Source organism: Haloplanus sp. C73, from assembly GCF_051195115.1.
Classification (GTDB): domain Archaea; phylum Halobacteriota; class Halobacteria; order Halobacteriales; family Haloferacaceae; genus Haloplanus.
Map to the genome: position 1 here is coordinate 1 of NZ_JBNTJZ010000008.1, position 52,261 is coordinate 52,261.

The following is a 52,261-nucleotide window of genomic DNA, read 5'->3' on the forward strand; positions in this document are numbered from 1 at the left end:
CCAGCAGCGAGGGAGCGAAGCTCCCTCGGGCAATCGGGCGGCGAAGCCGCCCGATGACGAGTCGCCCCTTTCAGTCCTGCCCAGCGGTGGCCGGTCGGCCAGCCGATGCGGGCGGGACTGAAAGGGGCCGTCGTCTCGGCGTACCCGGACGAAACAAGCACCGCAACGCAGTGAGGAGCGCAGCGAGTCCCGGAAGCCGAGACGACGGGGGCTTTCGAGGTGTCTCCAGTCCAAACACGCTAAGCTGAACAGTATGCCTCCGACCGACGGAAGGACTTTTTGTCCGGTCCGTCGTGGGCTTGCGTGTGCGCATCGCGTTCGTGGCGACGACGACGGCCCACCACGACGGCGACTGGTACGCCGAGCGGATGCAAGCGGTCGCCGAGCGACTGGCGGCGCGCGGACACGACGTGACCGTCTGTTGTGTGCAGTGGTGGGGCGGCGACCATCCGACCTTCGACTCCGAGGGCGTCACCTACCGGCGCGTGACCGCCGAACCGGCGCCGCGAGCCTTCGTCACCAAACTCCCGCTGGTCCTCAACGGCGTCAACCCCGATATCGTGCACGTCGTCACCGACCCGCATCTTGCGGTGCCCGCGGCGAAGGCGGCGGCGTGGCTCCGGCGCACGCCCGTCGTCGCCGAGTGGTGGGCACGGCCCGACGACTCGACGGCGCCGTGGCGTCGCCGCCGGGCCGCCCGGTCGCCCGCTCGCGTCCTCGTCCCCTCACGAACTATCGAGACGGTCGCTCGCGAGGCCGGCGCCGACGCCGACGCCATCGAAATTCTGCCCGACAGCGTCGACGTCGCGGGGATTCGGAGCGCTCCCGTCGACCCGCGGGCCGACGTGGTGTACGCCCGTTCGCTCGACGACCACGCCAACGCCGAGGAGTTCCTGCTGGCGATGGCGGAACTCCGCGACCGGGAGTGGCGAGCGGCGGTCATCGGCGACGGCCCCGCCCGCCCCGACGTCGAACGGACTGCTCGTGACCTCCGCATCGACGACCGAATCGAGTTCCTCGGCGCCCTCGACCCCGCGGAACAGATTCCGATTCTGAAGGGGGCACACGTCTTCGTCCAGACGGCCACGTGGTCGCCCTTCGCGACCGACCTCCTCCGCGCGCTCGCCTGTGGCTGTGTGGGCATCGTCGAGTATCAGGCCGACTCCGCGGCACACGAACTCGTCGAGGAAGACCCCCGGGGCGCGCTGGTGACGAGTCCGCAGGAAATCGCGGACGAAATCGCCGCCGCCGCGGAGATGGAGCCGTGGACGGTCAACGAAGCCTATGCCTCCTACGACCACGACGCAGTCCTCGACCAATATGTCGAGTGCTACGAGCACGTCATCGGCGACTACGGCCTGTTCTGACCGTTTCGGAACGCTTTTCCACCTGATACGCCCACGAATCCCCATGAGCGACGACGTTGCGGCCGAACTCCGCGAGCAGTTCCGAACGGCCTTCGAGGGTGCCGACTTCCCCGTCACCGGGCAGATGGACCTCGTCCCCGCGCTCCCGAACGGGCCGGGCACGCGCTTCGAGGCCGGCGACGGCGCCGTCTCCATGTCGGCGATGGAACTCGCCTCGAAACTCGACGGGCATCAGGAGTTTCCCTACGAGTCCGTGGACGAACTCGTCGACGACGTGATGGCGGCGCTGGAAGCCGAGGGCATACTGTAACGTTTTGACCGTCGCCGACCAAGGGGCGGTATGTTCGATATCGAGCGCTATCTCAACGTGCGGAGCGCGCACGGCGCCTCGGTCGGTCCCGACGGGAATCGCCTCTCCTTTCTCCTCGATACCACCGGCGTTCCGCAGGTGTGGACGCTCGACGCCCCCGGCGCGTGGCCGGAGCAACGCACCTTCTTCGACGACCGGGTCACCTTCGCCACGTGGTCGCCGGAACGCCCCGAACTGCTAGTCGGGCGTGACCGTGGCGGCAACGAGCGAGAGACGCTCTACCGCCTCGACGTGACGGACGGCTCGATAACCGACCTGACTCGTCACCCCGACGCCAAACACTGGTTCGGCGGGTGGAGCCACGACGGCGAACACTTCGCCTTCGCCTCCAATCGCCGCGACAACGCTGTCTTCGACGTGTACGTGCAGGCGCGCGACGCCACCGAGGCCCGTCGCGTCCACGAGGGCGACGGCTGGTTCTCCGTCAACGGGTGGAGCCCCGACGGTGACCGACTCCTTCTCACCGAATCCCACTCCAGTTTCGACCAAGACGTGTACGTCCTCGATGTCGAGACGGGCGAGCGGCGTCACCTCACGCCACACGAGGGACCCGTCCGCCACCGCAGCGCGACGTGGGGTCCCGACGGCGACCACGTCTATCTCGTCACCGACTGCGACGCCGACACCCTCCGCCTCTCGTATATCGACCTCGAAACGGGCGAGTGCGACCCCGTCACGGGGGCGCGAGACGGCGACGCGGCCGCCACCCTCGCGGACGAGATGTGGAACGTCGACGGCGTCGCCCTCGACCAAGACTCCCGTCGACTCGTCTACTCGCGCAACGTCGACGGTTACACCGAACTCGGCGTCGGCGAACTGGTCGCGCCGGGGCGTCTCGACCACTTCCCGGCGCCCGACCTGCCCGACTGTGTCGCCGGCGGCGTGAGTTTCGGCCCGGACGGCGACCGGTTCGCGCTCACGGTCACCCGGAGCGACGACACCGCGAACGTCTACGTCGTCGACGCGACGAGCGGGGCCGTGGAGCGCTGGACGCGGGCGCCCACCGCGGGCATCCCTCGCGACTCCTTCGTCGCGCCCGAACTCGTCCGCTACCCCACTTTCGACGGGCGCGAAATTCCGGCGTTTTTCTCGCTCCCGAACACCGATACGGGCCACGGCGAGACGCCCGTCGTCGTCGACGTCCACGGCGGCCCCGAGTCACAGCGCCGCCCCTCCTTCGGCCGGGTGAAACAGTACCTCCTCGCACAGGGCTACGGCGTCTTCGAACCCAACGTCCGCGGGTCGTCGGGGTACGGGAAGGCTTACACCCACCTCGACGACGTGGACAAGCGGATGGACTCGGTGGCCGACCTGAAATCTGGCGTCGACTGGCTGCACGACCACCCCGCGGTCGACCCGGACCGCATCGCCATCATGGGCGCCTCCTACGGCGGGTTCATGACCCTCGCGGCGATGACGGCCTACCCCGACATCTGGGCGGCGGGCGTCGACATCGTCGGCATCGCCAACTTCGTGACGTTCCTCGAAAACACGAGCGACTGGCGGCGCGAACTCCGCGAGGCCGAGTACGGCTCCCTCGATTCCGACCGCGACCTACTGGAATCTATCAGCCCCATCAATCACGTCGACGACATCGCCGCGCCCCTCTTCGTCCTTCACGGCGAGAACGACCCGCGGGTGCCCGTGAGCGAGGCGCGACAGGTCGTCGAGGGCGCGCGTGAGGCGGGCGTGCCCGTTCGGGAACTCATCTTCGAGGACGAGGGCCACGGCTTCACGAAACTCGAAAACAGAATCGAGGCCTACGCCGCCATCGCGGAGTTCCTCGACACGCATCTGGCCGCCGAATAGTCAGGTCGCTCGCTGGTCGTCGGGGTTCTCGGCGCGGTTGGCGACGGTGTTTTCTTCGTCCTCCCGCCGACGCGGGTCGGCCATCTCGGCGACGGCTTTGGTCGACATGCCGCCGCCCTCTTCTTCGTCTTCGCCTTCGTCCTCAGCCTCGGCTTCTTCCTCGCCGGCCGACTCGTGGTCGTCGGGATTCTCGGCACGGTTGGCGACGGTGTTTTCCTCGCCCTCTCGCCGACGTGGGTCGGCGGCGGCGGCGAGGTCTTTCGTCGGCATGCCGTCGTCTTCTTCCTCGTCTTCGGCCTCCGCTTCTTCTTCCTCGTGGTCGTCGGGGTTTTCGGCGCGGTTGGCGACGGTGTTCGCCTCGCCGTCGCGGCGTCGGGGGTCGGCGGCGGCGGCGAGGTCCTTCGTCGGCATGCTGTCGTCTTCTTCCTCGTCCTCTGCCTCGGTTTCTTCGGGTTCCTCGGGTTCTGCCTCTGTCTCGGCTTCCTCGGGTTCCGGTTCGGGCGCCGGCTCTGCACTGCTCGACCCGCCGCCCAGCCCCAGCATCGAGAGGAAGTTGCTAATCAGACCCACGGCGACTCACCTCGCGTTTCGTCGGCGGCGTCGACGGCAGGCGCGGCGGGAGCGGCCTCCGGCCACCCCGCTTGGTCCGCGTGCGTCGTGAGACCGGTCCGAGCCAGCGCGAGAACGGTCGAAACGATACTCAGAACGACGGCGACGACTGTCGCCCCCATCTCGACGAGCCGTGTGTATCGGTACATGTCTTTCGTTAACAATCTGCTCTGATATAAAAGTGCGCCCCGATGTGGGCGTTAGAATCAAACCGAACGGTAGCGAACAGCCGCGCATGAGTACGGGGCAGGAACAGCGAACCATCCGATGTCTCGTCGCCAAGGTCGGCCTCGACGGCCACGACCGGGGCGCTCACGTCATTGCGCGGGCCTTTCGCGACGCCGGGTTCGAAGTGATATACTCCGGACTGCACCGCGCTCCCGAGGAAATCGTCCAAGCCGCGGTGCAGGAGGACGTCGACGTCCTCGGCATCTCCATCCTCTCGGGCGCGCACAACACGCTCGTCCCGAAGGTCATCGAGGGGCTGAAATCCTACGGGGCGTTCGAGAACACCCTCGTCCTCGTCGGCGGCATCGTCCCCGACGAGGACCGGGCCGACCTGAAGGAAGCGGGCGTCGCCGAGGTGTTCGGCCCGGGGACGCCCATGAGCGAGACCATCGACTTCGTCCGCGAGCACGTCGACCGATGAGCGAGTCGAGCGCCGACGTCGAGGGGCTTGTGGCGGGCATCCTCGACGGGGAGCACCGAGCGCTCGCGCGCGCCATCACGACCATCGAGAACCGAGAGGACGGCTACCGCGATTTGGTGTCTGCCCTCCACGCCCACACCGGCAACGCGGCGGTCATCGGCGTCACTGGCAGTCCCGGCGCCGGCAAGTCCACGCTGGTCGACAAACTCGCGAAGGCCTACCGCGAGGCGGGCCTGACCGTCGGCGTCATCGCCGTCGACCCGTCCTCGCCCTACTCCGGCGGGGCCGTCCTCGGCGACCGCATCCGGATGGCCTCGAACGTCGGCGATATGGACGTGTTCTTCCGGTCGATGAGCGCGCGCGGCCAACTCGGCGGGCTCTCGACGGCGACGGCCGACGCCATCACGGCGCTCGATGCCTTCGGCAAGGACCGAATCATCGTCGAGACGGTCGGCGCCGGGCAGAACGAGGTGGACGTGGTCCGCACCGCCGACTCCGTCGTCGTCCTCGTCCAACCCGGGAGCGGGGACGACGTCCAGATGCTCAAGGCGGGCATCCTCGAAATCGGCGACGTGTTCGTCGTCAACAAGGCCGACATGGACGGCGCCGCGACGACGGTCACCGACCTCCGCGAGATGCTGCATCTGGACGGGGCCGCCGGCCACCACGGGCACGATACGCTGGAGGCAGAGGAGAGCGACGACGGCGCCGACACCGACGACTGGGACCCGCCGGTGCTCGAAACCGTCGCCACCGAGGGGACGGGCGTCGACGCCCTCGTCGACACCCTCGACGACCACTACACCTACCTCCGCTCGACGGGCGAACTCGCCCAGCGAGAGCGGACCCGCTACGCCGAGGAGATTCGGCAGTTGCTTCGCGCCGACGCCGCCGACTTGGTGGAGACGGAACTCGACCGCCACGGAGGGATGGAGGCGGTGGTCGACGACGTTCTGTCTCGCGAGACCGACCCCTACACGGTCGCGGACCGGATTCTCGACCCGCTGGCGGAGTGTGTCGAACGCCGCCGAGAATAAGGCCACGGCTCCCCGAGGACGCGTATGAACGTCAAACGTCTCGGCGCCGCCGTCGCGGGAGCGGCCGGCGTCGTCGCCGGCGCTCGACTCCTCCGCGGCGCCGCGGGCGAACTCGAACCGGCGCTCGACGCATCCGAACGGACATACCAGTGGCGCGGCATGGATGTCGCGTGCGCGTCTGCGGGCGACGAGGACGACCCGACGCTCGTCTGTCTCCACGGCATCAACGCCGCGGGGTCGAGCGGCGAGTTCCGCGAAGTCGTCGACGCCCTCGCGGAGACGCACCACGTCGTCGTCCCCGACCTGCCGGGATTCGGGCGCTCGGACCGCCCCGACCTCCGCTACTCCGCGGCGCTCTACGAGGACTTCGTGGCCGACTTCCTCGCCGAATACGACTCGCCCGCGGTGCTCGCGTCGTCGCTCTCGGCGGCCTACACGGTCAACGCGGCGTCGGACCGGCGCGTAACCCTCGATTCGCTCACGCTCGTCTGCCCGACGACCGTCGCCGGCCCCGACCCACCGAAGGCGTGGCTCCGCGAACTGCTCAGAGCCCCCGTCGTCGGTACCGCCCTCTTCGGCGCCCTCGTCTCGAAACCCTCGATTCGCTACTTCAACGCCGACCACGCGTACGCGGACCCCGACGCCGTCGACCCTGCGTGGACCGACTACCAGTGGCGGACGACCCACCAACCGAACGCCCGCTTTGCCGTCGCCTCATTCGTCGCTGGCTACTGCAACTCGTCGCTCGACCTCGGGGCGGCGCTCGCCGACGTAGACGCGCCAGTAACGGTCGTCTGGGGTCGCGACGCGACGCTCCCGCCGCTCTCGACGGGGCGTGACTTGGCCGAGACGGCGGACGCCCGACTCGTCGTCTTCGACGACGCCAAACTCCTGCCTCACGTCGAACACCCCGAGGCGTTCGTCGACGCGGTGCGCGAGGCTATCGCGTCCGGAGCGTGAGGTGGTCGTCGCCCGTCTCCCGATTCGTCCCCACGCGGGCTTCGACGGGCGCCCCAACCTGTACGTCCTCGGGGTCGACGCCGCGAACGACGCCAGTCAGGCGCACGTCCCCGAACTCGGCGATGGCCGTCGCGTACGGCGTCTCGGCTTCGAACTCCGGACCGCCGACGTAACAGACGGTGTAGGTTGCTATCGTCCCCGTCGCCGGAAGCGGGGTCCGGTCGAGGTCCGGCGCCCCGCAGTGGGGACAGACGTGTCGCGGGGGGAGCGAGCCGTGACCCTCGGGACAGCGGAGGTAGTACCCCTCGCCGTCGTCGACGGCGTCAAGCCACTCGTCGAAGCCGGCGTCGGTCATTCGGCCACCTCCAGTACGTGAACGACGGCGGAGGCGACGGTGCCGCCCGCGTTGTGCGTGAGGCCGACCGTCGCGTCCGTAACGTGGTCGCTGTTCGGATGGTCGCCCCGGAGCAGTCGCGTCATCTCGACGATTTGACTGCCGCCGGTGGCGCCGACGGGATGCCCCTTCGCCTTCAGGCCGCCCGAGAGGTTCACCGGGCGCTCGCCGGTCGCCGTCGTCTCGCCGCGCCGCGCGGCGCCGATGCCCTCGCCGGCGTCGTAAAAGCCCAGCCCTTCGAGCGCCATCACTTCCGCGATGGTGAAGCAGTCGTGGACCTCGACTACGTCCACGTCGTCGGCGGTCACGTCGGCATCGTCATAGGCCTCGGTCGCCGCGCGCTCCGTCGCGGGCGTGACCGCGAGGTCCGCGCGGTCCTGCAACGCGAGGCTGTCGCCGCCCTGTCCCGTCCCGGTTATCGACACCGGCGCGTCGAGGCCGTGTTCGGCCGCGTACTCGTCGCTGACGAGGACGAGTGCGCTCGCGCCGTCGGTGACGGGGCAGGCGTCGAGCAGGCCGATGGGGTCTGCGACCATCGGCGCGTCGAGCACTTCGTCGACGGTGATGGCCCGGTGGAACTGGGCGTAGTCGTTCGAGAGGGCGTTGTCGTGATTCTTCACCGCGATGTGGGCGAGGTCCTCGCGCGACCCGCCGAACTGTTCGAAGTACGCCCGCTGCATCAGGGCGTACGCGCCGGGGAAGGTCATCCCCGCCCGAATCTCGTAGAGTTCGTCAGCGGCAGTCGCCAGCCCCTCCGTCACCGCCGCCGTCGAGAGGTTCGTCATCCGCTCACAGCCGCCGGCGAGGACGACATCGGCCTCGCCGGTTCGAACCGTCTTGACCGCCTCACGGACGGCGACGCCGGCGGAGGCACACGCCTCCTCGTAGCACGTCGCCGGGCACTGAACCCCCGCCATTTCGGCCATGAGCGGCGCCTGATGCCCCTGTCGCTCCGCCAGCGACCCCATGAAGTTGCCGTAGTTGACCGCCTCGATGTCGGCTGGCGGGACGGTCGTGTCCTCGCGCGCCGCCAGCGCGGCTTCGCCGAACAAATCGCGTCCGGTCCGCTCCGGATGCCGACCGAACTGTGTCAAGCCGACGCCGGCGACGCGAACGCCTGTCATACGGTCACGTAGCCGGCCGCGCGAATAAAGACCTGCCGGATTCGGCACCTCTCGCGGCCAAAATCGGACGTTTGGGTTCGACAGCTGTCCGTCGTTTCATCGACGTTCGACGTTCGCGCGACCGACAACCGTTAGTCGCGGGGGCGGACACGAGAACGCATGCACGACTGGATTGGCGAGACGTTCACCAGCGACGCGGGCTGGGACCATCTCGAACGACTGGTCAACATCGGGAATCGAATGGCGGGGAGCGCGGGCGAGCGTGACGCGTTAGAAGCGACGCGCGACGCGCTGTCAGAGCTCGGCGCTCGCGACGCCCACATCGATACCTTCGAGATTCAGGGCTGGACCCGCGGGTCGAGCCGTATCGACACGCCTGCCGGCGACGCCGAGTGTATCGCCCTCCCCCGGAGCCCCGCCGGGTCCGTCGAGGGGCGTCTCGTCGACTGCGGCGACGGCCTCCCCGAGGACTTCGAGGACGCCGACTTGGAGGGCGCCATCGCGCTCGTCTCCTCGTCGGTGCCCGACCACTACGACCGCTTCATCCACCGCCGGGAGAAGTACTACCGGGCGCTCGACGCCGGTGCCGACGGCTTCATTTTCCACAACCACGTCCCCGGCTGTCTCGCGCCGACGGGAAGCGTCGGGAGCGAGGAGGCTCCCGTCGGTCCCGTTCCGGCCGTCGGCGTCAGCAAAGAGGTCGGCGCTCGTCTCTCTCGACGGTTCGACGGCGACCGCGTCACCATCAGCATCGACTGCGAGACGCCGATGGCCGAGAGCGGCGTCGTCCGGGCCGATATCGGCCCCGAAACCGACGAGGCGGTCTACCTGACCAGCCACGTCGACGCCCACGACATCTCCGAGGGCGCCGTCGACAACGGCGCCGGCACCGCGACGGTCGTCGAAGTCGTCCGCGCCCTGCGCTCGCGCGACGCCGACCTCGACCGGCGGGTGCGCGTCGTCTGCTTCGGCGCCGAGGAGGTCGGCCTGCTGGGGTCGACACGCGAGGCCAATCGCGTCGATTCGGACGCCGTACAGGCCGTCGTCAACTGCGACGGCATCGGCCGCGGCCGAACCCTCGAATGTTACACTCACGGGTTCGAGGCCTTGGGCGAGGCCATCGACGCCGTCGCCGACCGGTTCGGCCACCCCATCGCCACCCGCCCGACCCTACACCCTCACAGCGACCACTGGCCGTTCGTCGCCCGTGGGATGCCCGCTATCATGGTGTCGAGCGACGATGGCGACCGAGGGCGTGGCTGGGGACACACCCGCGCCGACACGCTCGACAAACTCGAGCCGCGGACGCTCCGTGAGGGCGCCATCCTCGTGACTGGGCTCGTCGCCACCCTCGCCGACGCCGACCCCATCGACCGACGCGAGCGCGACGCCATCGCGGCCGACCTCGAAGCGGAGGATTTCGCCGAGGGGATGCGCGTCACCGGTGACTGGCCGTTCTGAGGTCGATATTTACGTCTCGGGCGAGAATGAACCGGTATGAGTAACGCTTCGCTGGGGGAACGGCGCGATTTCCGGGCGCTGTTCGACCAACTCGACGGGGTCGCGCTGTGGACGGCGACCGAACCCGGCACGTTCGACTACATCAGCGCCGGCTTCGAAGATATCTGGGGCATCCCGCCCGAGGAGGTCGAGGACGACATCTCGGTGATGCTCGACAGCATCCATCCCGACGACCGCGACCGAGTCCGGGCGAACATCGAGGCCTCGGCGCAAGGCCTCCGCGACGAGGCGTACGAGGGCCGCGTCGTGCAGCCGGATGGGTCGATTCGGTGGGTGCTTACGCGGCAGGTCCTCGTCCGAGACGACGACGGTGAGGTGTCGGAAGTCGTGGGCATCTGTACCGATATCACGGAGCAAAAGCGCCGCGAGCAGGAACTCGAACTGCTGAACCGAATCGTCCGCCACGACATTCGCAACGATATGGCGGTCGTGCTCGGATGGGCGGAGATACTCCAAGACCACGTCGACGCCGAGGGCGAGGAGTACGTCCGAAACATCCTCTCCAGCGGCGAACACGTCGTCGAACTGACCGAGGTTGCCCGCGACTACGTAGAGACTATCGTCTCGAACGAAACGCTCGACGTTGAGCCCGTGGCGCTGCGTCCGGTCCTCGAAACCGAACTGTCCCTTCGCGAGGAGTCCTTCCCAGAAGCGGAGTTCGTTGTCGACGGCTCGCTCCCCGATGTCGAGGTTGCTGCCGACAGTATGCTCAGCTCCGTCTTCCGGAACCTGCTGAACAACGCTGTCCAACACAACGACACGGAGACGCCGCGCGTCGAGGTATCGTGTGACGTCCGGGACGACACCGTCGAAGTCCGCATCGCCGACAACGGTCCCGGGATTTCGGACGACCACAAGGAGATAGTGTTCGGCAAGGGTGAGCGGGGGCTCGGCAGTCCCGGCACGGGAATCGGGCTGTATCTCGTCGACACGCTGGTCTCTCAGTACGGCGGCGAGGTCTGGGCCGAAGACAACGAACCGACCGGGACCGTCTTTGTCGTCGAACTCCTGCGCGCCGACTGACGCGGTCGGTGTCGATACCTGCCCGGTCGGAGTCGTCTCCGACCCGCGGATATTTTTAACGCCGCAGGCCGACGTGCGCTCCATGAGACGGACGCGACGTGACGGCGGGCGCACGACTCCGGGGGCGCGACGGTGAACGTCGCCGTTCGCGGCGGTGACGACGACGATTTGGCGGCCATCGCCGTCGGCGGCGGGTCAGTCGTCGACGAGGACGCCCCCCACGATGCGCTCGTCGCCATCGGCGACGACGCCATCCGGTCGCTGACGACCGACTCCGCCTCGGCGCCCGTTCTCCCGGTCACGCCCGACGACGGCCGCCATCGCGTCGCTCGCGACTCGCTGGACGGCGCCATCGCCGCCCTCGCCGCCGGTGACCGACGGCTCGACACCCATCCCGTCCTCGGCCTCAGCCGCGAGGGTTCTGCCGTCGCTCGCGCGCTTCGCGACGTGACGTTCGTGACCGACGCGCCCGCGAGCATCTCCGAGTACGCCGTCGCGACCGGCGGCGAGCGCCTCGATTCGGTCCGGGCCGACGGGTTCGTCGTTGCGACGCCGCTCGGAAGCGACGGTTACGCCGGGACGGCGGGTGGCTCCGTCCTCGAAGCCGGCACTGGCGTCACCGTCGTCCCAATCGCCCCCTTCTCGACGTCGGCGGAGACGTACGTCGTCGACCCGACGCCCGACGCTCCGCTCTCGGTGTCTGTCGAGCGCGATGGGGCAGTCGCACTGATAGCCGACGGCGTCCGATACGGCGCCGTCGACCGAGGGGCAACGCTTCAGGTCGAGCGGGTCGACGCTATCGACCTCGTGTTGCCGACCCGAACGGAAAACTTCTAATGAATCAGCGGTACAGAGTAACGTATGCAACCGCTACAGTTCGCCGTCCCGGTCAGCGCGCTCGACGCGCTCGAACCGTACATCGCCCACATCGTGCTGGCGCTGGTGCTGGTGAACGTGTTTACGCGGATTCGTGCCTACGCCGTCCACGAACAGCAGGTCGAGGACGGCGCCGACGACCTGAGCCGGTATCTGCCACACGCGCTCTCGACGATTGCGCTCGTGCTCGCCTCGTTCGTCTTCCTCATCGTCGAACCACACGGCGGCATGGTGATGTCCGTCCTCGCCATCGGGCTCCTCCTCACCGACTTCTTCGAGTTCGAGTCCCGGCAGGTCGAAGCGCGTAACGACTTGGCGTTCGAGCGCCCGAAAGGCGCCATCGCGGCGTCGGCGCTCATGCTGCTCTATGCCGGCTATCAGAGTCTCTTCGTCTTCATCCAGCCGCTCTGGGAACTCGTCGTCTGATTCTCACGCGCTGTTTCGAGCCTGCCGGACCGCTGGCAGGACGACCCAGAACGCCAGCGGACCCAGCAGTGCGAACCAAAAGAGTCCGTCCATCAGGCCGATAGCGAGGAGGTTGAACAGGTCGGCGCTCGCCGGGTCCGGCGACACCGGACTCACGAGTTGGCGCGTGCTCTCGAAGCCCGGCGTTCGGTACCATCCCGCGAGCACGAGCCATCCGAGGCCGGCACCGGTGAAGATGCCGAGCCCCTTGACGAATTCGTCAGCCATTGCCTGACGATTCGTCGGCGTCCTCTTGAGCGTTTCCCATTCCCTGAGCCCGGAAGCGTGTTCCGAGGACGTAGACGCCGGCGCCGACGGCAATCGACGCGAGTCCGAGGACGGCGAGGCTCGCGTTCAGCACCGTCGTCGGTGGCGCGACACCGAGCGCACGCAGGGCGCCGACGACGAGACGCCGCAGGAGACTGAGTCGAATCGTCGCTGCGTCGAGCAGGACGAAGCCGAAGACGACGCCGACGATGGCGATGAGCGTCGAGAAGACAGTAATCGTCTTGTACAGCCGCATCGGAACGACCACGTCGCGCCGGCCGTCGGACTCGTCGTCAGAAGGGGATGCCACGTGCCTACTTCGGCGGGCGGAGCCGGTAGTACCGACGGTTCAGGTCGTACATGTACCCCTCGCGCATCGTCTTCAACACCGCGTAGGTGACGGTGGTCGCCACGATGGGGAGGAGGAAGGTCAGGTCAAAGAGCAGGTCCACGTCCATCGGCATCAGGTTCTTGACGGCGAGCAGGCTGATGGTGAACGCGAAGACGACGCCGCCGACGCCGATGGCCGACCAGAACGGCTGTTCGACCGGGCGCCGGGCCGACCCCTTGTTCAGGAAGGGGACGATGGCGATGAAGCCGACGACGACGATGTTCGCCAGCACACCGTAGGTTCGGTCGGCGGTGAGCTTCGACCCGCCGAGGATGGCGAGTTCGGGGTTCAGCGGACCGAGTTTCAGCAGGCCGAACGACCAGTAGAGATACCAGTCGGGCAGGATAATCGCCGGCGTCGAACTCGGGTTGGCTGGCGAGCCGATGTGGGGCGGCATCGTCGCCGAGAGGAAGAAAATCATCCCGACGAAAAACGACGCGATAGAGAGGTTGCGGACCGTCTCGTGGGGCCACGTCGGGAACGCGAGCACGTCGCGCTCGACGTAGTCGGACTCCGTCCGCAGGTCTTGGTCTTCGCGGCGAGAGCGCTCGAAGTACTCGTACGTGAGCCGTGAGAGGCCCGTCGTCCGTTCCTTGCGTTCGCGCCACGTCGGCGTTTCGTCGTCCGGGGCGACGATGCCGCTGCCGCCGTCGGTTCGAGCGTCGTCGGCTGTGGATTCGTTCTCGCTCATGATTAGTGTGGTTCCGCGATGCCCTGCATCCAGACGATGCCGATGTGAATCGCGATGAGCGTCGTCACGACGAACGGGAGCAGGAACACGTGGATGATGTACATCCGCTGGAGCGTCGCCTGACTGAGGGTGAACCCGCCGAACAGGAGTTGGGCAATCCACTCACCGGCCAGTGGGATGGACAGCGACATCTCGACCCCAATCTGCCCCGCCCAGAAGGCGAGTTGGTCCCACGGGAGCAGGTAGCCCGTGTACCCGAACACCATCGTCAGACTGATGAGGACGATGCCGAGCAGCCAGTTGAGTTCGCGCGGCTCCTTGTATGCCCCGGTGAAGTAGACACGGAGCATGTGCAGGAACACGGCCGCGACCATCACCTGTGCCGACCACCGGTGGATGGAGCGGAGCATGAACCCGAACTGGAGGTCGGTCATGATGAACGTAATCGAGTTGTACGCCGTACTCGGGTCGCCCGTCTGTGCCGGCGCGTAGTAGAACCCGAGCAACGCCCCGCTGACCGCGGCGACGATGTACGCGAGCGTCGAGAACGACCCCAGCGCGTACAGCGGGTACCAGTACCAGAACTTGTTGTCGAGGTCGTACTGCTCGGTGTGACTCTTCGGCATCTGGAGGTTGACCTTGTAGTAGAGGTTCTCCAGCAACTCCAGATAGTCGACGACCCGGAGTCGCTTGTCCATCCAGATGAGCGCCGTCAGGAAGGTGGCCTCGACGGGCGTCAGGTCCTTCCGCTTCATCCACCCCTCGTGGTCCATCTCGTCTTTCTTTTCCAGACTCATTATCGCTTGTAGTACGGGTAAACCGCGCGTTTGACTGTGTCCCACGCCCCGTCGCCGAGGGCCTCACCGTCGACGTCGTCCTCGCGGATGTAGAGGTCCTCCCACTTGCGACGCCGCTTTTTGACGATGACGACGTCGGGCAGGAACTCCTTGCGATACAGCGCGAGGATGAACGCGAGGTCGACGAAGATGACCGCGAGGATGGCGCCGAGGAACATGTTCCCTTCCTCAGAGAGACCCCAGCCGCTCACGAGGCCGTAGGCGAACATGAACACGAACGCCACTTCGACGGCCGTCAGGAGGACGATAGTGATGGCTGCCGCCGTGCTCTCGCGGGCCGGTTCGTATCGGTGTATGTCGCCGTAGGTGCTTCCACTGGATGACATTTACTCTCCCCTCCCGGTTCCGGTGTGTGGTGATTCGCCGTATTTCAGGACGTAGAAACTGAATATCAGCGAGACGATGATGCCGAGAATCGTCGCCGCGCCGACCCAGTGTGCCTGAATCGGGACGCCGAGTGTGTGGAGGTCGACCTCGCCCCCACCGCCTTCGCCGCCACCACCGCCGCCGGAGTCGGGTATCTCACCGACGACGACGACGCCTTTCATACCGAGGCCGCGGTGGGGCTGGCAGAAGTACTTGACGACGCCTTCGGAGTCGAAGGTCTGTTCGAACGTGAAGCCGGCTTCGGCGCTGGTCTCGCTCTCGAAGTCGCCGCCTTCCTCCGCGACGACGTTGTGCTGCCCACCCTCGCCGGTCCACTCCCAGACGACCGTCGTGCCGGGATCGACCTGAACCGCCGCTGGGTCGAACGCGAAGGCACCGCCGTTGCCTTGGGCGCCGACGGTAATCGTCACTTCGTCCTCGCCCGTCGCGTCGGCAACCTCGCTGTAGTTGCCCACGTCGCTCATCCACCCGCCGAACGACGCTTGCGCCGCGGCGGTTCCGGTCGCGGCGGTGCCGACGGCGGCCGACCCACCGGCAACTCTCAGGAAGTCCCGCCTCTTCATACGGCCGGTTGTCAGGATGGAACGCGCTTAAACCCACCGACTCCTCACAGCTCGGTGTCGGGTTCGTCACTGCTCGAATCCGCCGTCTCCGGGGCTTCCGTGCCAGCGTCGAGCGGCGGGAGAAAGTCCGGTCGGTCGCCGTCCTCGACGCCAGCCGCCCGCAGACGGTTCCGAAACTCCTCGGCGCGGAATCGGTCCGAGAGACGAGCGTTGGCGACGACGGCGAAGAGAAAGACGCCGATGCCGATGAACACGAGGCCAATCATCGGCGCCACGAGGTCGACGTAGCCACCGGGCGTCGGGATGGCGTCGGTGAACAGCCAGACGCCGATGAGGCCGACCCCCGTTATGAGCTGTGCCGTCGCGACCAGCTGCAGGAGGTTGTTCCCCAACTGGCCGGTTCCCTCGGGCACGGCGGCGGGGTCCGGCAGGGAGACGTCGTCCGGTCCCTCGGGCACCTCGTAGGAGTCCATCGAACACAGCGCAACTGTCGGCTTCACGTCACGCACGACCGTCCCCTGCCCCTCGACGCTCCCGTCCGGGGCGACGATGGCGTACCCCTCGTCGGAGTAGGCGACGAGATGCTCCTCGCCGTCTCGCTCGAACCGCTCCAAAACGGCGAACACCTCGCGGGTGGCGATGCGTCGCTTCAGGTCCTCCTCCACCCGGTCGAGCAGTTCGTCGCCCACAATCCACGTCTCCGGGTCGAACGCCGCATCCCACTCCTCGGCGCTCATCTTCGCCATGTCGCTCGGGCCGAAGTCCTCGAAGTCGTATCGCTCCTCGACCTGTTCGCGGAGCGTCTCGACGTCGGGCTCGCCGTCTGCGCTCGTCTCGCGCACCTGCTCGTCCGACGAGTCGCTCATTGGTCCCGATTGGGTGGGCACCACCGTTAGGGTGACGGTCGACGGACGGCGACCCGGTTAGGTTGCTCGTTTATATGGCGGGGTTCTGACAGCATCTCGCAGAGAGTAATGGCGTGTTTCGCCTGTGATTCGGAGTCGACACGGTGGTGTAGTCTCTATCTCGACGACGGTCCCGTTATCGAGAACAGACCGCTCTGCGAGCGCTGTGCCGAGGAGTTCGAACGCGTCGAGTGGATAGATATCCAGTCGTCGGCCGACGGGTCCGCGTAGTCGACCCGCCACCAGCAAGCCGGGCCCGTTTTAACGGCGCCATCCCAACCCCCGACGATGGTGAGTGAGGCGACGGTGGCGACGATAGCCGCGATTGCCGTGACCGCGAGTTTTCCCTTCTACCTGTACGGGGCGTGGATAGTCATCGACGCCGAGACGGTCACGTGGCGTATCCTCCTCCGGCATCTGCGGTACATCGTCGTGGGACTCGTCCTGACGACTGTCCCCGTCGTTGGGTGGATGGTGCCGCGTCTCGCCGACCAGTTCGGCGGCCTCGCGGTGCTTCACGCCGTGTTGGGACTGCAGGCCTACGCGATGCTCGTCTTCGCGCTGACGGGCATCGTCCGCATCTTTCAGGCCAAACGCGCCGCGAACCTCTATCGGGACCCGGACCCCGACGCCGACCTGAACGACCTGCACGAGAACATGAGCGCGTGGCGCGGGCGCCTGCGAATCGGCGTCTTCGGCTACGTCATCTTCTGGATAGCGGCCTACCTCATCGGCGTCGTGCGCTACGTCCAGTTGCACCTCGCCTGACGCTTACGCCCACGACTCGCCGCTCGCGAGGTCGACCGACGAATCCTGCTTCGAGGAAGGACAGATGTCTTCGAGCACGCACGCCTCGCAGTCGGGGTTGCGGGCGTCACACACCGCCCGCCCGTGGCTGATGAGCAGGTGTGTGAGCTGTTGCCAGTCGTCTTCGGGCACGAGGTCCATCAGGTCGCGCTCGATTTTCTCGGGCGTCTCCTCGGTCGTCAGCCCGAGTCGGCGCGAGAGCCGGCGGACGTGGGTGTCGACGACGATGCCCTCGACGACGTCGTGGCCGTGCTGGAGGACGACGTTCGCCGTCTTGCGCCCGACGCCGCTGAGGTCGGTGAGTTCGTCCATCGTGTCGGGTACCTCGCCGTCGTGCTCCGCCACGAGCGTCTCGCCCATGGATTTCAGGTAGCCCGCCTTGCTGTTGTGGAAGGTGATACCATAGATGTCGTCGGCGAGTTCGCTCTCGTCGGCCTGTGCGAAGTCCGCCGCCGACGTGTACTTCTCGAAGAGGTCCTCGGTCACCTGATTGACTCGCTCGTCCGTACACTGCGCGGAGAGGACGACGGCGACGAGTAGCTCCAGCCGATTCGTGTAGTTCAGCGAGATGGTCGCGTCGGGGTACTCCTCGTACAGCCGGTCCAGCACTTCCGCGGCCTGTGCGTCCCGCGACTCGAGTGGCGTGCCCATGCCTCGCGGTGGGGCGCCATCCCCGTTGAGTCTTCGGTATCGCACGCGACGACCCGTTCCCAGCGGTGATTCTCGGGCCACACCTTATTTACCGGCCCCCGCCTTTGACGCGGCTATGGAGCTGACACGTCGGACACTGCTGGGCACGGGAGCGATGCTCGGGCTCACCGGCTGTCTGTCCGGCGATTCGAACGTTTCGTACCCCGAGACGGCGACGCAGACGCCGCCGCCGACCGACGCCGCGCTCGAAGACGCGGACCCGGAGCCGGCCGTCGACGACGACGAAGCGGTCCAGCAGACCGAGCCGGCGGTGCCGAACCAGCGGCTCGCGACCGAAGTCGAGCGCGTCTACGGCGAAATCGAGTGGTTCGCCACGTCCTACGACGCCGCAATCGAGGCGTACCGTCGGTCGCTCGGCAAGGCGATGGCCGCCGTCCAACGCGTTCGCACGTCATCGGAGTTCGACGACAGTAGTCTCGGGCTGGTCCGGGACGCGACCGACCACGCGATTTCCACCGCCGAGACGGAACTCGGCGGTCACTTCGGCATCCCCGGGCAGATGCGTGACCAGATTGACAACCACATTGCGACTATCGACCGCTTTGCCCGCCGCGGCGACCTCGACCGCGTCGACGAGGAACTCGAACGCCTCTACGACTACCTCTCGGGGATTCGGAGCCCGCTTTTCGTCAGGCGCGTCCTCTCCGACCGACAAATCGACTCTGCGCTCTACCGGTATCTCCACGACGACACCGCCGAGTCGGACGACGATGACGACGACGACGCCGCGCCCGGCCTCTTCGAACTCTATCACTCCGCGGAGTACGCGGGCTACGCCTACAACGGCGACCAGTATCTCGACCGCGAGCCCTTCGGCAGCGTTCCGGGCGCCGGCCGAAACCGGGGGCAGGAACTCCTCGCTCAGCAGCGTCTCGACTTCGACCCGGTGGGCGAAGCCACCGACCGGACTGGCTTCGCCTACGTGGTCAGCCACGCCATCCCCGACGAGGACGACCAGCCGGACGACCTCGACGGCCTCGACTACCAGCACGCGTCGCTGTTCGTCCAGCGATACGAGAGCGTCGCGGCGGCGGGCGACGCCGTCGAGACGCTGTTCGACACCGCGGTCGGTCGAGAGGGGACGTACTCCTTCGGCCGCGAGCGGTGGCATCGCGTGTACTACCACACAGACGGCGACGTCGTCTACGCCTACCTGATTCAGGCGGGGCGGTTCGTCCTCACCGCCGCGCCCTCGGAAGTCGCGTGGGAGGAACGCCTCGACTGGACCGACCCTCTCGACCGACTGTGGCTCTGGAGACGGTAGCGTGTCGGGGCAGCCGTCGCTCCCCTCGGCCCAGCGACAGGCCGGATTGATTGTCGGAACTTTCGCCCTCGTCGGCGCCGCCCTCGGCGGCGTCGGCTTCGTCGCGGGGGATTGGGCGCGCACGCAGTTCGTCACCGGCGCCACCGGGTCGGAGCCAGCCACATTCGGCCCCGTCTTCCTCGCGCTCTCCGTCTTCCAGATTACGGTGACGCTCTTTCTCACCGGCCCCATCCTCGCGACGGTCCTCGGCCTCCTCTCGGGGTCGCGCTTCGTCGACTGGAGCGCGGCGGCGGGTGTCACCGCCGGCGGCGCCCTCGTCGGCTTTTTCGCCATGGCCGGCTTCGGCCTCCTCGGCGTCTCGCTGCTGTCCGGTCCCGGCACCGAGCAGGTGTACGCGCTCCGTGACGCCGTCGGGCCGCTCTTGCTCTCGGGCGTCGCGACGACGGTGGCCGGCGGCGGCGCGGGTGCGCTCGGCTCCCAGTTCGTCCGGTAACCGGCACACATAACTGTCCGCTCCGCGCGGGATGCGATATGCACGGTGAGGCCGTCGCACTCGGTGCCGGGACGGTCCTGAACGCTCTCGCGACGGGCGTCGGGTCGGCCTTTGCCATCGACGCGGAGACGACCGCGCGGGTCGAACTCGACGACTCCGGTCACGTCGACGGCGAGATTGCGGGCGTCGACGACGGCGACACCCGACTGATTCGTCGCTGCGTCGAGCACGTCGTCGACCGCTTCGGCGACGGGCAGGGCGGGCACGTCCGCACGGAGAGTGACGTCCCGATGGCCGCTGGCCTGAAGAGTTCGAGCGCCGCCGCGAACGCGACGGTGCTCGCGACGCTCTCGGCGCTCGACGTCGACGTCGGGGACGACGCTCCGCTCGACCGAACGGCGGCCTGTCGCATGGGCGTCGACGCCGCCCGCGATGCGGGCGTCACGGTCACCGGGGCCTTCGACGACGCGAGCGCGAGCATGCTCGGCGGCGTCACCGTCACCGACAACACGTCGGACGACCTTCTCCAACGCGACGGCGTCGAGTGGGACGTGCTGGTCTGGACGCCGCCGGAGCGGGCGTTCAGCGCCGACGCCGACGTCGAGCGCTGCAAGCAGGTGGCGCCGATGGCGGACCTCGTCGCCGACTTGGCGCTCGACGGTCGCTACGGGGAGGCGATGACGGTCAACGGACTGGCCTTCTCTGCGGCGCTCGGCTTTCCGACCGACCCCGCGGTGGAGGCGATGGGACACGTCGACGGCGTGTCGCTCTCGGGCACCGGCCCGAGCGTCGTCGCCGTCGGCGACCGAGACGGACTGGAACGCGTCCGCGACACGTGGACGGAACGAGAGGGACACACATGGCTGACGACAACACGAACGGACGGCGCACGGGTGATAGAATGACCGACGCGACCGAGGATATGTCGCTCGAAGAGCTTCGCGAAGAAATCGAGGAAATCGACCGCGAACTCGTCGAACTCATCGCCCGCCGGACGTACGTCGCGGGCACCGTCGCGCGGGTGAAAGAGGAGCGGGACCTGCCGACGACCGACGAGTCACAGGAGGAGCGCGTGATGGAGCGGGCGGGCATCAACGCCGAGGCCTTCGACGTCGACGCCAACCTCGTGAAAGCGATTTTCCGCCTGCTCATCGAGTTGAACAAGGTGGAGCAGCGAGAGAGTCGATAACTCTAAATTCGGCGTTACAAGCCGTACGGGAGCCGCTTAGCTCCCAACTGTTCCCCCGATAGCTGCTCTTTCGACTCAGACTCGATGGAAAACGCCACGTTTGGTTTCGGTGGCTCCGAAGGATGTGGTAGTGACAAGGGAGCAAGCGTTTTGCCACTACACTCACAATGTACACATATGAGTTCCGAGTCCAAGAAGAAGCGCGTTCAGTTTCGTGCACCGAGGGGATTGGTAGACCGGGCCGATGCGCTCGCTGCGGTGTTCGAGACGGATCGGACAGACATCCTCATCTCCGCGCTTCGGGACTACCTGCGGGACGCCGCGCACTCCGACGAGGTGAAACAGGAGATTGCGGAGGCCTTCTACGACGACGACATCACGTTCGAGGAACTGAAAGACCTCGTCGGGCGCGAGGAGGCCGCCAACTTCCGACTGCTGAAAGAGCAACTGACCGACGAATTCGTGGACGAGGTTGCGGAGGAGCTGGCCGACTCGTAGATGGTTCTGATAGTCGCCGACACGTCTGCTCTCGTAAGCTTGGGGACGGTGGCGGGCACCTCACCGAATCCACTCGACCTTCTCCTCGAGTCGCACACCGTGGTCGTTCCGGAGCAAGTCGTCGACGAACTCTCCGAGACGGCGTCCTACGACGACGCATCCGGTGAGGCGGCACAGGCGGGTCTTGACCGTCGCTCTGAGTTCGAGACTCGTTCCACCGAACTGGACGAGACGTTCCCGCTGGACGATGGCGAGAACGCGGCGGTCACGCTGGCGAACGATATCGACGCCGTGCAACTGCTCTGTGACGAGTTCAATCGACTTGCACTCGTCCACGCCTCGCTGGCCGAGACCCGCCTCGTCACGACGCCAATCCTCCTCACCGCGCTGGTTCGCAACGACGCTATCTTGCCGGACGCTGCCGACGAGTTCTTGGCCGAGATGAGTGGCGCTCGCAGTTGGTCGTCGAACTCCTACGTCGAGCGGGCGCGGTCCACGCTCCGACAGCAACGCGATAACGAGCAACCCGAGCCGAAGTAATCGACCCGTTAGACACGCACTAGCCGATAGGAACGACCCTCTACGGAGCGAGGCCAGCTCATTTAATATGCCACCGATACATTTCCTTCGTATCCTGAAGTCTGCCGTATTGGACGCGTTGTTGGACACTGTTCCAGAGAGTCTGTCGTGAATTTCAGCTACCTGAACAAATGAAGCGGCGAGAGAGCCGGTAGTCGAAATCGAGGTGGGTCGCTATTGCCGTTCAGTCAGCGTATTCTTCCTCGGCTATCCGAGCAGTCCGAAAATCCCGAGAATCCACCGCCCGATTTCGGAGGTTGTAAAGAGGGCTCCTTCTATCCGGGACAGTTCTCGTTTCGTCCAGAGGGCAGCGACCATCAGCAGGGAGATTCCAGCCAGCCACGCTAACGTCTCCAGTGCCACTCCACTCACGGCGAGCGGCTGGATGACCGCTGCAATACCCAGTATTCCCGTGATATTGTAGATGTTGCTGCCGACGACGTTGCCGACTGAGACACCGAGGCTCCCGCGCTGGATTGCCACCAGCGAGACGGCGAACTCCGGCGTCGACGTGCCCGCTGCGACGATTGTCCCACCGATTACCCACTCGGAGATACCGGCGCCGCGGGCCAACGCCGACGCGGCGACCACCATGTAGTCGCCACTCACCAGCACTATCGCTAAGCCACTGATGAGGAGTACGACGTCGCGCCCGCGGAAGGCCACCTGTTCGGTCACTGGGCGTGTTATGCTCGTTTCATCGAGCGTCTGCCCGGCCGGTGCCGTCGAGTCCGACTGGTTGGCGCGGAGGAGGTAGGCCGTATAGGCGACGAACGCGCCCGCCAAGAGTACGCCCTCGAATCTCGTGACCTGAAGATTGAAGACGGCGAGTCCACCGACGAGCGTGCCCGCCAGTAGAGCGATGCCGTCACGATGAACGAGTGACTCTGCAATCGGAATCACCTTCAACAGGGAGATGACGCCCAAGATAAACGCCAGATTGTAGATGTTCGAGCCGAGGACGTTGGCGACTGCGATATCCCCCGCTCCTTTGAGCGCGGCATCGACCGAAACCGCGAGTTCCGGTGTCGACGTTCCCATCGCGACGATGGTCAGTCCGATAGTAAGGTCTGAGAGCCCGAACCGTCGAGCCAGTCGCACGACTGCGTCGACCAGAAGTCGTGCCCCAATCCACAGTCCCAGTATCGAGAGGAGAATCACGCCGATTTGGACGATTGGGCCGCCTTGAACCATCGGCCGAGTCTACTGCGGGTCGGTCAATCAAAGTTGGGTACCGAGTGTTCACCACCGGTATTGATACTCGATGTAGAGCCGTCCGTCTCTGTCTACGATGAATATCGGACTCGACGCCGCCGAACTGCGCCGTCAGTACTCCCACAGCCGGTGAACCCGCGCCGCAACCGCAGGATGCCGGCTCCGGAGGCGGTCGACCCGCCGCTCGCCGTCGACGTTGACGACGTGAATCTCGCCCCGACGGCCCGGATAGACGTCCTGAAAGTCGTACACGCAGCCGACGAGGTCCGCAGTCACGTCGTCGCTCTCGCGGAGGAGCGCGAGCTGCTGGTCGACGTTGTACTCGACGAGTCGGTTGATGGTTTCTCTCCGATTTAGCCCCTCTGGAAGTCGGTCGAGTGCCGATTCGAGGTGGTCTGTCAGCGAGTCGAGACAGTGTCGGATGCCGGGCGCGGCGTCGACGCCCTCGGTCAGGTCGTCGTACGCCGCGGTGACGGCGCCACAGCCCGTGTGGCCGACGACGACGGCGATGTCGGTGTCGAGATGGTGAAGCGGAAAGAGCACGTCGCCCGAGACGACGGTACCCTCCGGCGTCGACTGGCCGACCCGGTTGCCGACGTTGCTACACGTAAACAGTTCGCCCGGCTGGTCGTTGTTCCACATCCGGTCTTGGAGAACGCGAGAATCGGCACAGCACACGGTGACGACGTCGGGGTGCTGGACGGTCTGGACGTCGTCGAAGCGCGCGTCGAACGCCTCGGCGTGGGCCGCGTTGTTCCGCAGGAGGTCGACGACCGTCTGGTGCATCGACCGACCGATTTCTGCCCCGACCACATAGTGGTTGGCGCCGGGTCAGTTCCGGTACGTCTCTGCAAGCGCGTCCAGCGCCTCGTGGTGCTGGGTCGTGTGCGGCGCGGTGAGCGGCGAGACGCTGACGCGGCCCTCGACGATGGCCCGGCGGTCGGTACCCTGCGGGTCGGGGAGGTCGTCGTCGCGCATCCGCGCCCAGACGTTGTCGGTGAGGGTGATGTGCTCGCCGTCGCGTTCAGCGCGCATGTCGTACAGCGTCGAAGGCTCGGTGATTTCGATGGGGGCGAGGTCGTCGCCCGCCGACCAGATGGGGGCGTTGACGTTGAGATACTCGGCCTGCTCGAACACGCCGGCGCCGAGCGCGTGCTCGACGAGGTAGGTGGTCGCCTCGGTGGCGTTGCGGTAGTCGTCGGGCTGGTCAGCGGCGTGTTGCCACTCGCCGTCGCCCCCGGGGACGTACAGCGAGACGGCGAGCGCAGGTACGTCGAAGAAGGCGGCCTCGACGGCGGCGCTGACGGTGCCCGACCGACCGAGGACGTACGCCCCGAGGTTGGCGCCGCGGTTACAGCCCGCCACGACCATGTCCACGTCGGGACAGAGGGATTCGAGGCCGACGACGGTGCAGTCGGCCGGCGTCCCGTGGATGGCGTACCCGAGTTCGTGCGTCTCGACTTCCACCTCGCGGGACATCGCCCGCCCGACGGCGCTCTGGTCGCCGTTCGGCGCGACGGCGGTCACTTCCGCGACTTCGGAGAGCGCGTCGTAGAGCGCGCGGAAGCCGACGGAGTCGATGCCGTCGTCGTTCGTCAGGAGAACGTGTGGGTCGCCCATACCCTTCGTCTGGCTTCGGGCGAGAAAGGACCACCGCTTCCAAACTCAGCCGACGATGTCGACGACTGCCTCGGCGTCGACGACGAGGTTGTAGGCGCCTTCGTCGTCGTTCCAGAGCGCGAGGACGTTCTCGAACTGGAGGACGGCCCCGTAGTCGGCCTCGCCGAGTTCGCGGTTCAGCCCCGACTCCCGCGTCACTACCGCGTAGTGTTCGAGGCGCTCGCTCCCGTCGCCAATCTTGTAGAGCGGGTTCCCGCCCTCGGCGAGGTTGCGGCTGAGCTTCACCGCGAGCAGGTCGATGCGGTCGGTGACGTGGTTCTCCATGTCCGCCATCCGCGCGTGTCTCGACGGGTCGGCGCGGACGTCCACCCGCCGCGTGCCGTCGGTCCGGAGGTGGACGTGCGAGAACTTCACTCGCTCGTTGCGGAAGGTGCCGGGTTCGCCGCCGGCGTCGTCGAGGCGGCGCTGGACCGCGGGCGCCGCAATCTGTGGCCGCTCGTCGAACGACCAGCCGCGGTCGGACGGCTCCATACCCGGCCACAGTCGGAGCGTGGGGGCGTACACCGTCGCTCGGTCCGTCACCGCTCGCTCCACCGACCGAAGGCCCGTGCTGGTTTCGAGGTCCGCGGGCGCGAGTGCGAGGAGCGTCCCGTCGGACGCGAGGGCGTCGAGTCCGTCCTCGACCACCGCGACCGGGTCGTCGAGTTCGCTCAACACGTTCGCACAGAGTATCAGGTCGTAGGTGTCCTCGAATCCGAAGTCTTCGATGCGCTCGCGGTGAATCGTGGTTCGGAAGTTCCGCCGCGTCTCGTCGAGCAGGCTGTCGAGGACGTCGGCGGCGGCGCTCGGTTCGACGGCGTGGTAGTCGACGACGGCGTCGTCGGGCAGGTAGTCGTGGAGCCCCAGCGCCGGCCCGCCGACCCCGGCGCCAATGTCGAGAACGCGGAGGCGACGGGGAAGAAGCGACCGCTCGACTAAGTCGTCGAGCGTGTAGCCGACCGCCGCGTAGTAATCGGGGAGATGGTAGATGGCGTAGCCGAGCGCCACCTCGCGGTCGTATTCGACCGGGTTCTGGTGGTAGTAGTCGGCTTTCAGCCGGCGAATGACCTCGCGGAGTCGCTCGCCCGACTCGCCGCGGTGCCAGTTCACGCCGTCTCGCTCGACCAGCAGGTCCTCGACTCGATTGGCGTAGCGGTCGGGCAACGACTCGGGGCGCCAGCCGGGGTCGGGCGCCGGCGACTCCGTGACGGGGACGAACGTGCCGTCGTCGCGCTCGAACAGGCCGAGGTCGTACGCCTCCTCGCGGAGGACGCGCCGAACCACCGCGGGGTGGGGCGTCCCCTCGATGTACTCCGAAATCTCGTCGGGGTCGATGGGGCGGACCTGTCGCAGATACTTCGCGTTCGAGCGGACGGCCTCGCGGTCTATCATTCGCCCGCCTCCCGATACAGGTCGTCGAACGCCGCGCCCTCGGCGTCGGCGACGCGTCTGGCGGCATCGGCGACGCGGTCGGCGCCCTCGAACGTCTCCTGAATCTCGCGATACACCCGCGGCGTCCCGTCGGTCACGGTCGTAACGAGGTCGTCCAGCGCCTCGGAGACGGGCGTCGCGAACTCCTCGCGCACGTCGGCGGCGGCGAGGGCGTACGCGAGGACGGCGGTATGAGCGCCGGCCTGTACCGTCTCCATCGCTCGGTCGTGTTCGCCGACCGTCGTCTCGAAGCAGTGGTTGCCCGCCGCCCGCAGGTCGGCGCGGAGCGCGTCGGTCGCCGGGCCGGGCGCGTCGGCGACGACGGCGACGTTCCCCGGCGCGTTCCCCGCCGCAAAGAGCGGATGCAGCGAGACGCGTTCTCGTTCCGGAAGCGCCGCCCGCATCGCCGCCACCGGCCCCTCCATCACGCCCGACACGTCACACATCGCGCGCTCGGCGGTGCCGGCGTAGCGCTCGACGGCCTCCTCGACGACCGAAATCGGCACCGCGAGACAGACGATGTCGAACGTCTCCGTCGTGTCCGCCGGCACCGCTCGTACGTCCTCTAACGCCGCGGCAGTCGCGTCGGCGACCGCTGGGTCGACGTCGGTGACCGCGACCGGTCGGTCGGCGGTGCGGGCGACCCACCGCCCCATCTCGCCCGCGCCGACCACCAGCATATCCATGCGCGTGGCTTCCGCCTCTCTGCTCAAAAGGTGTTCGATGCCGGCGGTGCTACAGGTCGAGACGGAGGGCGCGGTTGCCGACCAGAAGCGAGAGCGCCAACCCCGTCACACAGACGAGCAGGCCGAACGCCGCGCCCCATCCCGCCACGTCGGAGACGACGCCGACGACGACGCTTCCCGTCGCCCCGAGGACCATGTAGGCGGTGCGGACGAGGCCGAACGCGGCGCCTCGCTCGTCGGCCTCGAACACGTCGAAAAAGCGCGACTGGACGGGCGCGCCCCACGTCATCGCGGTGCCGATACAGACGACGGCGGGGAGGAGCGCGCTCCGCGGGCCGGCGACGAGGAGAGCGTAGCCGACGACGCCGAGCGCCATCGTCCCCGCCGCGGCGCCGTCGCGCCCGACCCGGTCCGACGCCCACCCCGTCACTGGCTGGGCGAGGCCGTTGACGACGAAGTACGCCGAGAAGAGGAGACCGGCCGTCGTCTCTGGCAGGTCGCGGAAGGCAAAGAGGAAGGTCGGTAGAAAGGAGGCCGTCGCCTGCCACGCGAAGGCGCCGAGGACGGCCACCGCCGCCGTGAACGCGATTCGGGGGCGGGTGAGCAGGTCGAGCAGGGGCCTGATGGCCATGCGGTCGCGCATCGACTCGTCGGGTCGTTCGGGCGGCGTCGGCTCGATTCGCCACGCGAACAGGGCGAAGATGGGGATGGCGACGGCGGCGCCGACGGCAATGGCCGCCCGCCAGTCATAGCGGGCCGCCACCGCCGTCGCGACGATGGGTGCGAGCAACCCCGCGAGCGGTCCGCCGGAGACGTGGAGGCCGATTGCGCGGCCGATGTCGTCGAACTCCTTCGTCAGCAGGGCGGTGGCGACGCTGTAGTGGAGGCCCGCCCCCGCGCCGAGCGCGACGGTCAGAATGGCGAAGACGGCGAACGTCGGCGCGGAGGCGAGCGCGAGGCTGGCGACGGCGGTGATACCGACCGCCGCGAGAATCACCCGTCGCTCGCCGAAGCGGTCGCCGAGGATACCCGACGGGAACTGCGTGAGCGCGTACGCGGCCCACATACCGGAGAGCGCGAGGCCGACTGCGCCCGTCGAGACGCCGAAGCCGTCGGTCACGTCCGGGACGACCGGGCTGATGACGAGGCGAGCGAGCATCGTCGACGCGAAGGCGAGCGTACAGAGGCCGAGGACCGTGTGCCGATACCGCCAGTTCACACGCTCGCTCCGCCGACAACGAGCAAGTGCCTTGCGATTAGACGACTAATTCGACCGGATAGTTCGTGAGGTTCTCGTGGCCGTCCTCGGTGACGACGACGAGGTCCTCGATGCGGACGCCGCCCACGTCGGGGTCGTACAGTCCCGGTTCGATGGTGATGACGTTCCCCGGTTCGAGTTCCGGCCCGTCCGGCGCGATTCGCGGGAGTTCGTGGACGTCGAGGCCGACGCCGTGGCCCGTGCTGTGGATGAACCCCGTCTCGGCGTCGGAGTCGGCGCGAAGCGTCGGCAGGCCGGCCCCCTCGTAGACGTCACAGACCGCGTCGTGAACGTCGGCGCCCGTGACGCCGGGTTCGACGGCGTCGAGTGCGGCCCGCCGCGCCTCGTCGGTCAGGTCGAACCACTCTCGAAGCGTCGCTGTCGGCTCTCCGCGGACGAACGTCCGCGTCATGTCCGCGTGATACCGAGTCTCCTTGTCGCGGGGGAAGATGTCGACGACGATGGGTTCGTCGGCGCGAAGCGGCCCCGACCCCCGGTCGTGTGGGTCGGCGGCGTCGGCGCCGCAGGCGACGATGGTCTCGTCCAGCGCACACCCCTCCCGCAGGAGCGTCATCTCGATTTCCCGTCGCACCGCCTCGCTGGTCAGCGGGTCGCCCTCGTGGTGGAGGACGCCGTCGACGACGCTCGCCGACGCTAGGAGGTCCTCCGCCGCCGCCATCGCGCGCTCGTTCGCCCGCTGGGCGCGTCGGACGTTCCCAATCTCCGTCTCGGTCTTGACGGCGCGAATCTTCGCGACGGCGTCGGATTCGTCGACTTCGGTTCGAATCCCCGACCCCCGGAGGCCGTCCGCCGTCCCGAGCGGGAAGCGTCCCGGAACCATCACGGACTCGATGCCGTGGTCGGCGAGGAAGTCGGCGACGACGGCGCCCCGACCGGTCGCGCGCCCGAGTTCTTCGAGCCGGTCACGGTAGTCGTACGCCGAGAGCCGACTGACTGTGTCGGCGCGGGCCGCCTTCGTCGCCCGGCCGTATTCGAGTCCGGAGACGAGGAGGTGAACCCCGTCGGGCGTGTAGCAGGTGACGAAGGGGTCGGGCGCGTCGAAGCCCGAGAGATAGAGCTGGGTCGAGTCGGTGCCGTCGGCGTCGAGGAGGTAGCCGTCGCAGTCGCCGAGAGCGTCGTCGAGGGCCGAAAAATCCGGCTGCATGGGCAATACTCGGTGAGGAAACGTGAAAACGTTTCGCGAACGGGGGTCAGTCGACGCTACCGGGCGTTAGTCCTCGCTCTCGTCGTCTTCTTCCTCGTCGTCTTCGGCTTCTTCATCGTCTTCATCTTCCTCATCTTCCTCGTCCTCTTCCTCATCTTCCTCCTCCTCTTCGTCAGCCTCGTCGCGTTCCTCGTCAGCCTCGTCGCTCTCTCCGCGTTCGTCGTCCGCGTCGTCACCTTCGTCGTCCTCCGACTCGATTTCGTACTCGTATTTCTCCTCGACGAGCGTGAGCGAGCCGTCCTGCACGACGAACTCCAGTTTCCCTTCGGCGTGGTCGGACTCGTACTCGACTTCGAGTTCGTCGAGCGCCTCACCATCTTCGGTCAGGGCCGACCGGTTGACCGTCGCCGTGCCGTCGGCGTCAGTCGTGACGCGGGCGTCCTCCTCGCCCTCGACGGTGAGCGAGGCGTTCTCGACGGGCGCGCCGTCGTCGTGGACGGTCACCGTGACCGTCTCGTTGTCGAGTGTCGCGTCCATCTCCAGCGCCGACACGGACGCCGTCGACCCGTCGGCGCCAGTCTGTGCCACGCCGGTCGCAGCGACGCCGCCGCCGGCGACGAGCAGTACCGCCAAGACAGCTATCAGGGACTTCGTGAGTGCCATTGCATTCGGGTCGTGAGACGGACACCGCATAAACCACGCCGACGCTCAACGCCGATTTCGGCCGAGTTAATCCGGTTTAACTCCGGTTACGTCAGCGTTCGGACTGCGTCGACGAGAAAGACCACGCCGAACCCGGCGAGGACGAGTGCGCTCACGCCGGCGACGACGGGCGTGAAGGCGGCGACGCGACGCTGGGCCGCCCTGAGCGTCGCTGGAAAGCCCGTAATCCAGATACCGATGCCGACGAAGAAGCCGAGGATGAGCGCCGGACTACCGGTGCGGACGAGCAACAGGCCGGCGAGGTCACTCCCGACGTAGGGCGTGTACGACAGCACGTCGAGTTGGCCGGGTTGCAGCAGGCCCACGCCGATGGTGAGCCAGAACAGTATCTGATAGGGGTTGGTGAGCGCGAGGACGAACGCTTTCCGAAACCCCGTCACGGCCCGTCTGGGAGTGTCACCGCTGGGGACGGGCTCTGTCTCGCCGAGCGCGTCCATCGCGGCGCCGTAGGCGAAGTAACACATCAGTACGCCGCCGATGCCAATCATCACCGCGCGAACGGTCGGAAACCGCTCGACGAAGGTGACGACGCCGAGGAGGGAGCCGACGAGGAAGGTGGCGTCGGCGGTCATCGCCCCGAGCCCGGTCCGGACGCCGGCGAGCCAGCCGTTGTTGACCGATTCCTCTGCGATGACGGCGTTCATCGGCCCCGGCGGCGCCGCGAGGGCGAGGCCGAAGACGGCGCCAGCCAAGAGCGACGGGAGGGGATTCACGAACGCCCGTCGCCAGCGACGGAAAATAACGGTTCCGGGCTATCGTCGTTTCCGGCCGACTCACACCAGCGAGAGGACGGCGGACGACGCCACTTCGACGAGCGTCTCCCAGACGGAGAAGCCGGTGGCGATGCTCAACACGGTGTCGCTCGCGAAGAAGGCGAACAGGCCCGCCGAGAAGAAGTGGACCGTTCGCATGTTGAGTCGGTGCGCGAACCGGTGGCTGAAGTAGGCGTTCGCGAGGCTCACGGGGACGATGGCGAGCATCTCGCCGGCCCAAATCGCGGGATGGGCGCCGTACTGGGCGGCGAGCCCAATCGTGACGAGTTGGGTCTTGTCGCCGAACTCGCCCGCGGCCATCATCGCGAAGATGGGGAGAAAGCCCCCGAACACGTCGGGCAGTTCGCGCCCGAACACCTTCGGTTGGAAGTCGTTTCCCAGCGACGTGATGCCGCCGTCAGTCGCCGTGGGGTCGACTTCCGTCGAGTCGCCGTGAGACGGGGCCGAGCGATAGAGGAGGATGGCAAACACCAGAAAGAGCCCCGCGGTCAGGGAGTCGAGCGCGAGCGGTGGGAGCGCGCGCTGGAGTGCCTCGCCGAAGAGGATTTCCAGCACCGTCCACCCGGCGAAGGCGGTGGTCGCGGCGCTGACGACCACCAGCGGGTTGTATCGGGTCGCCAGTCCCGCGATGATGAACTGCACCTTCTCGCCGGGCAACACCACGAGTTGGGAGATGAACGCGACGACGAGAATCTCCGTCCAGCCCGTCACGCGTCGCTCACCTCGACCGGCTCCGACTCGCTCTCGCCCACGGCGCGAACGCGAATCGTCCGCGCCACCGATTCGGGAAGGCTCTGCTCCGAATCACCGATACGAACGGTGACCATGCCGAACGGCGCCACGTCGACGATTTCGAGGTCCGTGCCCGGTCGAACCCCCGCCTCATCGAGGTAGGCGAGTTCCTCCTCGTCCCGGTCACGGACCCGACTGACGACGACTCGCTCCCCAGCGTCGTGGTCGCTCAGGGGCGTCGTGTCGTCGTGTTCTAGTGGCTGGAGGTCGGCGCACGGAATCGGGTCGCCGTGGGGGTCCACTTTCGGGTCGCCGAGCGCCTCCGCCACCCGCTGTTCGAACTCCTCGGAGATGTGGTGTTCGAGCGCGTCCGCCTCCTCGTGGACGTTCGTCCACGAGTAGTCGAGGTGTTCCGTCAGATACGCCTCCAGCAGTCGGTGGTGACGAAGCACTTCGAGCGCCACCGTCTCGCCCTCCGTTGTGAGTTCGACTCCCTTGTACTTCTCGCGCTCGACGAGTCCCCGGTCGGCGAGTTTCTGCACCATGCTCGTCACCGTCGGCGCCGTCTTCCCTACCTCGTCGGCGATGGCCGAGGTGGCCACCGGTGCACCCCCGTCTGACTGGAGCCGATAGATGGCCTTGAGATAGTCCTCCATGGCGTCGCTTAGCATCACGTACTCCGGATTAGATGCGTCTAATCCATAAACCTGTCGCGACGAACTATCTACTTAGACGCCCTGCCCCATCAGGTGGCTCCGGAGCACGTCGGCGGTTTTCACGCCCGCGTCGGCGTTGAGCAACAGGACGGTGTCGTCGTCGCTCAGGGCGTCGCGCTCGGCGAGCGCCCACGCCCCCGCCGCCGCCGCGCCGCCCACCGCGCCGACTTCGGTCCCCAACCGCTGGGTGAGGGCGACGGCACTCTCCAACAGGTCGTCGTCGCTCACGGCGACGGCGTCGCCGCCCGTCGACTCGATGGCGTCGAGCGCCATCTCCCCGCCCGGCGGGTCCGGGATTTCGAGTTCGCCACAGATGGTGTCGGGGTACTCGACGGCCGAGACGGCTGTTCCCTCCTCGTGGGCGTCGACGACCGGCGCACACCCCTCCGGTTGGACGGCGTAACACCGTGGCATCCGCTCGGTCAAGCCGAGTTCGACGAGGTCACGGAAGCCGCGGGCGACGCCGACCAGTGTCTCGCCCGTGCCGACAGCGACGACGGCCGCGTCGGGCGCCGTCCAGTCGCGGGCCGCCGCCACCTCGTACGCCAGCGTCTTCGCCCCGTCGTGGCGGTACGGCGTCGTGAACGCCTGCAGAGAGTACCACTCCCGTTGCAGGTCGGATTCGAGTGCGTCCAGAGCGTCGGGATAGCGCCCACCGATTACCCGCATGTCCGCGCCGTGGACGTTCACCATCGCCTTGTTGGGGAAGGGGGCGCGCGAGGGGAGATACGCGTAGCAGTCGGCGTCCATCCGGCCGGCGTAGGCGGCGGCGGACTGCCCGGCGTCGCCCGGCGCGGCCAACGCAAGCAGGTCGGCGCCGTGGACCTGCGCCATCGTCGCCGCGACCGACAGCCCCCGGTCGAGGATGCTCCCCGTCGGATTCCGCCCCTCGTCTTTGAGGCACACAGCCTCGACGCCGAGGTCCGCCGCCAACTCGTCGGCGTCGAGAAGTGGCGTCGCGCCCTCGCCGGCGGAGACGGCCCGCTCTGCGGGCACGGGCAGGAGGGCGTCGTAGTCCCACATCGAATCCGGGTCGGTCGGGAGGCTGTCGACGGCGTCGAGGTCGTAGACGGGGTCGAGTGGCGCGTCGGCGTCGCTCCGCCCGACGTGACCGGGGTCGTATCGCTCGCCGGTCGCCGTACAGTCGAGGCCGACGAACGCGTCGGAGATGTTCATGCCGGCGGTTGCGACCCGAGGGGCAAATCCCTGTCCCTGTCGTGGGTTCTTTGCCCCGCCCGCTCAATCGACGGGCATGGACGACTCACCGTCGGTCGCCGTCGTCGGCGCGGGGCTGGCCGGCCTCGTCGCGGCCCGACACCTCGCCAGCGCGGGCGCGGACGTCACCGTCTTCGAGCGCCGGGAGTCCGTCGGCGGGCGCGTACGCACTCGTCACCGCGACGGCTTCACGCTCGACCGCGGCTTTCAGGTGCTGTTCACCGCCTACCCCGCCGTCAGACGCGAACTCGACCTCAACGCACTCGACCTGCACGCCTTCTCGCCCGGCGCGGTCATCGCCCGCCCCGGCGAGCGCTCGACGCTCTCTGACCCCCTGCGCGACCCCTTCTCGCTCACCGAGACGCTGTTCAACCGCGAAGTGACGACGACCGACAAACTCCGGACGCTCGCGCTCCGCCAACACGTCGGCAGTCAGACCGAAGCCGAGATTTTCGACAGTCCCGACGCCCCAATCGACGACTACCTCCGCGACTGGGGCTTCTCCGAGCGCTACATCGACTCCTTCGTCGCGCCCTTCTACGGCGGCATCACCCTCGACCGCTCGCTCGACACCTCGAAGCGCGTCTTCGAGTACACGTTCAAGGCGATGAGCGAAGGGCGGGTGGCGCTTCCGGCGGAGGGTATGGGCGCCGTCCCCGCCCAGTTGGCCGCTCGCGCCCGCGACGCCGGCGCGACGATTCGTCTGAACGAGGCCGTCGCGGCGGTCACGCCCGAGGACGGGGTGACCGTCGAGAGCGAGGCGCGGACGACCGACCACGACGCCGTCGTCGTCGCCACCGACCCGCGGACCGCTCGCCGACTCACCGGCGTCGCGTCGATTCCGACGACCGCTCGCTCGGCCGTCACGCTCTACTGCGCCACCGAGACGCCGCTCGATTCGGGCAAGAAAATCCACCTGAACGCCGCCGGCCCGCGTCCCAACGTCGTCGCACCGCTCTCGACCGTCGCGCCATCGTACGCGCCCGACGACCGCCATCTCCTCGCCGCCACGTTCCTCGCTGGCGACGGAACAGCGCCGCTCGATACGAGCGACGACGACCTGCTGGCGGCGACGCGTGACGCCCTCGATTCGTGGTTCCCGGAACGCCAGTTCGGCCGCCTCGAACGCGTCCACACCGACCGTATCGAGTTCGCGCAGTTCGCCCAGCCGCCCGGCATCCACGACGACTTGCCCGACGCTCGTGACCCGTCCGGCCCTGTCTATCTCGCCGGCGACTACACCGCGTGGTCGTCGATTCAGGGCGCGATGCGGAGCGGGCGCGAGGCCGCCGCGGCCGTTCTCGACGACCGCTGACTCAGTCGAAGCGCGCTTCGGTACCGAGATACCGGCCCTCGATACTGTCTCCAATGTCCGCGTAAAAGAGCGCGAGCGTCGCCTCCAAGTCGCCGACGAGGTAGTGGTCCATCACCTCACAGAGTTCCTCTCGGAAGCGCGCCCCCGTGTCGGTGCCGAGCGTCCGCAGGTACGCCGGCCCGAGTTCCTCGCCGAACCGCGTATTCGTGAGCGGGTCGCCCCGCCAGACGGTCCGTGGCGGCTCGTGTCCGTAGGCCGACAGACACGCCTCCAGATTCGGCCAGCGCTCGCCCGACTCCTCCGCGCGCGCTTTCCGGTCCAGAAAGAGGTCGAGATGGGCCGGCGACTCGGTGACTGCGGGCCAGTCGACCCGTGTGTCCAGCCGGCCGAGACGCTCCTCGACGAACCACAGGTCGAACTCGACGCCGTTGTACGTGACGAGGCCGTCGGCGCCCGCGTCGGCGAGCGCCCCCATCGCTCGCTCGACCAGCGTCGCCTCGTCGTCGCCGCGGCGGTGAAACGTCTCGTAGGTCGCCCCAGTCAGCGGGTCCGACCGGTCGTGGACGCCGATACCGAGCGAGACGAGTTCGCCCGCGTCGGGGTCGGTCGCCGTCGTCTCGATATCCAGCGTCGCCACCCGGTCGTGCCCCGGGTCGTCGCGTGCGTACTGCATCAGACCCGATGCCCGTCGCCACCGCGTGCTTCGATGCCTAGGTCCATGTCCCGACCGAGACGCGCCCCCGAGTAAATCCTATCGACGTCGAAGGCGTGACCGCAAGGCTTCCAGCCGGGGGAACCACCTCGTCTCCGCGCCGTCGACGACGCCCGGCCGAACCGAATCGAGGTCGGACACCAGCGGCGAGTCGACTGCCTCGCGGCCCTCGACCCGCAGTCCCGACGCGGCCGACGAGAACGCGGGGACGACCAGCGTCGGGCGGTCGCGATACCCCGACGGCGTCCAGAGAAAGCAGTCCCACTTGTCCCCCTCGACGGAGAGCGCCGGGTGGACGTGCCCGCAGACGTACCGCTCGGCGTCGGCGTCGGGCGCCTCGTGTCCGTGACAGACGAGGGTGCTGTCGTCGAGTCGGTACGCGTCGTGGACCGGCCCCGGCCACGCGTCCGCGAGGCCGCCGTCGTGGTTGCCCGCGACGGCGACGGGGCGTGCGTCGGCCGCCCGGACCGCGCTCGCGAGCGCCCGCACCGTCTCGACTGACCGAGCCGACGGCGCGCCGAACCGGTCGAGGATGTCGCCCGCGAACACGACCGTGTCGGGACTCGTCGCCTCGACGGCGGTCACGAGGCGGTCGCTCGGGGTCCCCGCGCCCTGCCCGACGTGCAGGTCGGCGACGACGAGCGTCGACGCCGCGGGGAGGTAGGCCGCGCGCCCGTGACTGTCCGGCGGCATCTCACTCGGCGTGGGCTTTCGCCGTCGCGTACGCGTCCTGTAACTGTCGGAACGCGTCGCCGTCGCCACCGTGGTCGGGGTGGACATCTTTCACTCGGTTCCGGTAGGCCGCCCGCACCTCGTCGGCGTCGGCGGTGGGTGGCAGGTCGAGGTGGGCGAACGCGCGTTCGACGCGTCCCGTCGCCGTGACGGGGTCGCCCGGCGTCTCGAACGGGAGTCGTCGGCCGAGGTGGGCGCCCGGCATCTCGTACTCACAGAGGATGGCGTCGATGTCGCCCCCCTCGATTCGGAAAAACACCTGCGGGTCGAACGTGATTGCCACGTCGCGCTCCGGCAGGTAGAACGCGACCGTGTCGTCGCCGACGGTGGCGTCCTCGACGTATCGCTCGCCGAGGCTGGCGAGTTGGGTCCGTATCTCCGCGTGCCGGCGGTCGGTGCCGTCGACTCGCGGTCCCCGATTCGCCGGCGGGCTTGGAAACAGGCGGTCGCCGGCGACGAAGATGCCCGCGACGACGACGGTGATGGCTGCGCCGCCGGCGACGCCCGTGAGCAGCCACGACGGCAGCAGCCCGACCCACTCCGGTAGCACGCCCGCCCGTTGGCGACGCGTCGTAAAGAACGTCTCGCCGCTTACCCGATGTACCGCAGGTCGTCGTCGGTCGGCATCTGGTTGCCCTGACTCTGCATCTCCTGAATCTTGCCGACAACTTCCTCCATCTCCTCGGCCCGGTCTTCGAGCGACTCGTAATCGAGGTCGAAGCCGATGACCGTCTCCAGCACTTCGAGGACGGCCCGCGCGCTCTTGGGGTCGACCAGATAGCCGCTAGTCTCGCCCATCAGACAGGTGGCGTCGAAACCCCGGCGGCCGCCGATGCCGAGCAACAGGCCGCTGACGCCGACGATACCGCCGGCGGGTTCGTCCTCGCGGAACTCCACGCCCTCGGCTTCGAGGTCGGCTTTCAGCGCCGCGTCGGTCACGGCACCCAGCACGTGGTACTCCTCGATGAGTTCGCCGGTCGGGACGCCGCCGAGCGCGAACACTTCCTCGACGCCGAGGCCCTCGGCGATGTCGAGAAACGCCTCCGTGAGGTGGTAGTGACCGGCGTTGCTCCCCGCTTGGTGGTCACCGGTGAGGACGAGTACGTCGCGGTCGTTGGTCTCGACGGCGTGAAACTCTGCACAGACTAGGTCGGCGACGCCGTCCTCGTCGACGCTCACTTGCGGCGGGAACTCGTCGGCGTACACTCGCCGGACGAGTTCGCTGTCGAACTCCTCGAGGAGGTACTCCGCGGCGAGTTTCCCGACGTGCCCGACGCCCGGCAACCCTTCGACGAGCACTGGGTCCGACAGCGTCGGCTCCGCAACCGTCTCTATCTCGATGGCGTCCATACCGCCTATTCGCGTTCGCGGCGCTTAAGAGCGCGTCGGTACTCCCCGTACGGGTCCGCAGGGTCGAACGGCGCCGGCGCGCTGTTGACGGCGTCGGCGCCGCAGTCCGGACAGGTGTCGCCGAGCGTGTAGACGGGGCGGTCGTGACGCTCCGCCCACGCCGAGCACACTCGGATGTCCGATTTCACGGTTACTCGTCGGCAGTCTCGCGCTCGCGGTGGTAGCGTCCGGTGCCACCCGCGGCGGCTATCGACTCGCTGGCGCGTTCGGCGCTGGCTTCGAGCGCCGACTCCGCCGTCTTGTAGTCGGGGGCCTGTACCTTGATGCGGTACTCCGGCGACCCGACGTAGGAGACGGAGAGGTCGATTTCGTCGCCAACCTCGCCGTCGCCCTCGGCGGCCTTGAGCGCCTCCTTGATGTGGTCGACGCCGTCGCCGGTCGGGCATTCGAGGTCGACGTAGCCCGTGACGTTGACGTAGGGGACGGAGACGTTGTCGCGGGCCGTCTCCACGATGGTATCGACGTCGTCGTCAGCGAGGTCGACGTCGTCGAGCGCTTCGGCACCGTGAATCGCCGCCGACTCGAAGGCGTCGTAGAGGCTCTCGAACTCGGCGAGAAGCGCATCGGCGACTTCCTGATATCGCTCGTCGTCGACGTCTTCGCCGAAGGCGATTGCCATCCACTTATCCGCCTTCTGCTCGTTTTTCCACTCCTGAATCTTCTCTTTGCGCTGGTGCTCGTTGACGTCTTTTATCGAGAGGTCGATTTGCTGTGACTCCTCGTCGACGTCGAGCACTTTCGCGACGACCGTCTGTCCCTCGCGGACGTGGTCGCGAACGTTCTTAATCCAGCCGCTGGCGACCTCGCTGATGTGTGCGAGGCCGCGTTTGTCCTCGTACTCCTCGAGGTCGACGAACACGCCGAAGTCGGTGATTTCGTCGACGTCGCCGACGACGAGTTCACCCGTATCGGGCCAGCCACTGTACTTCATGGGTGGGTCAGCGTGCCTCGACGGTGTCTACGACCTCGCCCTCGAACGCGGTCTGACCGCCGGTTGCACGCGCGAGCGTGCTTCCACAGACCGCGCAGTTCACCGTCGTCGACACCTTGCCGAAGACGGTCTGTTCGTTTCCACAGTCCGCGCACTCGACGGTGAAGAAGCTCCCCGTCATTCTTGGAACTCCAGTCGACCGGCGCGCCATCCTTCGCGCATGTGGGCCTTGCCACACTCGGCGCAGCGGTATTTCAGGTTCGTCTTTTTGGTGGGCTTGTCGCCACCCGGAACCTTCGAGAACTTGCCGGCGTTCCCGATGGTAGACGTGTTTCGTTCGCGCTGGCGGTCGATCCACTTCATCCCCGTCTCACGACCGCGACGCACTTTCTCGACCTCGTGCTCGAAGTGCCCGTTGCAGTGCGGGCAGTACGTGTTGAATCGGCGTGGCATCTGCATAGATATCTACCTTGTCGGCAATTTCGCGTCGGGCGTTAAAACCCGTTTGGTTCGTCGGCGAGCGCGGCGTCCGAACCACCGGCCCCGCGCCAACGACCATCGAAGCGATTAAGCCCGGACTGGCCGAACGCCCGTCCATGCAGTACCTCATCGTCAGGGGGGACCCCGGCATCCGAAAGGACGCCGTCATCGACTACGACGGCGAGGAGCAGGTCTGTTTCTCGATTCAGCGACAGGGCGACTACCACGGCCCCGAGGAAGTTCAGCTCTGGTGCACCATCGGGACGCCCGACGAACGCGAATCGTTCGAGAAACGCCGCTTCGTGCCCCACTGGCTCGACGTCGACTCCATCGACGCCGACGCCCTCGACGTGGTCACGGCCCGTCCCTAGACACCCAACTCGTCCTCGTCGACTCGATAGATGGTCACCGCCTCGTTCTGGAAGACGGGCGTGACCCCCTCGACGCCCTCGAACGTCACCGACCCGTAGCGCGCCCGTTCTGCCGGCCCGACCCACACGTACTCGACGTCGTAGCGTTCGAGCACCGCGACCGTCCGCTCGGGCGACCCGGTGTACGCGGCGTCGACGTCGCGCACGCGTTCGAGATACGCCTCCGAGCCGCGGTAGCCGACCTCGTGGTGCCAGCCGGCGACTGTCGGCACGCCCGTGAGACTCGCGGCCGGACTCGAATCCCAGCTGTACATTCCCGGCGGCGCGCCGGACTCGCCGTCCGGATACCGGCCCGTCGCCGGCGCGGACAGGAGCGTCGGCTGGCCCGACAGGTCGTCGATATACGCGATGGCCGGCGCCTCGGCCGGATGCTCGCGCTCGACGAACGCCGTGGCGTCCAGCGTCGGGTCGCCACCCTGCTCGACGTGCCCGGACAGCGCCAGTCCGGCGTAGGGTATCGTCGCGAGGACGACGGCGACGGCGAGGCCGAGTCGGAGCCAGCGCGAGCGCGTCCCGGGCACCGACGGCGAGCGGGTGCCGACCCAGCGGACGAACGCCGGGAGCGCGACGCCCGCCGCCACCCCCCACAGCACCCAGACCTGCATGTACGTCTTGAACACCGTGTTCATGCGGAGCGGGCCGGCCTGCTCCTTGACATAGAGGAGTTCGACCAGCGCGACCAGCCCCGCGCCGGCGACGATGAGCACCGTCTCGAAGCCGACCGGACGGTCCGTCCGACAGCTCGCCCAGCCGAACACGAGCAACGGCCCGACGACGACGGCGACGGGCAAAGCCGTAGTCAGCGCGACGACGCCGAGGGCGACGAGTCCCAGCAGGAGCGGCAGCACGTGGTCCAGTCCCAGCCGGTCGAGCAGGTAGGCGTAGAACGTCGCGAGGAAGGCCCCGTGGACGAGAAGCAGGTCGCCGACGGTCGACCGCTCGGCGGCGGCGAGAACCGCCACTTCGCGACCGCTCGCGGTGCCGAGCAGGAAGGGGGCCGCGAGCGCGCCGCCGAGGACGCCAGCGACGCCGGCGACACAGAGCGAGCCGACGAGGTGGCCGGCTTCCGCGACTATCGGGCCGTCGTCGCGTTCCCGACGCCACGCCGCGAACCGACGCGAGAGGATGGGCCACGGGTCGGCGGTGCCGAGCGCGAGGGCGAGAAAGAGCAGTCCGAACAGCGAGGGGACGCTCCACGTGTCGACGACAGTCTGGAAGCCCGCGAGGAGGGGGACGGCGACGAACGCGAGGCCGCGGCGTCGCCACAGGTCGCGGGGGGCGGTCCGGTAGAGCGCGAACGCGACGGCGGCTCCGAGCAGGAGAAACGGCGTCCCCATCATGTGGGCGTGAAGGTCGCCGTTCAGCCACGCGAACAGCGGGAACTCGTTTATCGTGCCGGGGATGACGCGACTCGCCGACCAGTACGAGAAGGCGTCGTTGCCGAGGGCGGCGTCGGACGAGTACCCCATCGCCCGGGCCAGACGCTCCCGGAGTGACGGCGGGAGGGCGTCGACGACCACTCGCCGCGCGGTGACGAGGTTGCTCGCGATGCCGACGAAGAACGCGGCCATGACGGCGGCGGGCCGGCGAGCGTTCGCCCGTTCGCGAGCGATACTCCCCGCGAGACCGTACGCCGCCGTCACGAGCGTGGCGTAGAACCCCGCGAGCGAGAGGTTGTAGGCGTAGCGCGGCGCGGTGCCCGTGAGGTCCGAGAGTAGCGCCGTCAGGAGGTGGCCGCCGTAGTAGTAGACGACGGGTTCGTTCGCGAACCACATGTCCTCCGGTGGCAGGGTCTCGGCGCGTTCGAGCGTCTTCAGCAGGCCGAAATCGAGGAACTTCTCGCCGCCGACGGGGTAGACGGCGGGGTCGAGGGCGCGAATCCCGACGATAAACAGGAAAGCGACGACGAAGACGACGGCCGTCTCGGCGTGGGCGCGGCCGGGACGGACGCCGTGTGCGAGTTCGAGGCGGCGGTCACGGAGCGCGTCGTGGTCGAGGCCGGTCAGAAGCGCGAGCGCGAAGAGAACGAGAAGCGAGGCGGCCAGCGCGACGGGGCCGAACGCGAGATGCCCCACCCAGTAGGCGCTCGTTCCGAGGACGACGAGCGCCGTCGGGAGCGCGAACCCGACCCCTCGGCCCGGAAGCGTCGAGAGCAGGCGTGTAGCGACCGGTCGCCCGAGTGCGGCGAGCGCGCCGTAGACGACCAGCCAGCGGACGACGAGACCGTACTCCATCTATCGGAACCCCCGCCCAGCGACGGTAAACCGTTTGTGGTGTGCCGTGGACACCCCGAAGTCGGTCGGTTTTTTACGCCGCTCGCGAAAGACCACCCCATGACTCGCTCCGTGGGGATAGTCATCCCCGCGTACCACCCGGACGTCGACCGCCTCGGGGCGTACGTCCGTGCCCTCCACGACGCCCTTGCCCCCGAGGAAATCCGCGTCGAACTCGACGCGGCGACCCCCGACGTTCGCGACCGAATCGCCGAACTCCCCGTCACGCTCAACGAGGCGTCCAGTCGCCGCGGGAAGGGCGCGGCAATCACCGCGGGATTCGAGGCGCTGTCGACCGATGTCCTCGCCTTCGCCGACGCCGACGGCAGCACGCCCGCTCCCTCCATCGCCGACGTGGTCGCACCGGTCGTGAGCGGGAATGCCGACCTCGCGGCGGGGTCGCGGCGTCATCCCGACGCCACCGTGCAGTCCCATCAGACGGTCGCCCGTCGCTATCTCGGCGACGGGTTCGCGTGGCTAGCCCGCCGCTTGCTCGACGTCCACCTCCACGACTACCAGTGCGGGGCGAAGGCGCTCACCGCCGACGCGTGGGCGCGGATTCGACACTATCTCCACGAACCGGGCTTCGCGTGGGACATCGAACTGCTCGCCGTCGCCGACGCCGTCGACTGTCGCATCGTCGAGGTGCCCGTCGTCTGGGAGGACCGCCCCGAATCGACCGTCTCGCCCGTCGAGACGACGCTTCGGCTCGCTCGCGGGCTGTTCACCGCTCGCCACCGGGCGCGACTCGTTCGGAACGACCGACTGCACACGCTTCTCGACCGCTCGCGGGACTCGTCGCCCGCGCTCGTCGACCGTGACCACCGATGAGTGACAGACTGGGCAAACTCGAGGAACTCTACTCGGGGATTCGCTTCGGGAAGTTCCTCTCCGTCGGCGCCGTCGGCGCTACCGCGGAGACGCTCGTCGTCGCCTTCCTGACCACCGGCTACGGCGTCCTCCCCCAACTTGCGAAGGCTGCTGGCGCCGAGGTGTCTATCACCCTCATGTTCCTCATCAACGACCGCTGGACGTTCCCGAACGCGGGGGGACTCGGCTGGCTCGCTGGCATCCGGCGCTATCTCAAATCGCATCTGGTCCGCGCGGGCGGCCTGCTGGTCGGGTTCGCCGTGCTGACCGCGCTCACTGCGGGGACCGACGTGACACTCGTCGTCGCCGGCGCCGACCTCTGGCCGACGGTAGCGAACGTCATCGGCATCGGCTGTGGGATGCTCCTCAACTACCTCACCGAGGGGCTGTTCACGTGGCGCGTCGGCGCCGACCGCTGACCGCGCGACGCCGTTCAGTCCGTGAATCACAACCCTTAATGCCGCGACCGGATTCGATTCCGGTAGCGGGATGGGATAGCCAGGAGATTCCGCCGGGCTCATAACCCGGAGATCGGTAGTTCAAATCTACCTCCCGCTATTTCTGGCGACGTACGACGACCGGGGAGCGACACGACGAGGGAACTCACCCCGACGTGGCCGGAATTTTATGGCTTTGCCGTCGGGAGAAGCATCTATGGTCCCCCTCCAGATGGGTCTGCCCGGCGGTCCCGAACTACTGCTCGTCGGTCTCGTGTTCCTGATACTCCCGTTCGTCATGGCCTACTGGGTCTACACGGACGCGGAGCGCCGTGGCGACGACCGGGCGGCGTTCTGGGCGCTCGCCGTCGGCGGCCTGACGTATCTCACCGGTTTCGGCGGATTCCTCGCACTCGCCGTCTACATCTGGCAGCGCGACTGACCGCTCAGAACTCGTAGGTCTCCGACGGCGACGGGCCGTCGCCGTGGTCCATCGGCCCGTCCCGGACGAACGCGTACGCCTCGTCGGTCAGATACACGTCGCCGTCGGAAACGGTGACGGCGACGGCTTCGAGGGTGGCGCCCTCGCACGGCCCGAACGTGCAGTACCCGGTGTCGGCCTCGAAGTACGCGCCGTGGTTCGCACAGACGACTTCGCCGTCTCGCATCGGCGCACCGGACCCCTTGTCCAGTCGCACGTCGAGCAAGTGTCGGCAGTAGTTCAGCCAGCCAGAGACGCCGTCGTCGGTGCGGACGAGAATCATCTCACGCTCGTCGCCCTCGGCGTCGCGGACGGTACAGAGGTGGGTCGTGTCGGCGGGCACGGCGTCGAGCGACGTGATTCGCTGGTCCGCGTCGGGCATCGCGCCGACGTTCTCGACGCCCGAATATATACGCCGCGTTCCCGGTCGGTCAGTCCCCGTGTTCGTTCGCCCGGTCTATCCAGCGGCCCACTCGCGTCTCCGAGAGGTCGATTGCGTCCGCGAGGTCGGCGGCGTCCGCCGCCGCGAGGTCGGATACGGAGTGGACGCCGGCGTTCGCGAGGCGGTCGGCGTACGCCGGGCCGATGCCCTTGATGATGTCGACGGGTTCGTCGCTCGGCGTCGGTTCGGCTTCGTCTGTCGCCTCGTGTTCCCCGGTCGATTCGCCTTCCGACTCCGCTTCGACGGTGTCGAGTTCCGTCTCCGTCTCGTCGGTGTCGACGGCCTCGGCGGGTTCGGCGGCCTCGCCGTCGGGGTTGCTATCGACGAGCGACCCGGTCGACGCCGTCGCGTCCGTCCCCGCGGCGCCGGCCGATTCACTCCCCTCGTCGGTGCCTTTGACCACCGCTTCGGTCTCCGTGTTCGCCTCTCGTTCCACGCTGACGGTCGTCTCTCGGGCGTGCTCGTCTCCGGACGAAGAGTCCAGCCCGAGCGCCGACAGGAGCGTGTTCAAGATACCCATTACTGACAGTTAGGACGGCCGGGGACTTAAAAACCTTCGCGGCCGTCAGAGTCGCTGTCGCAGAGCGTCGTTCATCGCTTCGACCGGCGCGTCTCGGCCCGTCCAGTGCTCGAACGCGACGGCGCCCTGAAAGAGGAGCATCCAGCCGCCGTCGATGGTCGTCGCGCCCATCCGGGCGGCGTCCCGGAGGAGACGCGTCTCGACGGGGGTGTACACCGCGTCGAGGACCGCCAGTTCGCCGTGGAGCAGGTCGGCCGACACCGGCGTCTGGTCCTCTTCCATACCCACGCTCGTCGCGTTGACGAGGACGTCCGCCGCGGGGACGCGGTCCGCGAGGGTGTCGAGGCCGCCGCCCGTCACCGTCGCCGGGGCGTTCTCGCGAACCTCCGCGGCCAGTTCCGCCGCTCGCGACGCCGTCCGGTTGGCGATGTGGACGGTGTCACACGCCTCTGCGAGAGTGAAGGCGACGGCCCGCCCCGCCCCGCCGGCGCCGACGACGACGGCGTCGTTGCCGGTCAACACGACGTCGTGGTGGTCGAACGCTCGGCGCACGCCCGCGGCGTCGGTGTTGTAGCCGCGGGGCGGTGACGTCGAGAAATCGACGGTGTTGACCGCGCCGATGCGGGCCGCGAGGTCGTCCGGGTCGACCAAGTCGAGGATATCCTGCTTGAACGGGATGGTGACGTTGAGGCCGTCGATGCCGAGCGCTTTTGCGCCCTCCAGCGCCGCCGCCGCGTCGTCGGGTTCGAACGTGACGTATCTGGCGTCCATGTCGAGTTCTCGGTACGCCGCCTCGTGCATCGGCGGCGACAGCGAGTGGCCGACGGGGTTGCCGATGAGGCCGAACACGTGCATCGTCATTTCCTGAGCGTTCTCTCGGCGGGCGCTAAAAGACTGGGTGTCTCCGACGAATCCGGTCTGTCCCCTAAATCGCCCGATATCGCGGGGTTCCGGCTCCGTATCGAGCGATATCACCGCACACCGCTATTCCGGCCGTCCGGGCGATAAGGGCGTTCAAACCCCCGAAATCGGGGAAAACGGGCACAACTTGTGTTTTATTACGTGGGGCGTTGCTACCGGTACACACGAACTGATGATACGGACACAGACTTCTGTTGTAGCGGCTGTCGGAGACGTTGGTGCGTCTGGAGGGTGGCGATGAGACGGCAGTCACTCCTCGCGCTCGGTGGTGCCGTCGCCCTGACGCTCCCGTGGATTGTCAGCTGGCTGAGTGGCGTCGCACACGGCTTCTCGACGGGCGTGACCGTCCTCGTGAGCGGGCTCTCGGTTCTTGGGGCGTCGTTCCTCCTCGCGTGGGGGGCCGAAACCGCGGAGAAAGACGTTCCGCGGGCATTCGCAATCGCCATCCTCGCGGTGCTCGCCGTCGCCCCGGAGTACGCCGTCGACGCGCTCTACGCGTGGAACGCCGGCGTCTTCGCGGGGACCGAGCGCGGCATCGAAGCCGGGAACCTCGCCGTCGCCAACATGACGGGCGCGAACCGCATCCTCATCGGCATCGGCTGGGCGGGCGTCGCGCTCTTTACCGTCTTCCGGAGTGGGTCGGACGACGACCCGGCCGTCGAGAAGCGCTCCGGCTTCCTCGCCGACGCGGTGTCGCTCGACCGCGACATCGGCCTCGAAATCGTCTTCCTGTTCGCCGCGACGCTCTGGGCGTTTCTCGTCCCCTTCAACGGCGGCATCGACATCCTCGACATGGCGGTTCTCGTCGGCCTGTACGTTGTCTACATCGCCGTCGTCCTCAAGGGCGACGTCGAAGCCGACGAGGCACACGTCGGCGTGCCGGCGTATCTACAGACGTTCTCGAAACCGGTTCGTGCCGTTACCGTTCTCTCCCTGTTTGCCTACTCGGGCATGATGATATTCACGGCGGTCGAACCGTTCGCACACGGCCTCGAACAGTTGGGTCAGAACATCGGCATCCCCTCCTTCTTCATGATTCAGTGGATTGCGCCGCTGGCCTCCGAGTCGCCGGAACTCATCGTCGTCGTCTATCTGGTGAACAAGGCCCGGTCGACGGCCGGGTTCAACGCGCTCATCTCCTCGAAGCTGAACCAGTGGACGCTGCTCATCGGGACGCTCGTCGTCGTCTACTCGATTGCGCTCGGGCAGTACGGCGCGCTTCCCTTCGACCAGAAGCAGTCGGGTGAAATCTGGCTCACCGCCGCACAATCCTTCTTCGCCATCGCCCTCCTGATAAACTTCGAAATCTCGGTCCGGGAGGCCATCGTCCTGCTGGTGCTGTTCCTCACGCAGGTGCTCTCCGAGTTCCTGCTCATCCGAGGCGTTCTCGAACTCCCCATCAGCGACTACGAACTTCTGCTCGTGTTCACGGGCATCTACCTCGTCCTCGGGGTGGGGCTGTTCGTCTCCCGCCGGAAGGCGTTGGGAGCCATCGTCCGCCAGTCCGCGGGCACTATCAACGACGCGTTCTTTGGACAGAGCGAACCAAAGGGGGCAGACTGACATGTTCGAACGACTACTCATCGCGGTCGACGGAAGCGACTGTGCGACTCGGGCAGCCACGTACGGCGTCGGACTCGCGACCCGCTACGACGCCGACGTCGAACTCGCGGCGGTGTACGACGGCGATGCGGACCGCGGGGAGGCGGTGCTCGACGCCGCCGCCGACCGCGCCGCCGAACACGGCGTCGACGCCGAGACGACGCTACTGTCGGGCAAGCCCGGTCGAACCATCGCCCAACACGCGAGCGACAGCGGCGCCGACCTCCTCGTTATCGGCCGGACCGGCCGCTCGGGCGTCGCCCAACGACTCCTCGGGAGCGTCACGGAGCGCGTGCTTCGCCGGAGCGAGGTGCCGGTGCTGACGGTCCCCGACAGCGACGTCGGGACTCCCGGGGGCGACGTCCTCGTGACGACCGACGGGAGCGACCTCGCCGCGGCCGCCGGTCCCTACGCCGCGGACCTCGCCCGTCACTTCGAGGCGTCGCTGCACGTCCTCAACGCCGTCGACGTGCAGGCTGAGGCGGGCGTGTTCGACGCCGGCGGCGTCTCCAAAGACTACGTCGAACGGCTCGAAGCCAAGGGGCGGGAGGCGGTCGACGACCTGCTCGCTGGGCTTGATACGACGGACTTCGACGTGCGCGAAGCGGTGGTTCGCGGCGCCGCCGCGGACGCCATCGCCGACTACGCCGCGGACAACGACGTCGGTCTGCTCGTCATGTCCTCGGAGGGACAGTCGAACCTCGCCGGGCAGCGACTCGGCACCGTCGCCGGACGCGTCCTGCGGACGGTCGACCGACCGGTGCTGGTCATCACGTCGTCCTGACGTCGCCGGACCGAGCGGGTTTTTGCGGCGCGACTGTGAGATGCGGTCGTGATTGCAATCGTCGTCAGCCGCGCCGACAGCGCCTCCGAACACATCGGGGAGGCGCTGCTCGATGTCGGCGACTGGACCGAGCACCGCGACGAGACGCGGCCGGACGCCGAGGGCGGCGGCATCTACCACCGGACCGACGGCTTCGAACTTCGAACCTTCGACGACCTCCACATCCATCTGGACCGCCCCGACGCGGCCTTCGACGACCCCGACCTCCTCGTGGTCGTCTCGCGTCACTCCGGGGAGTCCGGAGCGCTCCTGACCGCCCACTTCACGGGCAACTTCGGCGACGCGGAGTACGGCGGCGAGGCGGGCCACTTCGCCCGCGCCTGTCCCAACGCCGCCGCCGACGTCGTCGACGCCTTGGACCGACACGCCCCCGAGCGATACGAGGTGGGCACCGAGTGCACCCACCACGGCCCGACCGACGTGGGCGTCCCCTCGATGTTCGTCGAACTCGGGAGCGACGAACCGCAGTGGGAAGACCCGGAGGGTGCCCGTGCCGTCGCTCGCGCGGTCCTCGACCTCCGCGGCGTCGACGCCGACCGCGAGAAACAGGTCGTCGGGTTCGGCGGCGGCCACTACGCCCCCCGGTTCGGCCGCGTCGTCCGCGAGACGTCGTGGGCCGTCGGCCACGTCGGCGCCGACTGGGGGCTGGAGGCGATGGGCAACCCCGCCGCCAACCGCGACGTCCTCCGGCGGGCCGTCGAGGCGAGCGGGACCGACTACGCCCTCGTTGAGGGCGAGCGCCCCGGCCTCGTGTCCGTTCTCGAAGACCTCGGCTGTCGCGTAGTCACCGAAACGTGGCTCCAAGAGACGAGCGCCCACCCCATTCCCGTCGTCGAAGCGGTCGAAGCCCGCGTCGACGACGTGTGCGAGGGCCTCCGATTCGGCGACGTCGTCCCCGACGTAGCCGACGACCCCGCCGAGGCCATCGTCGTCGCCGACCTCCCGGCCGACTTGGTCGATGCGGCCCACGGCGTCGACGCCGAGGCGACGCGGGCCGCCGTCGCGGCGTCGGCCGTCGCCTTCGAGACGACCGAGGGTGGCACGCGCCCCGCCGGTCGGGTCGTCTATCCCGCGTCCGACCCGACGGGTGCAGCGGATACCCTCACCGACGCGCTGGTGTCGATTCTCCGGGAGTCGTACGACGAGGTGCGGCGCGAGGATGGCTCGGTCGTCGCCCGGACGGCGGCGTTCGACCCCGAGGCGGCGCGGACGCTCGGCATCCCGGAAGGCCCGGAGTTCGGTCAGCTCGCGAACGGGCAGGCGGTGGAAGTCGGGGGCGAGCGAATCGAGCCCGAAACCGTCCAGACCGAACGGGTCGAGCGGCTCGACCCGGCTCGCGTCGACCCGTGACGAGCGGCGTCTGACGGGCGACCGACACGATTCTCGCTCAGCGTCAGACGCGCGCGTGACGACGGGCGGAAAGATAATGTGGCTGCCTTCGAAACGCCCGTGCATATATGGACTCCATCGTGGAGGATGCAATAGAGGATGCCGAGGAGCCGGGGGATGGGACCGCGGCCGATGCCGACGCCACTCCCGCGACCGACGCGTCACAGGACGACACGAATCGCACCGGCAAGATGACTGACGACGAACTGCAGGACGTTCTCGAGGACCTCCAGACGGACATCACGGTCGTCGGCTGTGGGGGCGCCGGCGGCAACACGGTCAACCGGATGGCCGAGGAGGGAATCAAGGGGGCGAACCTCGTCGCCGCCAACACGGACGTTCAGCACCTCGTCGACGTCGAGGCCGACACGAAGATTCTGATGGGGGAGAAAAAGACCGGCGGCCGCGGCGCCGGGTCGCTCCCGCAGGTGGGCGAGGAAGCCGCCATCGAGAGTCAAGACGACATCTACGGCGCCATCGAGGGGTCCGACATGGTCTTCGTCACCGCAGGGCTGGGCGGCGGGACCGGTACCGGGTCGGCTCCGGTCGTCGCCGAGGCGGCCCGCGAATCCGGCGCGCTCACCATCGCCATCGTGACGACGCCGTTTACCGCCGAGGGCGAGGTGCGACGCACCAACGCCGAGGCGGGGCTGGAACGACTGCGCGACGTGGCCGACACGGTCATCGTCGTGCCCAACGACCGCCTGCTGGATTCGGTGGGGAAACTCCCCGTCCGGCAGGCGTTCAAGGTGTCCGACGAGGTGCTGATGCGCTCGGTGAAAGGCATCACCGAACTCATCACCAAGCCGGGACTGGTCAACCTCGACTTCGCCGACGTGAAGACGGTCATGGAGAAAGGCGGCGTCGCCATGATTGGGCTGGGCGAGAGCGATTCCGAGCAGAAGGCACAGGATTCGGTGCGGTCGGCGCTCCGCTCGCCCCTGCTCGATGTCGACATCTCCGGCGCCAACTCGGCGCTCGTCAACGTCACCGGTGGCACCGACATGGCCATCGAGGAGGCGGAGGGCGTCGTCGAGGAGATTTACGACCGCATCGACCCCGACGCGCGCATCATCTGGGGGACGTCCATCGACGAGGAACTCGACGGCACGATGCGGACGATGATAGTCGTCACCGGCGTCGAGTCGCCCCAAATATACGGCCGCGGCGACGACGAGGCGGCGCCCGAGCCGGCCGACGACATCGACTACGTCGAGTAGTCGCTCGGCTCCCTATCAATAGATAGAAAAAGCCCGCTCGTCTAGAGCCACCATGGACGTCAAGTACGACCTCGCAAGCTACGTCCGCGTGCTCAAAATGGCGAGCACGCCGTCGTGGAACGAGTTCTCGCAGATTGCCAAAGTCGCGGGGGCGGGTATCTTCCTTATCGGCCTACTGGGATTCGTCATCTTCGCCGTCATGACCGTACTGCCCGGAGGGATGTGAGATGGGCATCTTCGCAGTCAAGACCACGGCCAGTCAGGAACGCACCGTCGCCGACATGATAGCCAGCCGTGAGGAGGACGAGGTACACGCCGTCCTCGCGCCCGACTCCCTCACGAGTTACGTCATGGTCGAGGCGGACAACAGCGCCGTCCTCGAACGCGTGATGGACGAAATTCCCCACGCCCGGAGCATCGTTCCCGGCAAGTCCTCGCTCACCGAGGTGGAGCATTTCCTCTCGCCGACGCCGGACGTCGAGGGCATCGCCGAGGGCGACATCGTCGAACTCATCGCCGGCCCGTTCAAGGGCGAGAAGGCCCGCGTCCAGCGTATCGACGAAGGCAAGGACCAAGTGACGGTCGAACTCTACGAAGCCACCGTCCCCATCCCCGTCACGGTCCGCGGCGACCAGATTCGCGTCCTCGACTCCGACGAGCGATAATCCGACTGGTCAATTCGGTGACGGTCTCGGCTCTCGAATAGCAACCCATAACTGCGGCGTCCATCGACTGTCGCCCGTGACGTCGGCCGACTCGACTCGCGTGGATATGCACGTCAAAACGCTCGACGAGCGTGTCGTCTCGCGGGCGAAAGCCCGCAATCTGGACGTGCTTGTCTACGCGCCGCATTTCACGCGCCTGCCCGAGATTCGTGCCCGCGCCGACCGCTTCTCCGACGACGACTTGCTCGTCGTGCCCGCGCGCGAGGTGTTCACCGGGCCGTGGCACGACCGTCGCCACCTCCTCGCTATCGGCCTCACCGACCCGGTCCCCGACTTCGTCACGTTCCGCGGCGCGCTCGACGAGTTCGAGCGACAGGGCGCCGCCGTCCTCGTCCCCCATCCCGAGATGCTGAACGTGAGTTGCTCGCGGGCCGACGTGGCGAAAAACGACGACGTTATCGACGCCGTCGAGACGTACAACGCGAAGTGTCTCCCGCATCAGAACCGTCGCGCTCGCGAGATTGCAGAGGAGACGGGCCAGCGTGGCTTTGGCTCCTCCTACGCCCACTTGGGAGGGACGGTCGGCGAGGCGTGGACGACCGTCGAGGCGGCAATCGACACGGAAGCGGCCCTCGTCGACGCGCTCCGGACGGATGTCTCGCGCCGCGCCGTCCGCCGGCAAGGAATCACCCATCGCCTCCAGTGTCTCGCCGAGTTCGCCCACCTCGGCTACGAGAACTCGTGGGGGAAAGTCGACCGGCTCTTTCTCTCCGGCGACGAGCCCACCCATCCCGACAACGTCGCGTACGGCGGGCGATTCGACGACGTGCGAGTGTACTAAGCCACCAGCGCGTAGCGGAGCATGATGACGCCAAACGGCGCGCCGATGGCGGTCAGATACAGCGTGACGAGCGTGGCGTCTCCGCCGGACGGGAGGAGGAGCCACAGAACGGGGCCAGCGAGCAGACAGCCGAGGCCGAGCGCCGCCGCCACGCCCCGCTCGACGCGTCCGGCCTCGTGGTGGCCGTCGCCGGCCGGCGCGTCCGCGCTGGCGGCGTTGGTGAGCGCCCTGCCGACCGCCGCGTCGACGGCCCTCGGAACGACGAGCACCCGCGGGACGCCGCTCCCGACTGCGCCGCGCTCGAACCGAAGCCAGTACGCCGCGACCGGACCGAGCGGTATCCGGCGGGCTTCGGACACCGCATCG

The 52,261-nt window shown here is 67.8% G+C and carries 67 protein-coding genes and 1 tRNA gene (1 of these 68 cut by a window edge); 31 read left to right on the forward strand and 37 right to left on the reverse strand.

Annotated features, from left to right (window positions below; all coding sequences use genetic code 11):
• Window positions 1–305: 305 nt before the first annotated feature.
• The 3 genes from ACQUSQ_RS13535 to ACQUSQ_RS13545 are packed head-to-tail and all read left to right on the forward strand — an operon-like array spanning window position 306 to window position 3,546.
• A complete protein-coding gene (locus ACQUSQ_RS13535; RefSeq protein ID WP_435069847.1) occupies window positions 306–1,367 on the forward strand; it encodes a glycosyltransferase family 4 protein in 1,062 nt (353 codons plus the stop codon).
• A 43-nt stretch (window positions 1,368–1,410) separates the two neighbouring features.
• Entirely contained in the window at window positions 1,411–1,677 is a 267-nt protein-coding gene (locus ACQUSQ_RS13540; RefSeq protein ID WP_435069848.1) for an MTH865 family protein, read from the forward strand.
• Between the two features lie 30 nt (window positions 1,678–1,707).
• The gene (locus ACQUSQ_RS13545; RefSeq protein ID WP_435069849.1) at window positions 1,708–3,546 is read left to right on the forward strand and encodes a S9 family peptidase; all 1,839 of its coding nucleotides are present in this window, start codon (window positions 1,708–1,710) and stop codon (window positions 3,544–3,546) included.
• Here ACQUSQ_RS13545 and ACQUSQ_RS13550 read toward each other — a convergent pair whose 3' ends face one another.
• Window positions 3,547–4,116: a hypothetical protein gene (locus tag ACQUSQ_RS13550; RefSeq protein ID WP_435069851.1), complete on the reverse strand. Its 570-nt coding sequence runs from the start codon at window positions 4,114–4,116 to the stop codon at window positions 3,547–3,549. It lies immediately after the preceding gene.
• Window positions 4,107–4,304: a hypothetical protein gene (locus ACQUSQ_RS13555; RefSeq protein ID WP_435069853.1), complete on the reverse strand. Its 198-nt coding sequence runs from the start codon at window positions 4,302–4,304 to the stop codon at window positions 4,107–4,109. Before ACQUSQ_RS13555 ends, ACQUSQ_RS13550 begins: the two co-directional genes overlap by 10 nt.
• 86 nt (window positions 4,305–4,390) lie before the next feature.
• Here ACQUSQ_RS13555 and ACQUSQ_RS13560 point away from each other — a divergent pair, with 86 nt between their 5' ends.
• From ACQUSQ_RS13560 to ACQUSQ_RS13570, 3 genes are read left to right on the forward strand one after another with little or no spacing between them, the layout of a single operon-like run.
• Complete coding sequence (locus ACQUSQ_RS13560; protein WP_435069856.1) at window positions 4,391–4,804, forward strand: cobalamin B12-binding domain-containing protein; 414 nt, start codon at window positions 4,391–4,393, stop codon at window positions 4,802–4,804.
• Entirely contained in the window at window positions 4,801–5,841 is a 1,041-nt protein-coding gene (gene meaB, locus ACQUSQ_RS13565; protein ID WP_435069858.1) for a methylmalonyl Co-A mutase-associated GTPase MeaB, read from the forward strand. Before ACQUSQ_RS13560 ends, meaB begins: the two co-directional genes overlap by 4 nt.
• A 24-nt stretch (window positions 5,842–5,865) precedes the next feature.
• Complete coding sequence (locus tag ACQUSQ_RS13570) at window positions 5,866–6,801, forward strand: alpha/beta fold hydrolase (RefSeq protein ID WP_435069861.1); 936 nt, start codon at window positions 5,866–5,868, stop codon at window positions 6,799–6,801.
• On the opposite strand, the gene ACQUSQ_RS13575 is transcribed toward ACQUSQ_RS13570, so the two are convergent.
• Together ACQUSQ_RS13575 and ACQUSQ_RS13580 are read right to left on the reverse strand one after the other, a co-directional pair.
• Window positions 6,782–7,156: a Zn-ribbon domain-containing OB-fold protein gene (locus ACQUSQ_RS13575; protein ID WP_435069863.1), complete on the reverse strand. Its 375-nt coding sequence runs from the start codon at window positions 7,154–7,156 to the stop codon at window positions 6,782–6,784. The two genes, ACQUSQ_RS13570 and ACQUSQ_RS13575, sit on opposite strands and share 20 nt — an antisense overlap.
• Window positions 7,153–8,319: a thiolase C-terminal domain-containing protein gene (locus ACQUSQ_RS13580; RefSeq protein ID WP_435069865.1), complete on the reverse strand. Its 1,167-nt coding sequence runs from the start codon at window positions 8,317–8,319 to the stop codon at window positions 7,153–7,155. The genes ACQUSQ_RS13575 and ACQUSQ_RS13580 overlap by 4 nt, the downstream gene beginning before the upstream one ends.
• A 159-nt stretch (window positions 8,320–8,478) precedes the next feature.
• Here ACQUSQ_RS13580 and ACQUSQ_RS13585 point away from each other — a divergent pair, with 159 nt between their 5' ends.
• The 4 genes from ACQUSQ_RS13585 to ACQUSQ_RS13600 all read left to right on the forward strand — a co-directional run bounded on the left by ACQUSQ_RS13585 (window position 8,479) and on the right by ACQUSQ_RS13600 (window position 12,165).
• Window positions 8,479–9,780: a M28 family peptidase gene (locus tag ACQUSQ_RS13585; protein WP_435069867.1), complete on the forward strand. Its 1,302-nt coding sequence runs from the start codon at window positions 8,479–8,481 to the stop codon at window positions 9,778–9,780.
• 36 nt (window positions 9,781–9,816) lie between these two features.
• Entirely contained in the window at window positions 9,817–10,863 is a 1,047-nt protein-coding gene (locus ACQUSQ_RS13590; RefSeq protein ID WP_435069869.1) for a PAS domain-containing sensor histidine kinase, read from the forward strand.
• 132 nt (window positions 10,864–10,995) lie between these two features.
• Entirely contained in the window at window positions 10,996–11,700 is a 705-nt protein-coding gene (locus ACQUSQ_RS13595; RefSeq protein WP_435069871.1) for a hypothetical protein, read from the forward strand.
• 24 nt (window positions 11,701–11,724) lie between these two features.
• Window positions 11,725–12,165 (forward strand): DUF7313 family protein, encoded by a 441-nt coding sequence (locus ACQUSQ_RS13600; protein ID WP_435069873.1) that lies wholly within the window; start codon window positions 11,725–11,727, stop codon window positions 12,163–12,165.
• Between the two features lie 3 nt (window positions 12,166–12,168).
• On the opposite strand, the gene ACQUSQ_RS13605 is transcribed toward ACQUSQ_RS13600, so the two are convergent.
• From ACQUSQ_RS13605 to ACQUSQ_RS13635, 7 genes are read right to left on the reverse strand one after another with little or no spacing between them, the layout of a single operon-like run.
• Entirely contained in the window at window positions 12,169–12,432 is a 264-nt protein-coding gene (locus ACQUSQ_RS13605; RefSeq protein WP_435069875.1) for a DUF7314 family protein, read from the reverse strand.
• A complete protein-coding gene (locus tag ACQUSQ_RS13610) occupies window positions 12,425–12,727 on the reverse strand; it encodes a DUF7315 family membrane protein (protein WP_435070041.1) in 303 nt (100 codons plus the stop codon). Before ACQUSQ_RS13610 ends, ACQUSQ_RS13605 begins: the two co-directional genes overlap by 8 nt.
• Window positions 12,728–12,785: 58 nt before the next feature.
• Window positions 12,786–13,553 carry a cytochrome bc complex cytochrome b subunit gene (locus tag ACQUSQ_RS13615; RefSeq protein WP_435069877.1) on the reverse strand — a complete coding sequence of 256 codons (768 nt, stop codon included), beginning with the start codon at window positions 13,551–13,553 and terminating at the stop codon, window positions 12,786–12,788.
• Between the two features lie 2 nt (window positions 13,554–13,555).
• Window positions 13,556–14,350: a cytochrome b gene (locus tag ACQUSQ_RS13620; RefSeq protein ID WP_435069879.1), complete on the reverse strand. Its 795-nt coding sequence runs from the start codon at window positions 14,348–14,350 to the stop codon at window positions 13,556–13,558.
• A complete protein-coding gene (locus ACQUSQ_RS13625) occupies window positions 14,350–14,736 on the reverse strand; it encodes a DUF7318 family protein (protein WP_435069881.1) in 387 nt (128 codons plus the stop codon). The genes ACQUSQ_RS13620 and ACQUSQ_RS13625 overlap by 1 nt, the downstream gene beginning before the upstream one ends.
• Complete coding sequence (locus ACQUSQ_RS13630; RefSeq protein WP_435069883.1) at window positions 14,737–15,360, reverse strand: halocyanin domain-containing protein; 624 nt, start codon at window positions 15,358–15,360, stop codon at window positions 14,737–14,739.
• 44 nt (window positions 15,361–15,404) lie between these two features.
• Window positions 15,405–16,226 carry a DUF7319 domain-containing protein gene (locus tag ACQUSQ_RS13635; RefSeq protein ID WP_435069885.1) on the reverse strand — a complete coding sequence of 274 codons (822 nt, stop codon included), beginning with the start codon at window positions 16,224–16,226 and terminating at the stop codon, window positions 15,405–15,407.
• A 108-nt stretch (window positions 16,227–16,334) separates the two neighbouring features.
• On the opposite strand from ACQUSQ_RS13635, the gene ACQUSQ_RS13640 reads away from it, so the two are divergent.
• A complete protein-coding gene (locus ACQUSQ_RS13640) occupies window positions 16,335–16,496 on the forward strand; it encodes a hypothetical protein (RefSeq protein ID WP_435069887.1) in 162 nt (53 codons plus the stop codon).
• A gap of 57 nt (window positions 16,497–16,553) precedes the next feature.
• Window positions 16,554–17,033, forward strand: coding sequence for a DUF7321 family protein (locus ACQUSQ_RS13645; protein ID WP_435069889.1), 480 nt, complete (start codon window positions 16,554–16,556; stop codon window positions 17,031–17,033).
• 3 nt (window positions 17,034–17,036) lie between these two features.
• Here the strand turns inward: ACQUSQ_RS13645 and nth are convergent, their stop codons facing one another.
• Complete coding sequence (gene nth, locus ACQUSQ_RS13650; RefSeq protein WP_435069891.1) at window positions 17,037–17,723, reverse strand: endonuclease III; 687 nt, start codon at window positions 17,721–17,723, stop codon at window positions 17,037–17,039.
• A gap of 115 nt (window positions 17,724–17,838) precedes the next feature.
• On the opposite strand from nth, the gene ACQUSQ_RS13655 reads away from it, so the two are divergent.
• The 6 genes from ACQUSQ_RS13655 (at window position 17,839) to ACQUSQ_RS13680 (ending at window position 21,767) form a co-directional block, all read left to right on the forward strand.
• The gene (locus tag ACQUSQ_RS13655; protein ID WP_435069893.1) at window positions 17,839–19,047 is read left to right on the forward strand and encodes a hypothetical protein; all 1,209 of its coding nucleotides are present in this window, start codon (window positions 17,839–17,841) and stop codon (window positions 19,045–19,047) included.
• 1 nt (window position 19,048) lies between these two features.
• Window positions 19,049–19,540 carry a hypothetical protein gene (locus ACQUSQ_RS13660; RefSeq protein ID WP_435069895.1) on the forward strand — a complete coding sequence of 164 codons (492 nt, stop codon included), beginning with the start codon at window positions 19,049–19,051 and terminating at the stop codon, window positions 19,538–19,540.
• A gap of 38 nt (window positions 19,541–19,578) precedes the next feature.
• A complete protein-coding gene (locus ACQUSQ_RS13665) occupies window positions 19,579–20,445 on the forward strand; it encodes a shikimate kinase (protein WP_435069897.1) in 867 nt (288 codons plus the stop codon).
• Window positions 20,442–20,729, forward strand: a complete 288-nt coding sequence (locus ACQUSQ_RS13670; protein WP_435069899.1) for a chorismate mutase — start codon at window positions 20,442–20,444, stop codon at window positions 20,727–20,729. The genes ACQUSQ_RS13665 and ACQUSQ_RS13670 overlap by 4 nt, the downstream gene beginning before the upstream one ends.
• Before the next feature lie 177 nt (window positions 20,730–20,906).
• Window positions 20,907–21,227 carry a hypothetical protein gene (locus tag ACQUSQ_RS13675; protein ID WP_435069901.1) on the forward strand — a complete coding sequence of 107 codons (321 nt, stop codon included), beginning with the start codon at window positions 20,907–20,909 and terminating at the stop codon, window positions 21,225–21,227.
• On the forward strand, window positions 21,228–21,767 hold the full coding sequence (locus ACQUSQ_RS13680) for a hypothetical protein (RefSeq protein ID WP_435069904.1): 540 nt from the start codon (window positions 21,228–21,230) through the stop codon (window positions 21,765–21,767).
• Between the two features lie 246 nt (window positions 21,768–22,013).
• Here ACQUSQ_RS13680 and ACQUSQ_RS13685 read toward each other — a convergent pair whose 3' ends face one another.
• The 12 genes from ACQUSQ_RS13685 to ACQUSQ_RS13740 all read right to left on the reverse strand — a co-directional run bounded on the left by ACQUSQ_RS13685 (window position 22,014) and on the right by ACQUSQ_RS13740 (window position 33,340).
• The gene (locus ACQUSQ_RS13685; RefSeq protein ID WP_435069906.1) at window positions 22,014–23,000 is read right to left on the reverse strand and encodes a calcium/sodium antiporter; all 987 of its coding nucleotides are present in this window, start codon (window positions 22,998–23,000) and stop codon (window positions 22,014–22,016) included.
• A 132-nt stretch (window positions 23,001–23,132) separates the two neighbouring features.
• Window positions 23,133–23,807 carry a carbonic anhydrase gene (locus ACQUSQ_RS13690; RefSeq protein WP_435069908.1) on the reverse strand — a complete coding sequence of 225 codons (675 nt, stop codon included), beginning with the start codon at window positions 23,805–23,807 and terminating at the stop codon, window positions 23,133–23,135.
• A gap of 45 nt (window positions 23,808–23,852) precedes the next feature.
• Window positions 23,853–24,641: a 5'/3'-nucleotidase SurE gene (gene surE / locus ACQUSQ_RS13695; RefSeq protein WP_435069909.1), complete on the reverse strand. Its 789-nt coding sequence runs from the start codon at window positions 24,639–24,641 to the stop codon at window positions 23,853–23,855.
• Between the two features lie 45 nt (window positions 24,642–24,686).
• Entirely contained in the window at window positions 24,687–26,072 is a 1,386-nt protein-coding gene (locus tag ACQUSQ_RS13700) for a small ribosomal subunit Rsm22 family protein (RefSeq protein ID WP_435069911.1), read from the reverse strand.
• A complete protein-coding gene (locus ACQUSQ_RS13705) occupies window positions 26,069–26,797 on the reverse strand; it encodes a prephenate dehydrogenase/arogenate dehydrogenase family protein (RefSeq protein ID WP_435069913.1) in 729 nt (242 codons plus the stop codon). The genes ACQUSQ_RS13700 and ACQUSQ_RS13705 overlap by 4 nt, the downstream gene beginning before the upstream one ends.
• Before the next feature lie 49 nt (window positions 26,798–26,846).
• Window positions 26,847–28,016 carry an MFS transporter gene (locus tag ACQUSQ_RS13710; protein ID WP_435069915.1) on the reverse strand — a complete coding sequence of 390 codons (1,170 nt, stop codon included), beginning with the start codon at window positions 28,014–28,016 and terminating at the stop codon, window positions 26,847–26,849.
• 37 nt (window positions 28,017–28,053) lie between these two features.
• On the reverse strand, window positions 28,054–29,220 hold the full coding sequence (locus ACQUSQ_RS13715) for a M24 family metallopeptidase (protein ID WP_435069917.1): 1,167 nt from the start codon (window positions 29,218–29,220) through the stop codon (window positions 28,054–28,056).
• 66 nt (window positions 29,221–29,286) lie between these two features.
• A complete protein-coding gene (locus tag ACQUSQ_RS13720; RefSeq protein ID WP_435069919.1) occupies window positions 29,287–29,883 on the reverse strand; it encodes a hypothetical protein in 597 nt (198 codons plus the stop codon).
• 86 nt (window positions 29,884–29,969) lie between these two features.
• Window positions 29,970–30,656: a LysE family translocator gene (locus tag ACQUSQ_RS13725; RefSeq protein WP_435069921.1), complete on the reverse strand. Its 687-nt coding sequence runs from the start codon at window positions 30,654–30,656 to the stop codon at window positions 29,970–29,972.
• A gap of 60 nt (window positions 30,657–30,716) precedes the next feature.
• Entirely contained in the window at window positions 30,717–31,427 is a 711-nt protein-coding gene (locus ACQUSQ_RS13730; RefSeq protein WP_435069923.1) for a TMEM165/GDT1 family protein, read from the reverse strand.
• Complete coding sequence (locus tag ACQUSQ_RS13735; RefSeq protein WP_435069925.1) at window positions 31,424–32,119, reverse strand: metal-dependent transcriptional regulator; 696 nt, start codon at window positions 32,117–32,119, stop codon at window positions 31,424–31,426. Before ACQUSQ_RS13735 ends, ACQUSQ_RS13730 begins: the two co-directional genes overlap by 4 nt.
• 57 nt (window positions 32,120–32,176) lie before the next feature.
• Window positions 32,177–33,340 (reverse strand): pyridoxal-phosphate dependent enzyme, encoded by a 1,164-nt coding sequence (locus ACQUSQ_RS13740; RefSeq protein WP_435069927.1) that lies wholly within the window; start codon window positions 33,338–33,340, stop codon window positions 32,177–32,179.
• Window positions 33,341–33,416: 76 nt separating this feature from the next.
• Here ACQUSQ_RS13740 and ACQUSQ_RS13745 point away from each other — a divergent pair, with 76 nt between their 5' ends.
• Window positions 33,417–34,694 (forward strand): NAD(P)/FAD-dependent oxidoreductase, encoded by a 1,278-nt coding sequence (locus ACQUSQ_RS13745; RefSeq protein WP_435069929.1) that lies wholly within the window; start codon window positions 33,417–33,419, stop codon window positions 34,692–34,694.
• A gap of 1 nt (window position 34,695) precedes the next feature.
• Here ACQUSQ_RS13745 and ACQUSQ_RS13750 read toward each other — a convergent pair whose 3' ends face one another.
• From ACQUSQ_RS13750 to ACQUSQ_RS13785, 8 genes are all read right to left on the reverse strand, one after another.
• Window positions 34,696–35,367 carry a ribonuclease H-like domain-containing protein gene (locus ACQUSQ_RS13750; RefSeq protein WP_435069931.1) on the reverse strand — a complete coding sequence of 224 codons (672 nt, stop codon included), beginning with the start codon at window positions 35,365–35,367 and terminating at the stop codon, window positions 34,696–34,698.
• A gap of 78 nt (window positions 35,368–35,445) precedes the next feature.
• Window positions 35,446–36,099, reverse strand: a complete 654-nt coding sequence (locus ACQUSQ_RS13755) for a metallophosphoesterase (RefSeq protein ID WP_435069933.1) — start codon at window positions 36,097–36,099, stop codon at window positions 35,446–35,448.
• Window position 36,100: 1 nt separating this feature from the next.
• The gene (locus tag ACQUSQ_RS13760; protein ID WP_435069934.1) at window positions 36,101–36,688 is read right to left on the reverse strand and encodes a J domain-containing protein; all 588 of its coding nucleotides are present in this window, start codon (window positions 36,686–36,688) and stop codon (window positions 36,101–36,103) included.
• 41 nt (window positions 36,689–36,729) lie between these two features.
• Window positions 36,730–37,488, reverse strand: coding sequence for a proteasome assembly chaperone family protein (locus ACQUSQ_RS13765; protein WP_435069936.1), 759 nt, complete (start codon window positions 37,486–37,488; stop codon window positions 36,730–36,732).
• A 5-nt stretch (window positions 37,489–37,493) separates the two neighbouring features.
• A complete protein-coding gene (locus ACQUSQ_RS13770) occupies window positions 37,494–37,676 on the reverse strand; it encodes an RNA-protein complex protein Nop10 (RefSeq protein WP_435069938.1) in 183 nt (60 codons plus the stop codon).
• 2 nt (window positions 37,677–37,678) lie between these two features.
• On the reverse strand, window positions 37,679–38,479 hold the full coding sequence (locus tag ACQUSQ_RS13775; RefSeq protein ID WP_435069939.1) for a translation initiation factor IF-2 subunit alpha: 801 nt from the start codon (window positions 38,477–38,479) through the stop codon (window positions 37,679–37,681).
• A gap of 7 nt (window positions 38,480–38,486) precedes the next feature.
• Entirely contained in the window at window positions 38,487–38,660 is a 174-nt protein-coding gene (locus tag ACQUSQ_RS13780; RefSeq protein WP_435069941.1) for a 30S ribosomal protein S27e, read from the reverse strand.
• The gene (locus ACQUSQ_RS13785) at window positions 38,657–38,938 is read right to left on the reverse strand and encodes a 50S ribosomal protein L44e (RefSeq protein WP_251330062.1); all 282 of its coding nucleotides are present in this window, start codon (window positions 38,936–38,938) and stop codon (window positions 38,657–38,659) included. The genes ACQUSQ_RS13780 and ACQUSQ_RS13785 overlap by 4 nt, the downstream gene beginning before the upstream one ends.
• 137 nt (window positions 38,939–39,075) lie before the next feature.
• Between ACQUSQ_RS13785 and ACQUSQ_RS13790 the strand changes: the two genes are divergently transcribed.
• A complete protein-coding gene (locus tag ACQUSQ_RS13790; protein ID WP_435069944.1) occupies window positions 39,076–39,330 on the forward strand; it encodes an HAH_0734 family protein in 255 nt (84 codons plus the stop codon).
• On the opposite strand, the gene ACQUSQ_RS13795 is transcribed toward ACQUSQ_RS13790, so the two are convergent.
• Window positions 39,327–41,624 (reverse strand): DUF2298 domain-containing protein, encoded by a 2,298-nt coding sequence (locus ACQUSQ_RS13795; protein WP_435069945.1) that lies wholly within the window; start codon window positions 41,622–41,624, stop codon window positions 39,327–39,329. The two genes, ACQUSQ_RS13790 and ACQUSQ_RS13795, sit on opposite strands and share 4 nt — an antisense overlap.
• 99 nt (window positions 41,625–41,723) lie before the next feature.
• Between ACQUSQ_RS13795 and ACQUSQ_RS13800 the strand changes: the two genes are divergently transcribed.
• The 4 genes from ACQUSQ_RS13800 to ACQUSQ_RS13815 all read left to right on the forward strand — a co-directional run bounded on the left by ACQUSQ_RS13800 (window position 41,724) and on the right by ACQUSQ_RS13815 (window position 43,412).
• Window positions 41,724–42,494, forward strand: coding sequence for a glycosyltransferase (locus ACQUSQ_RS13800; protein WP_435069947.1), 771 nt, complete (start codon window positions 41,724–41,726; stop codon window positions 42,492–42,494).
• The gene (locus ACQUSQ_RS13805) at window positions 42,491–42,952 is read left to right on the forward strand and encodes a GtrA family protein (protein ID WP_435069949.1); all 462 of its coding nucleotides are present in this window, start codon (window positions 42,491–42,493) and stop codon (window positions 42,950–42,952) included. Before ACQUSQ_RS13800 ends, ACQUSQ_RS13805 begins: the two co-directional genes overlap by 4 nt.
• A 64-nt stretch (window positions 42,953–43,016) precedes the next feature.
• Window positions 43,017–43,091: transfer RNA gene (locus ACQUSQ_RS13810), tRNA-Met, on the forward strand.
• 96 nt (window positions 43,092–43,187) lie between these two features.
• The gene (locus ACQUSQ_RS13815; protein WP_435069951.1) at window positions 43,188–43,412 is read left to right on the forward strand and encodes a hypothetical protein; all 225 of its coding nucleotides are present in this window, start codon (window positions 43,188–43,190) and stop codon (window positions 43,410–43,412) included.
• A gap of 4 nt (window positions 43,413–43,416) precedes the next feature.
• On the opposite strand, the gene ACQUSQ_RS13820 is transcribed toward ACQUSQ_RS13815, so the two are convergent.
• Genes ACQUSQ_RS13820 through ACQUSQ_RS13830 form a run of 3 tightly spaced genes read right to left on the reverse strand, consistent with a single transcriptional unit; the run spans window position 43,417 to window position 45,268 of the window.
• Window positions 43,417–43,833 (reverse strand): Rieske (2Fe-2S) protein, encoded by a 417-nt coding sequence (locus ACQUSQ_RS13820; protein ID WP_435069953.1) that lies wholly within the window; start codon window positions 43,831–43,833, stop codon window positions 43,417–43,419.
• Window positions 43,834–43,882: 49 nt separating this feature from the next.
• Entirely contained in the window at window positions 43,883–44,413 is a 531-nt protein-coding gene (locus ACQUSQ_RS13825) for a helix-hairpin-helix domain-containing protein (protein WP_435069954.1), read from the reverse strand.
• 45 nt (window positions 44,414–44,458) lie between these two features.
• Entirely contained in the window at window positions 44,459–45,268 is an 810-nt protein-coding gene (locus ACQUSQ_RS13830) for a shikimate dehydrogenase (protein WP_435070043.1), read from the reverse strand.
• A 303-nt stretch (window positions 45,269–45,571) separates the two neighbouring features.
• On the opposite strand from ACQUSQ_RS13830, the gene ACQUSQ_RS13835 reads away from it, so the two are divergent.
• From ACQUSQ_RS13835 to ACQUSQ_RS13865, 7 genes are all read left to right on the forward strand, one after another.
• Window positions 45,572–46,897, forward strand: coding sequence for a sodium:calcium antiporter (locus tag ACQUSQ_RS13835; RefSeq protein ID WP_435069956.1), 1,326 nt, complete (start codon window positions 45,572–45,574; stop codon window positions 46,895–46,897).
• A 1-nt stretch (window position 46,898) separates the two neighbouring features.
• On the forward strand, window positions 46,899–47,720 hold the full coding sequence (locus ACQUSQ_RS13840; protein WP_435069958.1) for a universal stress protein: 822 nt from the start codon (window positions 46,899–46,901) through the stop codon (window positions 47,718–47,720).
• A 48-nt stretch (window positions 47,721–47,768) separates the two neighbouring features.
• On the forward strand, window positions 47,769–49,130 hold the full coding sequence (locus ACQUSQ_RS13845) for a D-aminoacyl-tRNA deacylase (protein ID WP_435069961.1): 1,362 nt from the start codon (window positions 47,769–47,771) through the stop codon (window positions 49,128–49,130).
• 107 nt (window positions 49,131–49,237) lie between these two features.
• Window positions 49,238–50,389 (forward strand): cell division protein FtsZ, encoded by a 1,152-nt coding sequence (ftsZ, locus tag ACQUSQ_RS13850; protein ID WP_435069963.1) that lies wholly within the window; start codon window positions 49,238–49,240, stop codon window positions 50,387–50,389.
• Window positions 50,390–50,441: 52 nt separating this feature from the next.
• Window positions 50,442–50,615 (forward strand): protein translocase SEC61 complex subunit gamma, encoded by a 174-nt coding sequence (locus tag ACQUSQ_RS13855; RefSeq protein WP_435069965.1) that lies wholly within the window; start codon window positions 50,442–50,444, stop codon window positions 50,613–50,615.
• A gap of 1 nt (window position 50,616) precedes the next feature.
• Complete coding sequence (locus ACQUSQ_RS13860; RefSeq protein WP_435069967.1) at window positions 50,617–51,054, forward strand: transcription elongation factor Spt5; 438 nt, start codon at window positions 50,617–50,619, stop codon at window positions 51,052–51,054.
• Window positions 51,055–51,160: 106 nt separating this feature from the next.
• Window positions 51,161–51,895, forward strand: a complete 735-nt coding sequence (locus ACQUSQ_RS13865) for a PHP-associated domain-containing protein (RefSeq protein ID WP_435070044.1) — start codon at window positions 51,161–51,163, stop codon at window positions 51,893–51,895.
• Here the strand turns inward: ACQUSQ_RS13865 and ACQUSQ_RS13870 are convergent.
• Window positions 51,892–52,261, reverse strand: partial view of a hypothetical protein gene (locus ACQUSQ_RS13870; protein ID WP_435069969.1) — the 3' portion only. The gene runs 434 nt beyond the window's last position; only the last 370 of its 804 coding nucleotides appear in the window; its start codon lies beyond the right edge, outside the window — the gene reads right to left on this strand; its stop codon occupies window positions 51,892–51,894. The two genes, ACQUSQ_RS13865 and ACQUSQ_RS13870, sit on opposite strands and share 4 nt — an antisense overlap.

Coding starts and splice junctions, on each gene's coding strand:
- ACQUSQ_RS13705 (WP_435069913.1), bottom strand. CDS start 26,797: ATGGATATGCTGGTGGTCGGCGCGGGCGAGATGGGGCGGTGGGTCGCC.
- ACQUSQ_RS13630 (WP_435069883.1), bottom strand. CDS start 15,360: ATGAAGAGGCGGGACTTCCTGAGAGTTGCCGGTGGGTCGGCCGCCGTC.
- ACQUSQ_RS13620 (WP_435069879.1), bottom strand. CDS start 14,350: ATGAGTCTGGAAAAGAAAGACGAGATGGACCACGAGGGGTGGATGAAG.
- ACQUSQ_RS13795 (WP_435069945.1), bottom strand. CDS start 41,624: ATGGAGTACGGTCTCGTCGTCCGCTGGCTGGTCGTCTACGGCGCGCTC.
- ACQUSQ_RS13555 (WP_435069853.1), bottom strand. CDS start 4,304: ATGTACCGATACACACGGCTCGTCGAGATGGGGGCGACAGTCGTCGCC.
- ACQUSQ_RS13665 (WP_435069897.1), top strand. CDS start 19,579: ATGCACGGTGAGGCCGTCGCACTCGGTGCCGGGACGGTCCTGAACGCT.
- ACQUSQ_RS13775 (WP_435069939.1), bottom strand. CDS start 38,479: ATGAAGTACAGTGGCTGGCCCGATACGGGTGAACTCGTCGTCGGCGAC.
- ACQUSQ_RS13755 (WP_435069933.1), bottom strand. CDS start 36,099: ATGCCGCCGGACAGTCACGGGCGCGCGGCCTACCTCCCCGCGGCGTCG.
- ACQUSQ_RS13680 (WP_435069904.1), top strand. CDS start 21,228: ATGGTTCTGATAGTCGCCGACACGTCTGCTCTCGTAAGCTTGGGGACG.
- ACQUSQ_RS13820 (WP_435069953.1), bottom strand. CDS start 43,833: ATGCCCGACGCGGACCAGCGAATCACGTCGCTCGACGCCGTGCCCGCC.
- ACQUSQ_RS13690 (WP_435069908.1), bottom strand. CDS start 23,807: ATGCACCAGACGGTCGTCGACCTCCTGCGGAACAACGCGGCCCACGCC.
- ACQUSQ_RS13675 (WP_435069901.1), top strand. CDS start 20,907: ATGAGTTCCGAGTCCAAGAAGAAGCGCGTTCAGTTTCGTGCACCGAGG.
- ACQUSQ_RS13685 (WP_435069906.1), bottom strand. CDS start 23,000: ATGGTTCAAGGCGGCCCAATCGTCCAAATCGGCGTGATTCTCCTCTCG.
- meaB (WP_435069858.1), top strand. CDS start 4,801: ATGAGCGAGTCGAGCGCCGACGTCGAGGGGCTTGTGGCGGGCATCCTC.
- ACQUSQ_RS13805 (WP_435069949.1), top strand. CDS start 42,491: ATGAGTGACAGACTGGGCAAACTCGAGGAACTCTACTCGGGGATTCGC.
- ACQUSQ_RS13735 (WP_435069925.1), bottom strand. CDS start 32,119: ATGCTAAGCGACGCCATGGAGGACTATCTCAAGGCCATCTATCGGCTC.
- ACQUSQ_RS13715 (WP_435069917.1), bottom strand. CDS start 29,220: ATGCAGCCGGATTTTTCGGCCCTCGACGACGCTCTCGGCGACTGCGAC.
- ACQUSQ_RS13580 (WP_435069865.1), bottom strand. CDS start 8,319: ATGACAGGCGTTCGCGTCGCCGGCGTCGGCTTGACACAGTTCGGTCGG.
- ACQUSQ_RS13605 (WP_435069875.1), bottom strand. CDS start 12,432: ATGGCTGACGAATTCGTCAAGGGGCTCGGCATCTTCACCGGTGCCGGC.
- ACQUSQ_RS13615 (WP_435069877.1), bottom strand. CDS start 13,553: ATGAGCGAGAACGAATCCACAGCCGACGACGCTCGAACCGACGGCGGC.
- nth (WP_435069891.1), bottom strand. CDS start 17,723: ATGGGCACGCCACTCGAGTCGCGGGACGCACAGGCCGCGGAAGTGCTG.
- ACQUSQ_RS13610 (WP_435070041.1), bottom strand. CDS start 12,727: ATGCGGCTGTACAAGACGATTACTGTCTTCTCGACGCTCATCGCCATC.
- ACQUSQ_RS13625 (WP_435069881.1), bottom strand. CDS start 14,736: ATGTCATCCAGTGGAAGCACCTACGGCGACATACACCGATACGAACCG.
- ACQUSQ_RS13640 (WP_435069887.1), top strand. CDS start 16,335: ATGGCGTGTTTCGCCTGTGATTCGGAGTCGACACGGTGGTGTAGTCTC.
- ACQUSQ_RS13585 (WP_435069867.1), top strand. CDS start 8,479: ATGCACGACTGGATTGGCGAGACGTTCACCAGCGACGCGGGCTGGGAC.
- ACQUSQ_RS13825 (WP_435069954.1), bottom strand. CDS start 44,413: ATGGGTATCTTGAACACGCTCCTGTCGGCGCTCGGGCTGGACTCTTCG.
- ACQUSQ_RS13700 (WP_435069911.1), bottom strand. CDS start 26,072: ATGATAGACCGCGAGGCCGTCCGCTCGAACGCGAAGTATCTGCGACAG.
- ACQUSQ_RS13540 (WP_435069848.1), top strand. CDS start 1,411: ATGAGCGACGACGTTGCGGCCGAACTCCGCGAGCAGTTCCGAACGGCC.
- ACQUSQ_RS13840 (WP_435069958.1), top strand. CDS start 46,899: ATGTTCGAACGACTACTCATCGCGGTCGACGGAAGCGACTGTGCGACT.
- ACQUSQ_RS13670 (WP_435069899.1), top strand. CDS start 20,442: ATGACCGACGCGACCGAGGATATGTCGCTCGAAGAGCTTCGCGAAGAA.
- ACQUSQ_RS13830 (WP_435070043.1), bottom strand. CDS start 45,268: ATGCACGTGTTCGGCCTCATCGGCAACCCCGTCGGCCACTCGCTGTCG.
- ACQUSQ_RS13835 (WP_435069956.1), top strand. CDS start 45,572: ATGAGACGGCAGTCACTCCTCGCGCTCGGTGGTGCCGTCGCCCTGACG.
- ACQUSQ_RS13800 (WP_435069947.1), top strand. CDS start 41,724: ATGACTCGCTCCGTGGGGATAGTCATCCCCGCGTACCACCCGGACGTC.
- surE (WP_435069909.1), bottom strand. CDS start 24,641: ATGGGCGACCCACACGTTCTCCTGACGAACGACGACGGCATCGACTCC.
- ACQUSQ_RS13765 (WP_435069936.1), bottom strand. CDS start 37,488: ATGGACGCCATCGAGATAGAGACGGTTGCGGAGCCGACGCTGTCGGAC.
- ACQUSQ_RS13815 (WP_435069951.1), top strand. CDS start 43,188: ATGGTCCCCCTCCAGATGGGTCTGCCCGGCGGTCCCGAACTACTGCTC.
- ACQUSQ_RS13860 (WP_435069967.1), top strand. CDS start 50,617: ATGGGCATCTTCGCAGTCAAGACCACGGCCAGTCAGGAACGCACCGTC.
- ACQUSQ_RS13780 (WP_435069941.1), bottom strand. CDS start 38,660: ATGACGGGGAGCTTCTTCACCGTCGAGTGCGCGGACTGTGGAAACGAA.
- ACQUSQ_RS13865 (WP_435070044.1), top strand. CDS start 51,161: ATGCACGTCAAAACGCTCGACGAGCGTGTCGTCTCGCGGGCGAAAGCC.
- ACQUSQ_RS13740 (WP_435069927.1), bottom strand. CDS start 33,340: ATGAACATCTCCGACGCGTTCGTCGGCCTCGACTGTACGGCGACCGGC.
- ACQUSQ_RS13635 (WP_435069885.1), bottom strand. CDS start 16,226: ATGAGCGACTCGTCGGACGAGCAGGTGCGCGAGACGAGCGCAGACGGC.
- ACQUSQ_RS13720 (WP_435069919.1), bottom strand. CDS start 29,883: ATGGCACTCACGAAGTCCCTGATAGCTGTCTTGGCGGTACTGCTCGTC.
- ACQUSQ_RS13790 (WP_435069944.1), top strand. CDS start 39,076: ATGCAGTACCTCATCGTCAGGGGGGACCCCGGCATCCGAAAGGACGCC.
- ACQUSQ_RS13855 (WP_435069965.1), top strand. CDS start 50,442: ATGGACGTCAAGTACGACCTCGCAAGCTACGTCCGCGTGCTCAAAATG.
- ACQUSQ_RS13560 (WP_435069856.1), top strand. CDS start 4,391: ATGAGTACGGGGCAGGAACAGCGAACCATCCGATGTCTCGTCGCCAAG.
- ACQUSQ_RS13645 (WP_435069889.1), top strand. CDS start 16,554: ATGGTGAGTGAGGCGACGGTGGCGACGATAGCCGCGATTGCCGTGACC.
- ACQUSQ_RS13545 (WP_435069849.1), top strand. CDS start 1,708: ATGTTCGATATCGAGCGCTATCTCAACGTGCGGAGCGCGCACGGCGCC.
- ACQUSQ_RS13785 (WP_251330062.1), bottom strand. CDS start 38,938: ATGCAGATGCCACGCCGATTCAACACGTACTGCCCGCACTGCAACGGG.
- ACQUSQ_RS13600 (WP_435069873.1), top strand. CDS start 11,725: ATGCAACCGCTACAGTTCGCCGTCCCGGTCAGCGCGCTCGACGCGCTC.
- ACQUSQ_RS13745 (WP_435069929.1), top strand. CDS start 33,417: ATGGACGACTCACCGTCGGTCGCCGTCGTCGGCGCGGGGCTGGCCGGC.
- ACQUSQ_RS13570 (WP_435069861.1), top strand. CDS start 5,866: ATGAACGTCAAACGTCTCGGCGCCGCCGTCGCGGGAGCGGCCGGCGTC.
- ACQUSQ_RS13590 (WP_435069869.1), top strand. CDS start 9,817: ATGAGTAACGCTTCGCTGGGGGAACGGCGCGATTTCCGGGCGCTGTTC.
- ACQUSQ_RS13575 (WP_435069863.1), bottom strand. CDS start 7,156: ATGACCGACGCCGGCTTCGACGAGTGGCTTGACGCCGTCGACGACGGC.
- ACQUSQ_RS13750 (WP_435069931.1), bottom strand. CDS start 35,367: ATGCAGTACGCACGCGACGACCCGGGGCACGACCGGGTGGCGACGCTG.
- ACQUSQ_RS13655 (WP_435069893.1), top strand. CDS start 17,839: ATGGAGCTGACACGTCGGACACTGCTGGGCACGGGAGCGATGCTCGGG.
- ftsZ (WP_435069963.1), top strand. CDS start 49,238: ATGGACTCCATCGTGGAGGATGCAATAGAGGATGCCGAGGAGCCGGGG.